At 58.5% G+C, this 57671-nt stretch carries 49 protein-coding genes, 3 tRNA genes, 1 pseudogene and 1 CRISPR repeat array (2 of these 54 cut by a window edge); of the genes and pseudogenes, 22 read left to right on the top strand and 31 right to left on the bottom strand.

What is annotated here, in order from left to right; all coding sequences use genetic code 11:
• Positions 1–420: the beginning of a cation transporter gene (locus tag EGX79_00500; GenBank protein ID AYX80799.1), read on the bottom strand. Its footprint begins 474 nt before the window's first position; 420 of the gene's 894 nt are visible here — the first part of the coding sequence; its start codon is at positions 418–420; the stop codon falls past the left edge of the window.
• Positions 421–463: 43 nt separating this feature from the next.
• On the opposite strand from EGX79_00500, the gene EGX79_00495 reads away from it, so the two are divergent.
• Positions 464–2881 carry an ATP-dependent RNA helicase gene (locus tag EGX79_00495; protein ID AYX80798.1) on the top strand — a complete coding sequence of 806 codons (2418 nt, stop codon included), beginning with the start codon at positions 464–466 and terminating at the stop codon, positions 2879–2881.
• A gap of 12 nt (positions 2882–2893) precedes the next feature.
• Here EGX79_00495 and EGX79_00490 read toward each other — a convergent pair whose 3' ends face one another.
• Positions 2894–4093: a DUF2029 domain-containing protein gene (locus EGX79_00490; GenBank protein AYX80797.1), complete on the bottom strand. Its 1200-nt coding sequence runs from the start codon at positions 4091–4093 to the stop codon at positions 2894–2896.
• 51 nt (positions 4094–4144) lie between these two features.
• Here EGX79_00490 and EGX79_00485 point away from each other — a divergent pair, with 51 nt between their 5' ends.
• Together EGX79_00485 and EGX79_00480 are read left to right on the top strand one after the other, a co-directional pair.
• The gene (locus tag EGX79_00485) at positions 4145–4867 is read left to right on the top strand and encodes a YggS family pyridoxal phosphate-dependent enzyme (GenBank protein AYX80796.1); all 723 of its coding nucleotides are present in this window, start codon (positions 4145–4147) and stop codon (positions 4865–4867) included.
• A 30-nt stretch (positions 4868–4897) separates the two neighbouring features.
• Positions 4898–5284: a Rieske (2Fe-2S) protein gene (locus EGX79_00480; GenBank protein ID AYX80795.1), complete on the top strand. Its 387-nt coding sequence runs from the start codon at positions 4898–4900 to the stop codon at positions 5282–5284.
• Here EGX79_00480 and EGX79_00475 read toward each other — a convergent pair.
• The gene (locus tag EGX79_00475) at positions 5275–6546 is read right to left on the bottom strand and encodes a Fic family protein (GenBank protein AYX80794.1); all 1272 of its coding nucleotides are present in this window, start codon (positions 6544–6546) and stop codon (positions 5275–5277) included. The two genes, EGX79_00480 and EGX79_00475, sit on opposite strands and share 10 nt — an antisense overlap.
• 151 nt (positions 6547–6697) lie before the next feature.
• Positions 6698–7906, bottom strand: coding sequence for an MFS transporter (locus EGX79_00470; protein ID AYX80793.1), 1209 nt, complete (start codon positions 7904–7906; stop codon positions 6698–6700).
• Positions 7907–8013: 107 nt separating this feature from the next.
• On the opposite strand from EGX79_00470, the gene EGX79_00465 reads away from it, so the two are divergent.
• A complete protein-coding gene (locus EGX79_00465) occupies positions 8014–9231 on the top strand; it encodes a saccharopine dehydrogenase (protein ID AYX80792.1) in 1218 nt (405 codons plus the stop codon).
• On the top strand, positions 9228–10079 hold the full coding sequence (locus EGX79_00460) for an SDR family NAD(P)-dependent oxidoreductase (protein ID AYX80791.1): 852 nt from the start codon (positions 9228–9230) through the stop codon (positions 10077–10079). Before EGX79_00465 ends, EGX79_00460 begins: the two co-directional genes overlap by 4 nt.
• 1 nt (position 10080) lies before the next feature.
• Here EGX79_00460 and EGX79_00455 read toward each other — a convergent pair whose 3' ends face one another.
• The 11 genes from EGX79_00455 to EGX79_00405 form a co-directional block, all read right to left on the bottom strand.
• Complete coding sequence (locus EGX79_00455) at positions 10081–10416, bottom strand: hypothetical protein (GenBank protein ID AYX80790.1); 336 nt, start codon at positions 10414–10416, stop codon at positions 10081–10083.
• A 108-nt stretch (positions 10417–10524) separates the two neighbouring features.
• Positions 10525–11010 (bottom strand): hypothetical protein, encoded by a 486-nt coding sequence (locus EGX79_00450; protein ID AYX80789.1) that lies wholly within the window; start codon positions 11008–11010, stop codon positions 10525–10527.
• A 55-nt stretch (positions 11011–11065) separates the two neighbouring features.
• A CRISPR array of direct repeats spans positions 11066–14266; the repeat unit is 28 nt; unit sequence GGAACATCCCCGCTCGCGCGGGGAAAAC.
• Between the two features lie 44 nt (positions 14267–14310).
• On the bottom strand, positions 14311–14676 hold the full coding sequence (gene cas2e / locus EGX79_00445) for a type I-E CRISPR-associated endoribonuclease Cas2 (protein AYX80788.1): 366 nt from the start codon (positions 14674–14676) through the stop codon (positions 14311–14313).
• Positions 14670–15629 carry a type I-E CRISPR-associated endonuclease Cas1 gene (gene cas1e, locus EGX79_00440; protein AYX80787.1) on the bottom strand — a complete coding sequence of 320 codons (960 nt, stop codon included), beginning with the start codon at positions 15627–15629 and terminating at the stop codon, positions 14670–14672. The genes cas2e and cas1e overlap by 7 nt, the downstream gene beginning before the upstream one ends.
• A gap of 2 nt (positions 15630–15631) precedes the next feature.
• A complete protein-coding gene (gene cas6e / locus EGX79_00435) occupies positions 15632–16333 on the bottom strand; it encodes a type I-E CRISPR-associated protein Cas6/Cse3/CasE (protein ID AYX80786.1) in 702 nt (233 codons plus the stop codon).
• Positions 16334–16336: 3 nt separating this feature from the next.
• The gene (gene cas5e / locus EGX79_00430; protein AYX80785.1) at positions 16337–17038 is read right to left on the bottom strand and encodes a type I-E CRISPR-associated protein Cas5/CasD; all 702 of its coding nucleotides are present in this window, start codon (positions 17036–17038) and stop codon (positions 16337–16339) included.
• Complete coding sequence (gene cas7e / locus EGX79_00425) at positions 17038–18159, bottom strand: type I-E CRISPR-associated protein Cas7/Cse4/CasC (protein AYX80784.1); 1122 nt, start codon at positions 18157–18159, stop codon at positions 17038–17040. Before cas7e ends, cas5e begins: the two co-directional genes overlap by 1 nt.
• 20 nt (positions 18160–18179) lie before the next feature.
• Positions 18180–18803 (bottom strand): type I-E CRISPR-associated protein Cse2/CasB, encoded by a 624-nt coding sequence (gene casB, locus EGX79_00420; protein AYX80783.1) that lies wholly within the window; start codon positions 18801–18803, stop codon positions 18180–18182.
• Positions 18804–18805: 2 nt separating this feature from the next.
• Positions 18806–20488 (bottom strand): type I-E CRISPR-associated protein Cse1/CasA, encoded by a 1683-nt coding sequence (casA, locus tag EGX79_00415; protein ID AYX80782.1) that lies wholly within the window; start codon positions 20486–20488, stop codon positions 18806–18808.
• A complete protein-coding gene (gene cas3, locus EGX79_00410; GenBank protein ID AYX80781.1) occupies positions 20437–23247 on the bottom strand; it encodes a CRISPR-associated helicase Cas3' in 2811 nt (936 codons plus the stop codon). Before cas3 ends, casA begins: the two co-directional genes overlap by 52 nt.
• A gap of 255 nt (positions 23248–23502) precedes the next feature.
• Positions 23503–24831 (bottom strand): PepSY domain-containing protein, encoded by a 1329-nt coding sequence (locus EGX79_00405; protein AYX80780.1) that lies wholly within the window; start codon positions 24829–24831, stop codon positions 23503–23505.
• Positions 24832–24976: 145 nt separating this feature from the next.
• Here EGX79_00405 and EGX79_00400 point away from each other — a divergent pair, with 145 nt between their 5' ends.
• Positions 24977–26014 carry an aldo/keto reductase gene (locus EGX79_00400; protein ID AYX80779.1) on the top strand — a complete coding sequence of 346 codons (1038 nt, stop codon included), beginning with the start codon at positions 24977–24979 and terminating at the stop codon, positions 26012–26014.
• Here EGX79_00400 and EGX79_00395 read toward each other — a convergent pair.
• Positions 25998–26996: an LLM class oxidoreductase gene (locus EGX79_00395; protein ID AYX80778.1), complete on the bottom strand. Its 999-nt coding sequence runs from the start codon at positions 26994–26996 to the stop codon at positions 25998–26000. The genes EGX79_00400 and EGX79_00395 overlap by 17 nt on opposite strands.
• Positions 26997–27050: 54 nt before the next feature.
• On the opposite strand from EGX79_00395, the gene EGX79_00390 reads away from it, so the two are divergent.
• On the top strand, positions 27051–27968 hold the full coding sequence (locus EGX79_00390; protein ID AYX80777.1) for an NAD(P)/FAD-dependent oxidoreductase: 918 nt from the start codon (positions 27051–27053) through the stop codon (positions 27966–27968).
• On the opposite strand, the gene EGX79_00385 is transcribed toward EGX79_00390, so the two are convergent.
• Positions 27925–28446, bottom strand: coding sequence for an N-acetyltransferase (locus EGX79_00385; protein ID AYX80776.1), 522 nt, complete (start codon positions 28444–28446; stop codon positions 27925–27927). The two genes, EGX79_00390 and EGX79_00385, sit on opposite strands and share 44 nt — an antisense overlap.
• Before the next feature lie 296 nt (positions 28447–28742).
• Between EGX79_00385 and EGX79_00380 the strand changes: the two genes are divergently transcribed.
• Entirely contained in the window at positions 28743–29972 is a 1230-nt protein-coding gene (locus EGX79_00380) for an HNH endonuclease (GenBank protein ID AYX80775.1), read from the top strand.
• Here the strand turns inward: EGX79_00380 and EGX79_00375 are convergent.
• Positions 29969–30295, bottom strand: coding sequence for a resuscitation-promoting factor (locus EGX79_00375; protein AYX80774.1), 327 nt, complete (start codon positions 30293–30295; stop codon positions 29969–29971). The two genes, EGX79_00380 and EGX79_00375, sit on opposite strands and share 4 nt — an antisense overlap.
• Before the next feature lie 93 nt (positions 30296–30388).
• Here EGX79_00375 and EGX79_00370 point away from each other — a divergent pair, with 93 nt between their 5' ends.
• Both EGX79_00370 and EGX79_00365 read left to right on the top strand, forming a co-directional pair.
• Positions 30389–31402, top strand: coding sequence for a DUF2183 domain-containing protein (locus EGX79_00370; GenBank protein ID AYX80773.1), 1014 nt, complete (start codon positions 30389–30391; stop codon positions 31400–31402).
• Positions 31399–32091, top strand: coding sequence for an ATPase (locus EGX79_00365; protein AYX80772.1), 693 nt, complete (start codon positions 31399–31401; stop codon positions 32089–32091). The genes EGX79_00370 and EGX79_00365 overlap by 4 nt, the downstream gene beginning before the upstream one ends.
• Here the strand turns inward: EGX79_00365 and EGX79_00360 are convergent.
• The gene (locus EGX79_00360; GenBank protein ID AYX80771.1) at positions 32075–33457 is read right to left on the bottom strand and encodes a DHA2 family efflux MFS transporter permease subunit; all 1383 of its coding nucleotides are present in this window, start codon (positions 33455–33457) and stop codon (positions 32075–32077) included. The two genes, EGX79_00365 and EGX79_00360, sit on opposite strands and share 17 nt — an antisense overlap.
• A gap of 60 nt (positions 33458–33517) precedes the next feature.
• Between EGX79_00360 and EGX79_00355 the strand changes: the two genes are divergently transcribed.
• The gene (locus EGX79_00355; GenBank protein AYX80770.1) at positions 33518–33934 is read left to right on the top strand and encodes an iron chaperone; all 417 of its coding nucleotides are present in this window, start codon (positions 33518–33520) and stop codon (positions 33932–33934) included.
• 24 nt (positions 33935–33958) lie between these two features.
• Here the strand turns inward: EGX79_00355 and EGX79_00350 are convergent, their stop codons facing one another.
• Positions 33959–35332, bottom strand: coding sequence for a PLP-dependent aminotransferase family protein (locus tag EGX79_00350; GenBank protein ID AYX80769.1), 1374 nt, complete (start codon positions 35330–35332; stop codon positions 33959–33961).
• On the opposite strand from EGX79_00350, the gene EGX79_00345 reads away from it, so the two are divergent.
• Together EGX79_00345 and EGX79_00340 are read left to right on the top strand one after the other, a co-directional pair.
• Positions 35331–36593: an aminotransferase class I/II-fold pyridoxal phosphate-dependent enzyme gene (locus tag EGX79_00345; GenBank protein AYX80768.1), complete on the top strand. Its 1263-nt coding sequence runs from the start codon at positions 35331–35333 to the stop codon at positions 36591–36593. The two genes, EGX79_00350 and EGX79_00345, sit on opposite strands and share 2 nt — an antisense overlap.
• Positions 36594–36657: 64 nt before the next feature.
• A pseudogene (locus EGX79_00340) lies at positions 36658–36840 on the top strand (iron chaperone).
• Between the two features lie 38 nt (positions 36841–36878).
• Here the strand turns inward: EGX79_00340 and EGX79_00335 are convergent.
• Positions 36879–37694, bottom strand: a complete 816-nt coding sequence (locus tag EGX79_00335) for a hypothetical protein (GenBank protein ID AYX80767.1) — start codon at positions 37692–37694, stop codon at positions 36879–36881.
• Positions 37695–38326: 632 nt separating this feature from the next.
• A tRNA-Leu gene (locus EGX79_00330) sits at positions 38327–38410 on the bottom strand.
• 266 nt (positions 38411–38676) lie between these two features.
• On the opposite strand from EGX79_00330, the gene EGX79_00325 reads away from it, so the two are divergent.
• The 7 genes from EGX79_00325 (at position 38677) to pknB (ending at position 47917) form a co-directional block, all read left to right on the top strand.
• Positions 38677–39576 carry a DUF2662 domain-containing protein gene (locus tag EGX79_00325; protein ID AYX80766.1) on the top strand — a complete coding sequence of 300 codons (900 nt, stop codon included), beginning with the start codon at positions 38677–38679 and terminating at the stop codon, positions 39574–39576.
• A gap of 149 nt (positions 39577–39725) precedes the next feature.
• Positions 39726–40187, top strand: a complete 462-nt coding sequence (locus EGX79_00320; protein AYX80765.1) for an FHA domain-containing protein — start codon at positions 39726–39728, stop codon at positions 40185–40187.
• On the top strand, positions 40184–41518 hold the full coding sequence (locus EGX79_00315; protein ID AYX80764.1) for a serine/threonine-protein phosphatase: 1335 nt from the start codon (positions 40184–40186) through the stop codon (positions 41516–41518). Before EGX79_00320 ends, EGX79_00315 begins: the two co-directional genes overlap by 4 nt.
• Positions 41515–42876, top strand: a complete 1362-nt coding sequence (locus EGX79_00310; GenBank protein AYX80763.1) for an FtsW/RodA/SpoVE family cell cycle protein — start codon at positions 41515–41517, stop codon at positions 42874–42876. The genes EGX79_00315 and EGX79_00310 overlap by 4 nt, the downstream gene beginning before the upstream one ends.
• Entirely contained in the window at positions 42877–44313 is a 1437-nt protein-coding gene (locus EGX79_00305; GenBank protein ID AYX80762.1) for a penicillin-binding protein 2, read from the top strand.
• A gap of 2 nt (positions 44314–44315) precedes the next feature.
• The gene (locus EGX79_00300; GenBank protein ID AYX80761.1) at positions 44316–45800 is read left to right on the top strand and encodes a serine/threonine protein kinase; all 1485 of its coding nucleotides are present in this window, start codon (positions 44316–44318) and stop codon (positions 45798–45800) included.
• 53 nt (positions 45801–45853) lie between these two features.
• Positions 45854–47917: a Stk1 family PASTA domain-containing Ser/Thr kinase gene (gene pknB / locus EGX79_00295; protein AYX80760.1), complete on the top strand. Its 2064-nt coding sequence runs from the start codon at positions 45854–45856 to the stop codon at positions 47915–47917.
• A 3-nt stretch (positions 47918–47920) separates the two neighbouring features.
• Here pknB and EGX79_00290 read toward each other — a convergent pair whose 3' ends face one another.
• Positions 47921–48592, bottom strand: coding sequence for an aminodeoxychorismate/anthranilate synthase component II (locus tag EGX79_00290; protein AYX80759.1), 672 nt, complete (start codon positions 48590–48592; stop codon positions 47921–47923).
• A 135-nt stretch (positions 48593–48727) separates the two neighbouring features.
• On the opposite strand from EGX79_00290, the gene crgA reads away from it, so the two are divergent.
• A complete protein-coding gene (gene crgA, locus EGX79_00285; GenBank protein ID AYX80758.1) occupies positions 48728–48997 on the top strand; it encodes a cell division protein CrgA in 270 nt (89 codons plus the stop codon).
• A 695-nt stretch (positions 48998–49692) separates the two neighbouring features.
• On the opposite strand, the gene EGX79_00280 is transcribed toward crgA, so the two are convergent.
• On the bottom strand, positions 49693–50259 hold the full coding sequence (locus tag EGX79_00280; protein AYX80757.1) for a peptidylprolyl isomerase: 567 nt from the start codon (positions 50257–50259) through the stop codon (positions 49693–49695).
• A gap of 274 nt (positions 50260–50533) precedes the next feature.
• Here EGX79_00280 and EGX79_00275 point away from each other — a divergent pair, with 274 nt between their 5' ends.
• Complete coding sequence (locus EGX79_00275; protein AYX80756.1) at positions 50534–51427, top strand: hypothetical protein; 894 nt, start codon at positions 50534–50536, stop codon at positions 51425–51427.
• Between the two features lie 8 nt (positions 51428–51435).
• Here the strand turns inward: EGX79_00275 and EGX79_00270 are convergent, their stop codons facing one another.
• The 7 genes from EGX79_00270 to EGX79_00240 form a co-directional block, all read right to left on the bottom strand.
• Positions 51436–52419: an IS481 family transposase gene (locus EGX79_00270; protein ID AYX80755.1), complete on the bottom strand. Its 984-nt coding sequence runs from the start codon at positions 52417–52419 to the stop codon at positions 51436–51438.
• Positions 52419–53663: an MFS transporter gene (locus EGX79_00265; protein AYX80754.1), complete on the bottom strand. Its 1245-nt coding sequence runs from the start codon at positions 53661–53663 to the stop codon at positions 52419–52421. Before EGX79_00265 ends, EGX79_00270 begins: the two co-directional genes overlap by 1 nt.
• Positions 53660–55312 carry an ABC transporter ATP-binding protein gene (locus tag EGX79_00260; GenBank protein AYX80753.1) on the bottom strand — a complete coding sequence of 551 codons (1653 nt, stop codon included), beginning with the start codon at positions 55310–55312 and terminating at the stop codon, positions 53660–53662. Before EGX79_00260 ends, EGX79_00265 begins: the two co-directional genes overlap by 4 nt.
• A 375-nt stretch (positions 55313–55687) precedes the next feature.
• The gene (locus EGX79_00255; protein ID AYX80752.1) at positions 55688–57064 is read right to left on the bottom strand and encodes an IS30 family transposase; all 1377 of its coding nucleotides are present in this window, start codon (positions 57062–57064) and stop codon (positions 55688–55690) included.
• A 159-nt stretch (positions 57065–57223) separates the two neighbouring features.
• Positions 57224–57299 (bottom strand) — tRNA-Ala (locus EGX79_00250).
• 31 nt (positions 57300–57330) lie between these two features.
• Positions 57331–57404: transfer RNA gene (locus tag EGX79_00245), tRNA-Ile, on the bottom strand.
• Between the two features lie 203 nt (positions 57405–57607).
• Positions 57608–57671: the end of a hypothetical protein gene (locus EGX79_00240; GenBank protein ID AYX80751.1), read on the bottom strand. The gene runs 269 nt beyond the window's last position; only the last 64 of its 333 coding nucleotides appear in the window; its start codon lies beyond the right edge, outside the window; the stop codon is at positions 57608–57610.

The raw sequence follows: 57671 nt of genomic DNA, 5'->3' as shown, positions 1-57671 counted from the left end.
CAGGGAGTTGTGGTGGCGCCCGGCCTTAAGCAGAACCAGCGCCACCGCACCATTGATCACCGAGGCAATTACGGTCACGACGAGGCCCAGGCCAATCTGCTCAATCGGCTGCGGGTTCACCAACCGCTCGATGGAGACATAAATAATGGCCGCCGCCGCCACGAAGATCATGGCACCTTCCAGCCCGGCCGAGAAGTACTCTGCCTTGGAATGGCCGAACTCATGATCGCGGTCCGCGGGCCGCGCGATAACCTTGAGCACGATAATTGCGACAACTGCCGCAACCAGATTGACAATCGACTCCGTCGCGTCGGAAAGCAGGCCCACCGATCCGGTTAGAGTGTAGCCCCAAAACTTCAGCGCGATGGTGACGACCGCCGCCCCCACTGAAAGCCAACCAAAACGAGATAAGTCCTGCATATGCGGGCACTTTACCCGCCTGTCCGGAGTTACTACCAGTTCTATGAGCACCGATTTCCAGTTCAATTTGCAGAACATTTCTGCAGGCCTGCCGTTCGCGTCGCAGCTCGCCTCGCTTGCCGACGCCGTGCGCGACCACGACGTAGTAGTCCAAGCCCCACCGGGCACCGGCAAGACCACTTTGGTTCCGCCGGCAGTAGCCAACACCCTGGGCGGCCGCATTGTGGTCACGGCTCCCCGGCGTGTGGCGGTGCGCTCGGCAGCGCGGCGGTTGGCACAGCTGTCGGGCACGAAGCTCGGTGGGGAAGTTGGTTACTCGGTGCGTGGCGACACAAAAGTTTCCCGCGCCACCCGCGTGGAGTTTGTCACTCCCGGTGTGCTGCTGCGTCGACTGCTGCGCGACGGCGACGTGGATGCCAGCGCGGTGCTCATCGACGAGGTGCACGAGCGCGGCTTGGATACCGATTTAGTGTTGGCGATGGCGCGCGACTTGCGGGATATCCGCGATGACCTGCGCCTTGTCGCTATGTCGGCAACAGTGGACGCGCCGAAGTTCGCGGCCTTGCTCGGCGGCTCCACCCCGGCTCCCATTGTGGCGGCGGAGGCGGAGATCTTTCCGCTGGACATCCGCTACGCGCCTTTTCCGCAACGGCTGGATGCACGCGGTGTGACCGACGACTTCCTACAGCACGTTGCTGCACAGGCCGGCACACTCGCGGAAGAAGCCGCCGGTGATGTGCTGGTTTTCCTCCCCGGCGTCCGAGAGGTGGAACGCTGCGCAGGCTATATCGCGGACTCCTCGGAGGTGGCGGTGCTGACGCTGCACGGCCAGCAGAGCTCCGAGGAGCAGGACCGCGTGTTCCGTCGGCAAGCGGACGGTAGGCGCGTGATTGTGTCCACCGCGATTGCGGAATCATCCGTGACTGTGCCGGGCGTGCGCGCCGTTGTCGACGCCTGCCTCGCGCGCGGACCGCGACTCGACATTGCGCGTGGCTTCTCCGGCCTGGTCACCAGCTCGTGTGCGCAGTCCTCCGCGAACCAGCGCGCTGGCCGAGCGGGACGTGAGGGCCCGGGCATCGTGGTGCGCTGCGTCTCCCAGTCGGAATTCGCGTCCTTTCCCGCCTGGCCCGCGCCGGAAATCGAGGTCGCCGACCTGACCCAAGCGCTCCTCGACGCCGCCGCGTGGGGCACACCGGGGATGCAGGGACTGATGCTTCTCGACGCCCCACCACCCCACCACGCGGAGGTCGCAAACCGCATTCTCGCTGGCCTGGGTGCTGTTGATGAGACCGGTGACATCACGGAGCTCGGCCGCACCCTGGCTACCCTGCCGGTGCATCCGCGCATGGGACGCGCGCTACTGACCGCCACAGCCATGATGCCGGAGCACGCGGGCGCGGTCGCACGCGCGGTGGAGAAACTCACCGATGCCCGCGGCTTGGCCAAGCAGGTGCGCCGCATTGAGCTGGATACTGCGGCCCCCGCCAACCTGCTGCCCTCGGACATCCCCGCTCTGGTCACGGCCCTGGCGTGGCCGGATTTCATCGGGCGACGCCGCAGTGCGAACTCCGACGAATACCTCTTCACCGGCGGCACCGCAGCGGAACTCACCCGTGGTTCTGACCTGCGCGGCCACGAATGGATCGCGGCCGCCGACATCTCGCGGCTCTCCCATGGGCGCGCGCTGATTCGCGACGGCGAGGCGATTGACCTGGAAATCGCCATGCTCGCCGCCGGCCACCTCGCCCGCACGGAGACCACGGCGCGCGTCGAACAGGGCCGTGTTCGCGCCCGCGAGCGCGACCTGCTCGGCGCCATCGAACTGTCATCCCGCCAGGTCTCCCCGACGCCCGAGCAGTGCATTGCCGCCAACTCCACCTGGCTTGCCAACACGCTTGCCGACGCCGCCCCCAACCTCGACCGCGACACCGAACAGCTCCGCCGCCGCATGGCCTTTCTCCACACTCATCGCGGTGCCCCATGGCCGGATGTCTCCCCCGCAGGGCTTGCGGCCCAGGCCGAGCTCCTCTTCGCTGGCGAGCTGGACCGCCCGACCCCTCCGACTTTGGATGCCGAGCACCTCCGCCGCCTGCTGCCCTGGCCGGAGGCTACGGACTTCGACCGGTTGGTGCCCGAACGCCTGGAGGTCCCATCCGGTTCTAAGATTCGCCTGGAGTACCCGGAGGACCCCACCGACGAAGAGGCGCAGATTGTCCTGGCTGTGAAGTTGCAGGAGTGCTTTGGCCTGGCGGAGACCCCGCAGGTATTGGAAAAGCCGGTGACAATGCACTTACTGTCACCGGCTCAGCGACCACTCGCGGTCACTGGAGACTTGGAAAGTTTCTGGAATGGCGCCTACGCACAGGTTCGCTCCGAGATGCGGGGCCGTTACCCCAAGCACCCGTGGCCGGAGAACCCGTGGGAGGAGCAGGCTACTGCGAGAACGAAGCGCCGTCGTTAAGCAGGCTCGTCGTTAAGCAACTGCCTGCGCCCGCACGCGACTGGGTTTGTACCAGAGGTAGATTGCGTAGCCCAGGCAGGTGAAGAAGAGCACGCCGCCCATGATTCCCTGCATGTTGCCGTAGAACCACTGCCCCACGCCCGCGGCGTGACCGAAGTCGTTGCCCACGAAGACCTTGTACGGCGCCCACCAGTGGGCGATCATGAACAAGGTGCCGACAACGATGTTCCCGATCTCGCGGACGAAGAGCACCAGCGGCACAAAGACCATGACAATCGACCAGTGGTGGCTGACCGCGTACGGTCCAGCAAAGCTGACCGCCAGCGCGACGAAACCGAGGGCTGCGACCTCATAGCCATTGCGGTGGTAGATCCACGCCACGAAAGCAGCGGCGATGGCACCAAAGAGGAAGAAACCGTAGATGCCAATATCGAGCGCAGTGCCCTCCACCCCGGCACGGGCGAGCAGACCACTGAACGCCTGGTTGGCCTCGTAAGCCGGGGCGCCACCGCGGTTGCCGGCGAAGAACTCATCGGTCCAGAAGTAGATGGACTCTTTAAAGCGCACGGCGAAACCAATGGCGACGGTCACCAGGAACCAGCAGAAGCTCTTGGCCACGGCCGCAAAGTCACGGCGCATGAGGAACACCAGCGCATATGCCGCGGGGGTGATCTTGATACCCGCCGCGATACCCACGCCCAATCCACGCAGCTTCTTGGGCAAAAAGCCCAGCACATCGGAGACCACCAGCAGCGCGAGGAAGACGTTGATCTGCCCGAAGAGCACGTTGGCGCGCAGCGGGTCGAGCAGCATCACCACCCCGAGCAGGCAGGTAGCCATCAGCTTCGGACGCTCAGAGCCGAGACGAGTGAAGACCATCCACAGCATCGCCCACACCGCCGCCAGCGTGGCGAACGTCCAGATGATTTGCAGGGTGACCGGCCCCGCCCAGGTCAGCGGGTAAAACAGCAGCGCTGCAAAGGGTGGGTAGATGAAGCGGAAACCCGATCTGGTGGGAAACTCTGGTGAGTAGAGATCCTGGTCTCGTCGTAGCGCCCAGCCGGCGTCTTGGAAGACCTCGAGGTCCATCATGTAGGCAGTTGCCGCAAGATAGATGAAGTCGATGACAACGACCAGCGACACCAGCCCAAATACAATTGCCAAGATCCGTCTCTGCATGACGGAAAGCGTCGAGAGTCTGTCCATGAGCATGATTCGACACTACCGCACTGTTCTTCCTACTCAGGCCTTAGAGTGGGAGGTATGTTCGTGGAAAACTATCGCAAGGTTCGCTCCGAGATCGACGACGCTTGCCGACGAGCCGGGCGTCAGCCCTCCGAGGTCCGTCTGCTGCCCGTCAGCAAGACTGTGCCTGTCGACGCCCTGGTGGAATCCTGGCCGGAGCTCGCGGCAGCCGGCTGCGCTGGCCTGGCGGAAAACCGCGTCCAGGAAGCGGTGGCCAAGGCGGAGGTATTCCGGGAGGCCTTCGGCGAGAAAGCACCACATATGGCCATCATCGGTCCACTGCAGACGAATAAGGCCGGCCACTTGGTCAGCTGTGCTGATGAGTTTCAGGCGCTGGACCGACCGAAGGTGGCCGGAGCGCTGCAGCGCCGCTTGGCTGATGCCGATCGCACGCTCGATGTGTTGATTCAGGTCAATGTCTCCCGCGAGCCGCAGAAGTCGGGCCTGGCGCCGAGCCACGCAGCGGAGTTTGTCCGCATGTTCGGCCCCGATGGCGAGTACCCGAACCTGCGCCTGCGCGGGTTTATGACCATCGCGGCCCAGAATGACCCGAATGTCCGCAAGGCATTCGCGGAGCTGCGCCAGCTGCGCGACAGTCTGCTCGGGGATTTGCCGGAGGGTGTCAGCCTCGACGAACTGTCAATGGGGATGTCCGGCGACTACCGCGAAGCCATCGCCGAGGGAGCGACCACCGTGCGTGTGGGACGCGCTATCTTCGGTGAACGCTCGTATAAGAAATAAAGGTAATCAAATGAAGGTAATCTCAGTGCCATGAGTTCTGATGTCTCCCCGTGCTCCCGTCGTCGTTTCCTCCTGGGAACTGCCGCCACTGCAGCTGGCGCACTCGTAGCCGCTTGTGCACCAAAGTCTGCGGTGGAGAAGGTTGACGCTGCCGACATTCCGGTTGGCGGCGGTGTGGTTATCGGCAATTACGTCGTCACGCAGCCGGAGGAGGGCAAGTTCGCCGCTTTCTCCAGTTCGTGCCCGCACCAGAATGGTCGCATCACTGAGGTCAGCAATGGTGTGATGATTTGCCCGAACCACAACTCCCACTTTGATATTGCTACTGGTCAGGTTGTTTCTGGCCCCTCGCGTAAGCCCGCTGGCCAGGCTCCGCTGTCAGCCGATGGCACTGAGCTGATTGTGGGTCAGAAGTAGGTTCTGGAAGCAGATTCATGGTCGGCGGGTTCAAGGCCTAAGAGATCTACTCCCGCCGGTGCCAGCTGGAATCGCAGCGGGCGGCGGCTCGTGGGCATTGCCAATCCTGCCGCCTCTAACTCGGCGAGATACTTTCGCGCTGTCCGCTTTTCCTTGCCGACGGTGTCAGCGACGTGTTCGAGCTTGATTCCATATTCGGGCCCGAACAACCGAACCTGTGCCAGGACGTATAGCGTGCCAATCTCGTTTCCTGTAAGCGACACAGGCAGCACCCGCTCGGGCGAGTTAGATAGCTCAGCTATCCGCTGTTCAAGCCTTTCGCACTGGTAAGACTTCATCTGCAGCTCTTCCAGCAAATACTGCTGTGCATTCAGAATGACATCAGCCATCGCCTCGACGAAGAAAGTGACTTCTCCCCGGTTCATTGGGTCTTCCGTAGTGGTAAAAGCCTTGTAATACTTCGCTTTATCCTCAGCGAGTTGGCGGGAAATAGTCAGCGCTGTGGCGGTCGAGAGTGCCTCCCGCAAAGCCACGGACAGTAGAAAACGTCCCATCCGGCCGTTGCCGTCATAAAACGGGTGAACGAATTCGAACATGAAATGGCTTGCCAAGATTCGAATCAGCCGATTGTCCTCTGCGGAATTCACCGTTGCCAGGAACTCATTGAGGAGTTGGTGAATGGCAGCTTCGCTTTCAACACCTCGATGAACCTGTTGTTGCCCATCGGTAATCGTGACCGTTGCTGCCCTGAAGAGTTCACCGTCTAACTCATCTTCGGCGGCAATTTCATCGCCGAGAAGTTTATCGTACTGCTGACGGATTTCTGTGAGCGTTGTCGGAAACTCAATCCGCTCATCGTTGGCCAACCGGAAATAGAGCTGACTGAATTCATGGAAGCGCTTGTACTGGGTTCCCGAAGTGTTGTCCAACGCCTCCGCGACTTCTCGCCGTGTGGAGTGGATCCCCTCAATTTCATTGGTGGCTACCACCTCGGCCAGGAGCAGATTGAAAAGATAGTGAGTCCGCGCTGCACCCGGCAGGCGATTCCACAACTGTGAGATCTGTAGCTCTAGAGACAGAATCTTTTCAATCTTGGCCGCGAGATCGCTTGTAATGCAGCAAAAGAGCGGCCACTGCCCCAGCGGAAAGTGCCACTGAATCGTCGACGGGGAGTCTTTGCGTGACTGGTATTCGCCTTCCACTGTCTGTTCCGCATCATGTGCGGACATGTGGAAGATCCTCTTAAGCGGATAGTGCTTCACGGCGAGCTCTCTTCTTTCCCCGGTGTTCTTTACATGATGCTTTTTACATATAGTGCCCTAAAAACTAACCCTTAATGTAAAAAATCACTGTTTTTTACATTAAGGGTTCTTTACGCGGTGCCTAAATGCGCCTTGCTGCCGGTTTCGCCACCTATCGCCGCGGCTTCAGCCCCGCCACAGCACACGCGCCCGCGACGAAGGACAGCGCCACCAGCCACGGAATCAGCCCTGCCCACTCAAAGCGGCTGAACACCATGCCGGAGACCCAACCGACAATGGACGAACCCGCGTAGTAGCTGAACAGGTACATCGATGATGCCTCGGCGCGGTCGCGCTGAGCCACCAGCCCCACGCCGGACGAGGACAGTGAGTGCGCCACGAAGAACGAGGCCGTGAAAACTAGCACGCCCACAATTAGCGCGGGCAGCCACGGCAGCAGCGCCAGCCCCAGGCCCACGCACGCGGCCAGAGTCGCAATGGCGATGAGGCGACGGCGGCTCACCGTCTTCGCCCACACACCCGCGCGTGCCGACGACCACGTGCCCGACAGGTAGAGAATAAATACGAACCCTGCCAGTGCCGGGGAGAGTCCGAACTTATCGCCCAGTCGGAAGCCCAGGTAGTTGTACAGGGAGACAAATGACCCCATAAACAGGAACGCCAGGGCGCACAGCGCGAGAATACGCGGGTCACGCACGTGACGGGCAATGGCCTGCCCCTCCCCTGCAAACGACAGCTGTTTCGGCGTAAACCGACGCTGTTGAGGCAGGAAGTACCAGGTCAGAACGGCGAAGATGAACGCCACCGTCGCCGAGACCGCAATCGCCATCCGCCAAGAGGCGAACTCCAACACAATGGACGGAATGATACGGCCGAGCAGGCCACCGACTGTCGTGCCCGAGATATACAGCCCCATCACGCGACTGACATGGTCGGCGTGGACTTCCTCACTGACATAGGCCATGGCCACTGCGGGAACACCGGCAATGACAATGCCCTGCAGCAGGCGCAGAGCAATCATCGAACCGATGCCCGGCGCGATTGACACCACGAGCCCCAGTAGCGTTGCCACAAATGCGCTGATGACGATCACGCGTCTGCGTCCAAAGCGTTCCGACAAAATGGACACCGGGATAATCGCACAGGCCAAGCCGCCGGTGGTGGCGGATACCGTCAGCGCGGCGGTGGCGGGGTCGACCGATAGCTCGTCGGAAAGCGTGGGCAGCAGCGCCTGCGTTGCGTAGAGCGCTTGGAACGATGCCAGGCCGGCGAAGAGCACAGCGATAAGCGCGCGGCGGAATCCGGGATCTTCTGGCCGTAGTCCTTCGATCTGTTCGGGGTTTTCGTTAGCGCTAGTCACTTGTCCTACGTTAGCCCTCCCGCCAAACCCATCGCTGAATACACGGATCTAGAAAAACCTTTTTAATTCGCGCGCGGTATCGCGTTCGTTTTATTAGTTTCGTAGGCATGACTACTTTTTCCGCACAGCCACAGGGTCGCAATCACGACCGCGAGTACGACATCGTCGTCTACGGCGCCACGGGTTTCGTAGGCCGCTTGATTGTGGACTATCTGGCTAAACACGCCGGTCAGACGAAGGTGGCGCTCGCAGGCAGGAACGCCCAGAAGCTTGCCGACGTCGCGGAGAATGCAGGCGTATCGGACTGGCCGGTCATTGTTGCGGATGCCGCCGACCAACAGGCGGTGGCTCAGCTTGCAGCCAGCACGAAGGTGGTGTTGACCGTTGTGGGGCCGTACGCGAAGTACGGTCGCACCCTGGTGGCCGAGTGTGCCAAGGTCGGTACTCACTACGTCGACCTGTGTGGCGAAGTGCTGTTCGTCCACGACTCCATTGCAAACAACCACGAGGTAGCGCAGCAGACCGGAGCGAAGATTATTCACTCCTGCGGCTTCGACTCAATTCCCTCCGATGTCGCTGTCCGTGAGCTCCACGAGGCGGCCCACACCAAGCTCGGTGAGACAACCCTGCTGTTCAAGCATGTCAAGGGTGGTGTCTCCGGCGGCACTATCGATTCGGTCCGCGTTCAGCTTGAACAGGCCAAGAAGGATCCCAAGCTGCGTCGCATCATCGCCGATCAGTACGCGCTGGCTGAGCCGGGACCCGACCAGGGTAAGTTCGGCGTCGACCTGCGTCCGGCGCGCTTCCGCCGCCACTGGCGAGCCCCCTTCTTCATGTCGCCTTTCAACACCCGCATTGTTCAGCGCTCGGCGATGCTGGCGGATTACGGTGATTCCTTCCGCTACCGCGAGCTACTCAATGTCGGCCGCGGTCCGAAGGCTTTCGTGCGCGCAAATATTTTCGCGGCTGTCTGCAGGTTGGCGCTGGCGGCGATGGCATTTGGGCCGACGGCCAAGCTCATTGATAAAAAACTACCGAAGCCGGGCGAGGGCCCGAGCGCTGAAGCACAGGCCGAAGGCCGCTTCACCATCGAGGCCTACACCGTCGATACCTCCGGCATTCACTGGCGTTCCAAGGTGTCCCTTGAGGAAGACCCAGGGTACGCAGGCACCGCGATTATGATTTCCAGCGCCGCCCTCGCGCTCGTCCACGACGATCTGCCGGACACCACCGGCGTGCTCACTCCTACTGTCGCGCTTGGCGACGCCCTGTCCCGCCGTCTCCGCGCTGGCGGCATGACCATTGAGGCGGTGCAGGCTCGATGATTGGTGGCCTGACCGGTGCTTTTGCGAATCTCACCCGCGGACCGAAGCTGCCGAGTGTAGGTGGTGGCCGTGCGTTAGTGACCGGCGCTTCCTCCGGCATCGGCTGGGCATGCGCGGAGACACTGGTCAAGGCCGGTTTCGAGGTCGTTGGCACGTCCCGCAGGGGCGCCGATGCGCCGCACCCCGAGGGCGTGCAGATGGTGGCGCTCAACATGTCCAGCGCTGACGATATCGCCGCTGTGGTCGCTCATGGGCCTTACGACGTCGTCGTCGCCAACGCCGGTGAGAGCCAGTCGGGCGCTTTCGAGGAGCTACCCCGCGAGGCGCTTGAGCGTCTCTTCCAGGTCAATGTTCTGGGGCAGGTGGAGCTGTTACAGCAGCTGCTGCCCGGCATGCGTGAGGCTGGTCGTGGCCGAATTGTGCTGGTTGGTTCGATGCTCGGCGGGTTACCGCTGTCCTATCGTTCTTCCTATGTGGCGACTAAGGCCGCTATCCGCGGCTTTGGGCTTTCGTTGCGGGGTGAAGTCGCGCAGTTCGGTATTGGGGTGACGGTTGTCGAGCCGGGTGCCATCAACACGGGAATTTCCACACGTCGGACGACGTATGGCGATGAGGGTTCCGTTTACGCTGCTGATGTCCACCGCATGCTGACGAAGTTGAACGCCAATGAGGAAGGTGGCATTCCCGCTTCTGACATTGCTGAGGTGGTTATGCACGAGGTGGCCGCCGAGCGACCCTTGGCCCTGGTGGCGCGGGGGTCGTCGGCAAGCGTTGCAGTGCCCTTCATGCGACGAATCCCGACGCAAGCGATGTTGACCATCATGCGCCGGGTGCACGGGCTGCGGTGAGTTAATCGGCGACGGCGCGCATTTCGACTGCCTGCGCGCACGCCTCCGCGGCTTCGTGGGCTAGGTTGATGGCCTCTTGCTCGTCTGCGACTTGGACGATCCAAAAAGCTGACGGGAACGTCATCGCGTTGTAGTACGGCAGATCGCTATGTGAACCATCCGGCAGCACCGTCATGGCATCCTCCGGCGGTACCAGCCCGCCGGACATAACCCAGTGGCCTTCGTCCTGGAGCTTCTGATTGAAGCGTCCAATCCGTTCAAAGGCAGCGTGCATTTCCTCATCAGAGTCATACGCGTTGATATCTCTGCGGCCATGGACCGTGAAAAAGTATTGCACACCAAGCTCCTGAGTTTCGTTTTGCTAAGTGTAACAGATTGCGCGGGGCTGGAACCGGGAATTTGCGGGGAATTTAGAGCTTTGGTTGAGCGTTTTTGCGGCCAGGGCCTAGTTTTCCTCTTTCGCAGCGGCGGCTCGCTGTGCCCTGATCTCCGCTACCTGCTGCTTGCGGGTATTGAAGCCCATGCGCCACGGGGCGGCTAGACCTGAGTCGGGGGCATGCGGGTTATCGCGCCAAGATTTGCCCTCGTTGTAGGCCTGCGCGCCCTCACGGTATGCGGCGGACTGCTCAGTAAAGGTTGGATACGGCTGTTCGGTGGTCTGCCTGGCCTGCGCACCGACCGATTTCATTCTCGCGCGCAGTTCCTTGATTTTGCTCTTCACCCTTTCGTTATGCTGTTCCTGCTGCTCGGTGATCTCAGCGAGTGCCTGCTGCTCGGTGATGGGGTCGAACGAGTCTTGGCCTGCCTTGTCGTAGGCTTCCTTAGCGCGCGGGGTGCGCTCCCAATCACGCAAAGACGGATTGTAAACGCACCAGTCTTCCTGGCCGTCGTCTTTGTAGATACTGCCGCTGTGATCCCAATACCTTGTCATGCGTTTACCCTCCTGAGTGTTTCTATGGGGATAATATCCCCTCATAATCAAACTTGAACTGCCCCCGCTCGCGCGGGGAAAACGCCCCGGACGTTCCCGAGTGGGGTGAGCGTTTCGGAACATCCCCGCTCGCGCGGGGAAAACCAATCCTTGCCATGTCGGCTAGCAATTCCTTGAGGAACATCCCCGCTCGCGCGGGGAAAACGCGGCCGATGAAGTACAGGGCGATCTAAGCAGTGGAACATCCCCGCTCGCGCGGGGAAAACTACGGCACACAGCAGGTTGGGGACACGTACGTGGGAACATCCCCGCTCGCGCGGGGAAAACCTTCATGTTCGCTTGGGGTTAGCCCGGTAGCGGGGAACATCCCCGCTCGCGCGGGGAAAACAGCCGTTCGGGTCGCACATGTCGCAATTGGTGAGGAACATCCCCGCTCGCGCGGGGAAAACTACTCCAACCGCACGGTGATTCTGTCCGGTGTGGGAACATCCCCGCTCGCGCGGGGAAAACGGTGCCGCGGTTATTGAGCCGTTTATTGGCCCGGGAACATCCCCGCTCGCGCGGGGAAAACAAATCACTATCGCTGATGGTTCCCCGTATCTCAGGAACATCCCCGCTCGCGCGGGGAAAACTCTCCTGCACCGGGTCAGTGTCAATCAGCGCTGGGAACATCCCCGCTCGCGCGGGGAAAACGTTAAACCCATCTACTCGGACGTGCTGCTGTCGGGAACATCCCCGCTCGCGCGGGGAAAACCAGGCTGGTTTGGGTGCCGTTCCAGGCCAACGGGGAACATCCCCGCTCGCGCGGGGAAAACAACGCCAACCTGTCGATGGCCGCGAAGGTCCTGGGAACATCCCCGCTCGCGCGGGGAAAACAAGAAGCTGACGAAGAAGACTATCGGCCAGTTGGGAACATCCCCGCTCGCGCGGGGAAAACTACTTTACGGCCGGGCAAGCGCTAGGAACATCAGGAACATCCCCGCTCGCGCGGGGAAAACGAGATATTGGCCTAGCCCCTGTTAGTGGCTACGGGAACATCCCCGCTCGCGCGGGGAAAACCTGACCGAGCAGGTCACCGGCACCAGTGTGTCTGGAACATCCCCGCTCGCGCGGGGAAAACAGCAAGGACTTGTTCGGCACTGTGCTTTTGCCGGGAACATCCCCGCTCGCGCGGGGAAAACCCGGCTACGCGGGCAGTGTCGTGGCGGCATTCGGGAACATCCCCGCTCGCGCGGGGAAAACGATGCGCAGATCACTGAGCGCGGTTCCCTGGTGGGAACATCCCCGCTCGCGCGGGGAAAACCACGCGGTAGCGCGCATTTTGCCAGTTGCGTAGGGAACATCCCCGCTCGCGCGGGGAAAACATAATCTGCCAGTCCTTCGACCAACACCCAGCGTGGAACATCCCCGCTCGCGCGGGGAAAACCTGTCCAGAGGTCGATTGATAAGGCTCGTGAGCGGAACATCCCCGCTCGCGCGGGGAAAACCGGCGGTGACCACGCCACCATCAGCGAACTGGGGGAACATCCCCGCTCGCGCGGGGAAAACTGCCCGTTGCCGCGCGCGCCACCCATCTCGAAGGGAACATCCCCGCTCGCGCGGGGAAAACAGGGTTTGTTCGCCGTTTTGCGTGGCGACTTGGGGAACATCCCCGCTCGCGCGGGGAAAACTTGAAGAGCATCTCCGCCAGCGCGCCGGTGTACGGAACATCCCCGCTCGCGCGGGGAAAACACGAACTAGGCACAGTATCCCGGTTTGCAGAGAGGAACATCCCCGCTCGCGCGGGGAAAACTCCTGCCGAACCAGATGGTCAACGACACTGTTGGGAACATCCCCGCTCGCGCGGGGAAAACCTGTTGATCAACCGCATCAGTGGGAAGCGACGAGGAACATCCCCGCTCGCGCGGGGAAAACTCAGAATGTCCATGTGTTCTCCTATTCGTCGTGGGAACATCCCCGCTCGCGCGGGGAAAACGGGGTTTCGGAGGATTACTTGGTCACTAACGGCGGAACATCCCCGCTCGCGCGGGGAAAACGCTGGCCACTGATAGTCTCTTTCTTGTCGCTGGGGAACATCCCCGCTCGCGCGGGGAAAACCGCCTGATGAATGTTCAACGCGCTGAAATCATGGGAACATCCCCGCTCGCGCGGGGAAAACAGCCTGGTCTGGGTTCGGTCATCGACACGGCTGGGAACATCCCCGCTCGCGCGGGGAAAACGTCGAGTCCGGCGGTTCCCCGTCCAGGGTGAAGGGAACATCCCCGCTCGCGCGGGGAAAACCGTATGAAACCACCGTCCGCACCGGCGTGTTCCGGAACATCCCCGCTCGCGCGGGGAAAACTGAAGAAACGCCATTGCCATAAGCACAATGCAAGGAACATCCCCGCTCGCGCGGGGAAAACTCCAACAGCGTGCTAAGCAGATCAAGACGGTTCGGAACATCCCCGCTCGCGCGGGGAAAACCGAGGGCTGGGCGGACGGCGCGGAAACAAGTTAGGAACATCCCCGCTCGCGCGGGGAAAACGGCTAGGGGGCTGTAGGTGGGGCGTTGCTTCAGGGAACATCCCCGCTCGCGCGGGGAAAACGGTTGAGGACGTTATCTGTGGAGACAGCGCCGGGGAACATCCCCGCTCGCGCGGGGAAAACTCCGCACCAGCCGCACCACCGCCCAATTGTCCGGGAACATCCCCGCTCGCGCGGGGAAAACGGCGTGGTTTTCCCAGCGGATGCGGAGTCCTCGGGAACATCCCCGCTCGCGCGGGGAAAACTGGCTGATTGGGGCGCAGAAACTCGCATCGAAGGGAACATCCCCGCTCGCGCGGGGAAAACTGCGCAAATTCCGCGACTGTCATTTCGTAGTCAGGAACATCCCCGCTCGCGCGGGGAAAACTGCTCCCCAGCGGTAATCACCCGGTAGCCCACAGGAACATCCCCGCTCGCGCGGGGAAAACTCATGAGGACTGAACGTTACCCGCCACATGTCCGGAACATCCCCGCTCGCGCGGGGAAAACGCCTTCCAGCATTTTCGGCTGGGCTAGCCACTGGGAACATCCCCGCTCGCGCGGGGAAAACTTGGCTTGTCGGAGGATGCGACGCAGGAGCAGAGGAACATCCCCGCTCGCGCGGGGAAAACTGAAGCGGCTGAGGCGAAGTCCTGGGCTACTGAGGAACATCCCCGCTCGCGCGGGGAAAACGTGACGATGATCGTGTGCGTGAGCTCTGCCAGAGGAACATCCCCGCTCGCGCGGGGAAAACACTTATTAACCAGCAGAGTTCGGTTCCCAGTGAAGAATTTTATATCACTTAGCTCGACGAGCACGTCGGGCGCGACGCCGCTTGGCTGGATTTGACCACCCCGGTTGTAATCCGACCTCACCTTTAGTCCTGTTTTTGAACGGACGCCGAATCAGGGACAGCCCCTCAACATCAACGACCTCCCAATCGTGGCGATGCACCTTGTAGGCATACCCTTGTTCGGCATTCCGATCCGGATAAACCATAATGGCACGACCATTGCCGACCATTTCGATGACGAGTCCCCACAAGATGTCACGGAGACGAGAGTTAACTTTCCCAACAAATACACCTGGGGCAATTTCTTCAAGCCACCGAGTCAGATGTCCCCGCAACCCGGCAGGGCAGCTCGTCAAAACTAGTGTCACCATGGCGGTTCTCCGGAGGAGTAGTTTGTACCACCTTTAATCGTGCCGCGGCTGTAATCCCACAATTCGATAACTTCGCCGAATTCCTCGTTTTCAAGCGGCTCTTTCATTAAGAGCTTTAAATCCTGGACACAGCGTGAAATTACTTTTTCTTCACGAATCCGATCACGCACACGTCGCCTAACCGTAGTGCTAAGTGTTTGAGTATCCACCTCGGTTCCAAGCTCCGAAATCACAGTAAAAGCAACTGGAATCGTTATGTCTGCCTTATACAGATCTGCAATGTCATAAACAAATGCGCGGTCATGCCCCGTATGCACAAACCCCAAGCCAGGACTCATTCCCAGAGAAACTATCACGGCATGCACAACACCGTATAGGCAAGAATGTGCTGCTGAAAGAGCCTGATTGATTGGCGTGCCATCCGAGAAATCATCAGGGCGGTATTCACGACGCGACCACTCAACCCCGGTTATCTTTGACCATTCCCTATAAACCGAACGAACCCGAGCACCCTCTCGGCCCCGTAATTGCTGCATATTTAGGGATTCCACATCCTCACCGGAAAAACGCATCCCATACATTTCACGCGCAACCGCTAGTCGGGTTTTTCGGTTGCTCACTAGCTTTGCCTGCTGTTCCAGAAGCCGGGTCGACCGACCTATCGGCCGACCATGCGCGTAATATCGCACACCGTTTTCTCCCACCCAGACGATTGTTGAACCGGCATCTGCAATAACCACCATCGCCTGATGCGTAACCCGTGTACCAGGGCCTAACATAAGCACTCCCAGTGCAGCACTGGGTATATGCATGACACCCTGGTCGTCAGTCGCAGTGAGAGAATTAGAATCTCGACCGATAGTGCAGTGCTCAAGATAGAGAAAAGAAATCCGGTCTTCAGCCCTCGCCAGTTCGATCGGTTTCGACGGACGCGCTCCTGGAATATTGGCCATGACTAGTCACTGCTAGAAGTCATTGGAGCGATAGTCAACAATCCACACCCATATCCCTTTGCTTTGCCAATTCCGTTAGTCAAAACACGACGGAACTTCTCAGCATCAACGACCTCAATAGCTCCATCAAACTGTGCCCGAGCGATTGTGACCATTCCTCCTTTCCTACGGAACTTCATCACTTCCCTACCTGTAACGGAAACAGCTAAGTCATCACTGGAGGCGTCGTGACTATCTGCATGTGAAAACTCGGCTGGCAGAAATCGCACACCCATAGCTTCGGCGCGTTCTAACAACCAATTTCGCTGTTGAACTGCAGTTACATGCGCAAGCCTTTTAGACTTACCCGTCTGGGGGTCGCGCACTGATTTCACAGGATTCGCTGCCAACCTAAAACGAAATCGCTTTCCGACGGAAATACTTCCCAAAACCGGTTCGTATTCACGTATCGCCCACGACTCTTGATTTTCCCAACCTGCTTGCTGCTGCAGATGCTCAAATGATGGTTTTTCAGGACTCACCACGTATAGAGCGAGGGAATGGGCTTCGCGGTCAACTCGCCACAAAACACGACCATCATGGCTAACTAGGTCACTATTTGGTGGAAAAGCTGACAGCACCGCAGCATGCATAGCCTCTGGGCTGGCTAACAACTTTCGAGTCCCCCGCCGTTGCGGGTTGAGAAACATGCGTGAAAGGTACATCGACTAGTCACCTCCCAGTAGTGACATTGGATCGTGAGAAAACACAGGGCGCTTTCCTTCCTTGTTTTCAATCTCTAGCCACCCATGAACCACAGGCCGCATCTCGTGCTTTCGCTCTCGTGGATCAAAGCTGACTGGAGTATCCGGAATTAGCTCATCGTAGGCCTCACCATCACGTATATCCCGAACAATTGGCAGCGAAACTACTTCTGGCTGACGTTTCCGGTACCAAGTCGATGCTTGCCAAGGAGCCTCACGCAGGGCGTCTTCCAGTGGCTTTTCCTCAATTCCTAAAACGATTCTTCCCGTCGGTTGGAATGCACGGCGGCCTAAATAGAGAGGAAACGCTGGGCGCTGAACCGCGTCGGCAAGCCCTTCAAGGACACTGCGTGGACCTTCAACTGCAACAGTGAAGATGGCATCAGTGAGGTAATCGCGATACGTCAGGGGCTTGGATTTATTGTTTCGCCAATCAATTTCAGTCTGGAAATCTCGCTCGACCTTTCCAATCTGATCAGTACGAACACCAAAGCCCAGTGATGCCAAATCTTCAATCGCATCAGTACGGCGTCGTCCGCTTGCAGCTGCAAGCAAACCAACTACCCCGCTCTTCGTTGGCTCTCGCCGCGTACCACGGTGATTGAATCGACTCGAGTCTCCCCATGCTTGCATAGGTCCAGCGAGCCTCAAGAGGAGAACCGACATTAGAGCTCGACCTTCTCCATGACGGCCTGCTCAACTAAGTTGACCAAACCAGCCATGTCAGTGCGATTGCCAAAGACATTCAGCTTTTCCATTGCAGCTTCAGTCGCTGCGCCACCAGTGGCAAGATACGCACCTCCGAGTGGATGAGAGTCGTACGCACCGTCCTGCTCAGCGGCATACTCTGCCAGCTTGATAGATGCGTTTTCTGTGCGGCCACGAGTAGCCTCCACCGGGTCTTCAAAAGCTTCTGACAGATTGACAGGCTGATCATCACGAACTTGGACCACAATCAAATCTGGTCGCGTTCGGTTAGCAAACGTGTTCTGCTTACCAGTTGGCATCGAAAGCGCAAATGCCTTGAGTAGTGCGCCAGCAGCTTCAGATGCTGCCTCCTTCGACCCCAAAGAATGAGCCAATTCACTAGCGTTGACCGTTGCGTAGCGGTACAACGTAGACGAGGTGAATTCCACCGTGCCAATCATGCCAGCACCAGCGTTGTCCTCCGCCGCGTTGTCATCAACCGCAGTAAAGTAGTCAAACTCCGTAACTGTCGGATGAACAGAAATAGCATGATTGAACTGGCACGTCGCATCAACATTTAGGTCTGGAGCATCCGCCAACATACGACCGAAGAGGGCAATGTCGACTGAGTGCTCGTTATTTAGCGCTTCCTTCGCTTCCTTCGCAGGAATTTTGGCCGGATCGTCCTGGTACTGAATTGCCAGATCAGCTAACGCTTTAATTTGCGCGCGGGAAACAAACAGCAGATACTCAGTACGGATACGCGTGTCTTCTTCACCCTTTTTGGGCTTTGCCTGCTTCAACTTCGTCTTCTGCAGAACACTCAGCGCTAGATGCTCAGCGCTTTCTTCCAGCTCCGGAGCCTGCAAAATGATTTCCGCAGCAATCAATGACGGGCTGAAGCGAGTACGCTGTCCCAACTTATCAAGGTCGAGTAAGTTCTCGAATTCCTTACGTGCTGCGCGCTTCCATGCTTGGCTGGAAACTCGGGCCCGACGCACACCGCCGTAGTTGGCTGTCTTTGGACTACCCGTGTCATCTCGGTTCAGGTTTGATGGCGGGACAGTTTGGAGTGCGTGAATATCAATGTAGATGGTCATGATAAGCCTTTCTGTTGTTACTAGTTTTCTACTGCGCGGTCATGGTCATCGATTTCGGATTGCGGAACTCTGTTCATATCCCGTGCCCAACGAAGTCGTACACGGCGAGCTGAATCTGAATAGTTCAACGCCACCAAGTCATTGGCCAATTGGCCGTAATCCATTGGAATGCTGTAGCTCCTCAGCATCTGAATTAGTCCACGTAAGTGGTGAACTAGCTCATCAGTTGTTTGCGCAGTAAGCGCAGCATTAAATCGTCGCTCAATACCCTTTTTCTGGTTTTCACCTGATACCTGATGGAGCCTGCACATAGCCGTGCCGAATCCTTCGTTGGCCTTATGCATAGGCTCATTTCTCGATTGCTGATGGAGTGCAAAAAAGGCCAATGCAAGGTGTGCTGCAGTTTCGTAGACCCCCGGCTCATCTCGAGGGCCTTCAAGCTCCGCCGGGAACGAATTGAATACCTCTGACCACACCTGGGGCTGCTCTGCCAGCGGCGCACTCAGGGAGCGGCGAAGCACCGCAAGGGAGGCACGAGCTTCCGAGCTTTCGTTGGCCAGACCACCTGCTAACCTTTGTGCCTTGCCGGCAACAAAGCTGTACAGCAGGGAGCTGCGCGACTGCGACCTATTCGTATCAGCCATTGTTAATTAACTTTCTCTCGAGGTTTTTGTTCTTCTGGCCGTGGCAGAACTTTTCCAAGCCCTCGCCGAAACCACAGCTCAGCGTGCCCCACGTTGTACTGACGCTCATCAACCTCACGACCTGACCATGCGCTGTCAGGCACACCTGCTATCAACTCCGCAGCTTTGGCGAGAGCCAAACGCCGCAACTGTTCTGTCCAAGTTGCAAGGTGATTACTAAGGTCTGTTTCTGACGTAAGTCCGCTAACCCATTGACGGAATACTGGGTCTACATCCGAGTAGAAGGACCCCTCTGCGCTAAAGCCTGCGGCCCCGCGTTCGCCACCAGACGCAATGGCCAAATTATTGGCAAATTTTCGCAGTTCGGCTGCTGTATCTTGTGTTCGGTTTGCGGCCAACAACACGAATTGGATGGTCTGTTTATCGGCAGCCAAAAGCGCAGGGAACGCTAAATCATCTGTTAATAGACGGTTGTACGAAGCCATTTGGGGACCATATTCGTAACCAACCATCCGAAGACTCAACCGGTAATTCTGGGGCACAATGCCACTGCGGCGACCTGTTCGAGTCTTCAACGCTTCCATGACACCGGCGGGCTTTGAAATCTTTACCTCACTGCCAGTGCGCCCCTTAGTCGTATCGACCTCTGCTTCGGGCAGCACAGCCGAAAGACCTCGCCAAAGAGCTCGGTCAGGGTTGATTGCCTTTGGCATATAGATATCTTCTTTGGCTTTCTTCGACTGTGGCTCGCTATAGCGCCACGGCGACATCATTTCGATTGCATCTTGATGCAGATAGTCCACTGAATCACCAACACAAACGAGCGCACCGATAACCATGCCGCTTTCCACACGAAGCCGAATACGCCGCTGCGGCCAAGTAAGAAGAGTGAGTTGTCCCTTCGGAAGTGGCGTGTCCGAAACTGCGGACGTCGGAACCGGAAGCTCCCAAATAGGAGCACCTTCCCAGGCCACAGGCTTATGATCAACGACATTCAGTAGCAACGTTTCAAGTAGGCTTTGCCCTTCAAGTACGGTACCGCCAAGCCATCCTGCCCAGCCGATGCCACTGTTATAGCCTTTGCCGTCCTTTACTCGGGAATCACCCACTGCACCCGATTTAATTCCCGAAACGTCAAATGCGAGACAATGAACAAGCCAACGAGCTGCTTCTGCAAAAGGAAGGGGCGTGAGTGCCGAACGTCGGTGGAAAAGATTGCCCAACTCCGACGAATCCGGAATGATTACTTTAAGGCTCTTCCACTCTCCACTTTTTGTAGCAAGCGTAGGAGTTTGCATGAAAGGGGCTTCCCGATCGAGCAAATCGAATCGGTGCGAATATTCATCTAAATAGCGGCTGATGCGCTCTAACGGCAGCTTCTTGTCCTCCCATGCTGCCGCCCATTGTTTGCGGTTTTCCTTGACATCTTCTCCAAAGTCGAATGCGCGATAAAGAACCGCAAGAACCACGCGCAAAATCGCAAAGTCCTGCGCTGGCGATTCACCGGAGATCCGTTTTAACTCACCAGCCTGCGCAAAGATATCTCGAAGGCCTAATTCCCGACCATTGCCATCGTGCCCCGTGACCTTAATCCAGGGCTCGTCGAGCAGATTAAAACTCGGCTCAGCTCCGCTCACTGCGACTCCTTTTCTCGAATGGACCGCAATCCATACTTCATATCGTATGAAAAACTAACTCCGTTAACATGGCATTCCCCACTTTCGTTCAATGGCAATGGCAGAAGCCCTTTTAGCCAGGAGCTAAGTTGCCAAGAGGGGCTACCAAACCGCTCCAATTCAGCGATGAACTCGTCCACTCCCCCGACTTGCCAATAAGGCAGCGAAATGGTGCATTTAGCAACTTCGCGTGCTAATTCGTCGTCGACTCCATTGGCATTACTCAGAGACTCACCACCGCGATTTTCCAGCCACGGCAATGAATAGAGTTCGCTGCCTCGCTGTTCTACAAGAACTACTTCTATTGACTCTTCGATATCTCTCACCTGCGACTGCCCACGAAACTCTTCTGCAGATCCATGCTGGAACCACAGACTCATGTCTTTTTCGTTTGGCGATGGACCGAGCGAACGTTTCGCTTTTTCAGCAAGCTTCTCTCCCCTCACTTGCTGCTCCTTCACCGCCTCATCCCAGTCTTTTCGCCAACTGACTGGACACTGCGCATCTGCGTCATACGTTTCACGAACTATTCCTGCGACATCATCTGGCGAAATAAACTGCTTACGCCCCATCAACGCTGAGGCCGTCCGCATCAGCAACGCAGTGCCATAAATCCGTTTACTACCGCTCACAAACTCTGGAGCATTGCTATCCCTAATCTCAGTGCCCCCAAAGAGCACCAGTCGTGGCGTTTGAAGTCGCTCCGGACGGTTTTTACGACTGTGCCGATGGAGACGACCCGCCCGCTGAATCAGCAGGTCCGAAGGCGCAAAATCGCTAAACATAATGTCAAAATCCAGGTCAAGGGATTGCTCAACAATTTGCGTTGACACCACCACGCCTCGCTGTGGGCGCACGCCAGACTTGCCGTATTTGGCAACAAGCTCTTCTTCTTTAGCCCGTCGATCTGCCGCAGCGAAGCGCGAATGAAGCAAAAATACTTCCTCATCAGTGAAGCTACCGTCAGAACAAATTTCGTCGTAAAGCGTTTGGGCCCGCTGAACTGTATTGCATACGACTACGGCGCAACCACCATCATGAAGTTCCTCTGCCAGCTTGTGAACAACAGATGAGTCATCACAGAATTCGAGCGATACCACCTGCCTGCGAGATGAAGCCTTTGGCTTACGGACCGTGACACCATCCTCGTTTACAAAGGTCAGAAGTGGATAGGCACGTTCGTCTTTGGCAACTTCCATCTGGCCAAGAATCTTGTTGGGAATTTGAGCATTTCCTAACTGCGCAATCCCCGAGGCATAGGCCTCCATCAAATGAAAACGAGCATCCGGTGGAAGCGTTGCCGACAACGCAATGACTGGAACCCCATATGCGCCACACCATTCCAATGCGCGGTACAAATACTGCTGCATGTAAATGTCTGCAGCATGCACCTCATCGAGGATCAATACCTTTCCGGCAAGCCCCAGATGCCGCAACATGACATGCTTTGACTGCAGCGCCGAGAAAAGGAACTGATCGATTGTGCCAACAGTAAAGTCTGCCAGCGCTGCAGTTTTACGAGAGCGTAGCCACCAATGAGCCTCAACTGCAGGCTCTTTAGAATTGGCACCATATTCTTCGTCATAAATAGCCGAAAAACTCTGTGACGGAAACTTAAGACCTTGGAATTCATCATTAAACTGCGCGCGACTATGCGTGAGCATCGCAGAGGCCAACTGGTCTTCCGCAATCGCACGGTCGAGCCACTTCAAAACACGAGAAAACATGGCATCTGACGTGGCGCATGTAGGCAACGCGACTTGCACACCACCACATCCGAACTTGGCTGCAAGAACTTCCGCGGCCGCAAGTGCAGCCTCTGTCTTACCTTCACCAGTCGGTGCTTCTAGCAGCAACAGGCCTGGTTTATCCACTTCCTCAGCAAGCTTTACTGCGTCCAGCTGAACTGGGTATGGGGTGGCACCAGCAGGCAGGTCAAACCGAGCGCGAAATAAGTCATCCGCACTACTTTCCGGGCGAGGATCCCACGGATCCGGAAGATTTAATCCGTCAATCGCATCATCGCTTCTGCTTGTCGACGATGCATCAAACATCGACAGTGGAAATAAATCAGTGTTCGAAGCAAGCCAGTCAGCCATGACCACAATTCCCGTCAGAAGCATTTGCGCTTGCGCTGACAGCTCTTGCTCTCGGCGTTGTTCACAATCAGTCGCCGTTAAACCTGCCCTTGTGGCCACGGCGTCGAAGAATTCAGAACGAATGTGTTGCCACTTTTCACCTTCGAGTTCTTCGACGAAGTCTTCGGCAGAATGCAACAGATTCTCATCGGGAAACTTGCCGTGATGGCCACCAATAGGTGCAATATGTGTATTAGCAGAATCTTCACTAAATCCGTGGTTTTCCAGCAACCAAATCCACAGAGCATACGCACCGACAGCGCCGTGGGGCGCTCCACGTAACTCCTTGGAGGAAAGTGTTGCCGCAGCGCCTAGCCCATACGGGCGCACACGGTCATACAGTTCCGGAACTTTAACCGAAAAAGCATAAGACGCCTTACCAATATCGTGCCCACCAGCATAGAAAGCAACCCATGCACGGGCTCGTTCTTTCGAGCCGAACTCATCGGTAAGCACTTGCCTTAGTGATTCCGGCAACCACTCATCCCAGAGATAAAAAGCCACATCCTGGGCATCATTCAAATGTTGTGCGAGACTCAACGCCTCTTCACTTTGCCAATCCCACTTAGCCCACTGCAAGCGAGCTATTTCAGACAGTACATCTGCCAAGTTCGAGCCCATGTTCGACATAACGACCCTGTCCGGCCGAACCCCTATCCGGCCTCTATTCTAATCTCCAAGATAGCCGAGATATCAATTTCATTCAATATGGAAACTACCCCTTATTAACCCCACACAATAAAACGTTGATATCTATCCAATAGACTCATCTACAAGTGTCGCTTACACGAAAAATCCCCGCTTTCGCGGGGATAACATCGCCCCTCACAATAAAACCGGAACATCCCCGCTCACACAGGGAACCCGAAGGCGACAGAACCTACACTAACCTCTCCGCAGCTTCCGCCAGACCCAATCAACGATCACGAAGCCAACGAGAGTCACACCAAACAGTGGTGCAACCACCGAGTAGGCAATCAGCAGCGCCACAACAGCTGCTGCAACACCCGGGCGAATGTCGCGCCATCGCGTCGGCGCCGGGAGCCTGCCCGGGCGACCACCTCGACCGCGCCCAAACCACATGGCGTACCCGCGCACAATCATCGCCAACAGAGCGACACCAATCAGTGCCAGGACCAGCTGATTCACCCACCCGAACAGGATGCCCATGTGCGCGTTAATCAGCCATTCGGTCAGCTTCGCCGGCAGCGGCCAGTCCGCAAAATGAATCCGATCGACCATCGCTCCGGTCGAGCCGTCAACGGTGACGGTCTCAATGCCCATCCGCCATTCCTCGCGAGCTTCCTTGGCCATCCACACCGTGCCAGCTTCCGGCGGCGTCAGTTCGACCTTCCCGGCCAGGCCCTCAGCACGTGCGAGGCTCATAACACTATCTGCCTCTGACCAGTCATAATTCGCTGGCGCAGTCGCAGTCATGGCTGGTTTCGGTGCGTACCAGTCCATCGTCTCGCGCAGCTTTGCGATGCCCGTTCCAGCCACCCACGACCACGTCAGGCCGGTGACGGTCAGGAACAGAAGTCCAACGCTAACCGCCACGCCAACATTCGCGTGACGACGCATATGATGCGCCCTCTTACTTGTTCCCTGTGTCCGCTTGCGACGCGAACGGTCCCACCAGAGCCAGAGGCCACCGATAGCCAGTGCGCCCATCCAGGATGCTGCCGTCTCGGAGTAGAGACGACCAAAGTTGCTATCAATCCAGAGCCTGCGGTGCCCTTCCGAAATCCAGGCCCGCAGTGGCAGCGCCGCCGAGGAACCGTATTGCACCAGGTCACCCTTGATGCTCAGGTCACCTGGGTCGACAAACACCGCATGTCGGTAGGACTCCGACTTCAGCTGCTCGTCATTGAACATGACTCGCGTTGTCTGCCCCGGCTTTTCCGGGACCTGCACCGCGGTTACCGGCAGGTTCGGGTGCACGCGCTGCGCGACCTCAACCTGCTTTTCCAGTGGTTGTGCGGGAAGGCTCGATGTTGCAGTTAGTTCTTCGTGGTAAACCACCTTTTCTATGCTCGGGGCGAGGGCATACGCCACGCCTGTGATAGCTGCAATAACAAGTAGTGGCGCAACGAGGATGCCTGCAACGACATGGATTCGGTGCAGTAATGCTCGTGGCCCACCATTTTTCTGAGTCTGTGCGACGGGGTTTGCGGCTGGCGTTCCAGCGGCATCGCCTGTGGCTATTGAAGTCATGCCTTATTAGTCGGACGAATTGCCTCAGTTGTTCCCCAGCAAGCTCACTTTTATTACTTCCAGGGGTAGCCATTCGGCCACGCACCTCGTTGTCGGCCACCTTGTGCACAACTACCCGTCGTTAAGCACGCGTACCCTCGTAGACATGGCTTATCCAGACGTGTACCACGCCGATGACAACCGCTATGAGACGATGCCGTACAACCGCTCCGGCAGCACGGGGCTGAAGCTTCCAGCCATTACGCTGGGACTTTGGCATAACTTTGGTGATGACCGGCCGCTGGAAACGCAGCGTGAGATTCTGCGCACCGCGTTCGACCACGGCGTCACGCACTTCGACCTCGCCAACAATTACGGCCCACCGCAGGGCTCTGCGGAGGCGAATTTCGGTCGCATCATGGCCAAGGATTTCGCTCCCTACCGCGATGAAATGATCATTTCTTCCAAGGCCGGTTGGTACATGCAGGATGGCCCCTACGGCTTCGGCGGCTCGCGGAAGTACCTCGTGGCCAGCTGCGATGCCTCGCTGAAGCGCATGGGCCTGGATTATGTGGACATTTTCTACCACCACCGCCCCGACCCGGATACGCCTATCGAGGAAACCGTCGCCGCCCTCGATTTCCTCGTCCGGTCGGGTCGCGCGCTCTACGTCGGCGTTAGCTCCTACTCCCCCGAGCTCACTCGCCGCGCGCAGAAAATTGCCCGTGAGCTGGGCACACCGCTGACCATTCACCAGCCGAGCTACTCCATGTTCAACCGCTGGATCGAGGACGAGCTGCTGGCAACCTGCGCCGACGAAGGCATGGGCGTCATCGCCTTTTCCGCGCTTGCGCAGGGGCTTCTCACCGACCGCTACTTGGATGGCGTGCCGGAGTCCTCGCGTCTCGGGGCGCACAAGATGAACTCGGGGTTCCTCAACGACGACACGCTCACCGCCATCCGCGAGCTCAACGCCATTGCTTCACGACGAGGCCAGTCCCTGGCACAGATGGCCATCTCGTGGGTGCTCCGCCGTGACGAAGTGACCTCAGCCCTGATCGGTGCATCCTCGGTGAAGCAGCTGAAGAACAGCCTCGGCGCCCTGGACGCTGCACCGTTTAGCGATGAAGAACTCGCGGAAATCGACAAGTGGGCCGTCGACCGCGGGATTAATCAGTGGCAGGGCGCTACGGAGTCTGTGTAGGGAGCTCATCGAGCGCCGGCAGCACATACTCAATCAGCTCATCAATCTGCTCTTCCGCATCCCGCTTCGAGGTACGAAAGTTGATGCTGACGTGGTTGATTCCGAGCTGTCGCTGCGATTGCAGCAGCTCAATTAGCTTGTTGCGGCCAAGGCGGTACCCGAAGTGGCCGCCCTGCGCGGGGGCGTCGGGGTCTTCATGCAGGTCAATCCACAGTGATTCCAGGAAGGGTTTGAACACGCCCTCGCCGCACTCCTGGGCCACCGCTTCCTGCCAGTTGGCGATGTTTTTCTTCTGCATCTCCAGGCCCTTGTGGTACATGAACCACCCGTCGGTATGCGCGGCCTTCCACTCCAGGCTCTGCTGACAGGAGCCAGTGGCCAACAGCGGAACTCGGCGTGCCAGTGGCTTGGGCACCACATCGGATCCGCCCATCTTGCCCTCGGACCAGCGGATGGGCCGGTAGCTAGTACTGAGGGCCTTTTCATAGACCTCGATATGCTCGCGGAAGCGCTCACCGCGCTTGCCTTTGTCCTGGTTAAAGGCGGGGAACTCCTCGGGTCGGTCACCGGTGGCAACGCCAAAGAGGAAACGGCCGTCGGAAAGCCTGTCCAGTGTGGCAGCGCGCTTGGCCATCACCAGCGGATGCTGGAAGGGCACGACGACTGCACCGGTGCCGAGCGCGATATCGGTGGTGTGTGCGGCGATGTAGCTGAGGTACATCCAGGGGTCGTAGACCTGGCCGACGTCGCCAAATGTTTCCACGCGCAGCGGGATGTCGCGTGCCCAGACCGCCGCGATGCCTGCGCGTTCGACTTTCTGAATCAGCCGAATCTGGTTGCTCAGCGCGTCCCTGGGCTCGGCTTCGGCGTCCTGCTCGATGGGCAGACTCAGCCCTACCGTGAGTCGGCCCGGCGCGAATGTGCGCTGGTAACCGGGTAGTTCGTCGATAGGCTTGTCCGAAAGATCAAACAGCGAGCTCATGGTGCTCCACGGTAGTACAGCTCGAGGTGCGGCACTCGTCGTTAAGCTGGGAGCATGCTTGAGGATGTCATCATCGTCGGTGGCGGCCAAGCTGCCCTCGCTACCGCCTATTACTTGCACAAACGCGGCATTGATCCGCTCATTCTGGACAATCAGCCCGCTCCCGGCGGCTCCTGGCGCAATGTCTGGCCCTCACTGACGCTCTTTTCCACCCCGGACTTTTCCAACCTTCCGGGCATCCAGATGCCCGATTATGACGGTTTCCCGCCCGCTTCCCACGTGATTGACTACCTCAGCTCCTACGAAAAGCGCTACGAACTGCGCGTCCAGCGCCCGGTCACCGTCACGCACGTCTCCCATGACGGCACCTTCCAGCTCACCAGCGATGCCGGCGACTTCGAATCCCGACAGCTCATCGCCGCCACCGGCAACCGGCCCTTCGTCCCGCACTACCCCGGCACGACCGCCGCAAAACAGTGGCATTCGGCCAACTACCCAGGTCCCGAGCCATTCGAAAGCTCCCGCGTTGCCGTTGTCGGCGCGGCGAACTCCGGCGCACAAATTGCCTCTGAACTGGTACTTTCCAACATCGACACCACCTGGTTCACCCGCCACGAACCACGCTGGATGCCCAACGACGTCGACGGCCGCGTCCTGTTCAAACGCTACCGCCAGGGCGCCACCGACAGCATCGGCGACATCGTCGTCCTACCGCCCGTCCGCAAAGCCCGCGACTCCGGCGCACTCACCTGGACGCCCATGTTCTCCTCGCTTGACGACGTCCACGCGGACCACCTCATCTGGTGCACCGGTTTCCGCCCAGCGCTCGGCCCTTTCCGCAGCATCGACTCTGACCTCATCGAGTTCGTCGGCTACGGCGACTGGGTTGGCCCCGGTGCCGCCACGATTATGGGCGTTGGCCCCTTCGCTAAGCGCGCGGCCGAGCGGGTGGCTGCCCGTCTGTCAGCATGACCTGCATCAACAGCATGTCCAACCATCGCCCGTTCTTCGTCCCCACCTGCGGCAGTAGCCCAACACGCTGAAAGCCATACTTTTTGTGCAGCGCAATCGACCCCTCGTTACTGCCTTCTATCGCCGCAGCCAAGACGTGCTTTCCCGCCTCGCGAGCAGCATCGATGGTCGCGCTTAACAGTGCGCCTCCAATTCCCCTGCCTTGAAAGTTCGGATGCACGTAGATGGAGTTTTCCACCGTGTACTGAAACCCGTCGAAGTCACGGAAATCGCTAAAGGTGGCATATCCAGCGACTTCGTCGTCAAGCGTGGCGACGAAAACCGGGTAGCCCTTGTCCCAGTGCGCCTCCAGCCATGCGATGCGATTCTCCGCGCTGACGGTGTCATCGTTCCAGATGGCGACGGTGTTGATCACGGCCTCGTTGTAGATCTCCGCGATTGCTGCGGCGTCCTCCCGCGTTGCCTGTCGGATGATCATGGTTTTACTCCCCGCTGTCTGCGCTGTTTCTGTGCTGTTTTCTACAGCTCCGCTTTTATGAAAGCGAGATTACCAAGCTTTCGTTTTCGAACGGGTGTTTTATTTGTATTTTGGTACGCCACCCCGCGAACAACCCACAAACACCCAGGTAAAATGTGCTTTTATAGTCGGCTAACCATCTTCGAAAACTCCTCAAAATTCTCTTTCATTTCTCTTTACAAGTCAGAAAAGCGTCTGTAAGATAGCAAGTAAGTTCGAAAGAAAACCGACAACCATTGGAGCACCAGGGGGATCCAATGAAGTCCGAACAAGTACCCGAACCATATTGGGCTCATGAAAATCCTGAAGATGAGCTCTCAGCACTCGCGCGGGCTACCAACCGCGCTCAACTTGAGTTAATTGAAGCCTGCTGCCCTGCAGGTGATGATGACGTTGAAAACCATGCCGCTCGCATCAGCGTTCGGTTGGGAATCACTCGCAGTGAGGCACTACGTATCTGTGACATTGGCCTGTTGCTGGAGAAAATGCCACAGTTGGCGGAATATGCCCGGGAAAGCTGCGCACTGTCCATGCGGCAACTCGGCATCATTGCACATGGCGTGGTCGGCATCGAGCCTGATCAAATACCCGATGCAGAGAAGAAGATTCTGGCATTGGTTACGCCACGGAAGCGTCGTCAAGCAATGATTGGTCCTCGCACTCTCACCACCAAAATTGGTGATATTGCTGCGGACTTGGATGACCGTGCTCGCGCCGACGGCACAATTCCCACCATCACCGACACGGAATCGGTGACTCTCGTGGAACGTCCCGACAGCTACTCCCAAATCATTCTCACCCTGCGGCCGGACCGCGCCTATTTTGCCATGTGCGCAATTGAAACGGTCTTCCGCGCGAATGAGGAAATGACGCAGGCGGATGCATTTGTGGAACTCATCCACCAGCGCACCAATGCGGAAGTTGTGCTCAATGTTTTCCGCGAGCCCCACAGTGATGATGCCTGGCTGGACGGTGCCGGCTGGCTAGGCGCGCTGGTCACGGAGGAGTGGATGCAAAAAGTGACGCATGTCCGCCTCTCAGCAGACAGCGCCACCAATGGTTACCGTCCAACTCCAGCGCAGGTCGCCCGCGTCCACGGTCGCGATGGAACATGTCGCTTCCCCGGCTGCGAAGTCCCAGCGTACAAGTGCGATATTGACCATATCGCGCCGTACAACCAGGAAGACCCCGAAGCCGGTGGCCCCACCGACACACAGAATCTGCACTGCCTATGCAGGAAGCACCACAACCTGAAAACCCACAAGCTCTGGGATATCACCGCTTATGAGGACGGCTCAGAGGTGTGGTCCTCTGCCGACGGTATTACCGCGGCGACCGTCCCGGCCGGACCATTAGCCGGGTTCGGGCGACAGACATTTGACAAACGCGCTACCCAGAAGACGAAAGCACGCCATGACCACTACATGAAGTGGTGGCTGTCATTCGCGGCTGTGCCAGATCTGGTCTTTGATGATGGGGAGGATTAACCCAGCGGACCACCGCAGTTCGGCCATGCGCCAGCACCCTGGGAGGCAAGCACGCGCTCGCCAATCTCAATCTGCTGCTCCTTAGTGGCCTGGTCAGCCGTCGGTGCGTACTGGTCACCGCCGTGGCCGCTCCAGGTCTGCTGCGAGAACTGCAGTCCGCCGTAGTAGCCGTTACCGGTATTGGTCTGCCAATTTCCGCCGGACTCACAAGCCGCAACCTGATCCCAGGCGCTAACTGATGCAGCGTTAGCGGCCGCGGTCGGGGCAGCAATCATGCCTGCTGCCACAGCGGCGGATGCGATGAACTTACCGGAAAAACGCATAAAAAGAGAACACTCCTAAAGGGTTGACTTTTCTCTTGGGCGACCAACCTACGCGCACCCTCCCCCGTCCTGTCAACCCGTATCCTGGAAAGCATGTCCGTGGCAGATGTCGTCCGCAAGACCGAGAGAAGGATCAACGCGCTGGCCGCCAAGCGTTCCAAAAACGCTGGTTGGGAACCGGAAATTATCGGTTTCACCGGGTACGGAAATGCAGAGCGCGTGCGCGTATTCGGCCGTGTCCTCCTGAAGGATCCGGCCAAAAAACGAGACGAAGAACGAAACAAAAAACGCGGTTTTTGGCAGTTCTTTACCGTCGAACTCGCGGACTTTCCTGTCACCATCACTGCTGGCAATCGCACGGTGGAAACCACCACGGATAGCAACGGCTATATCGAGGTACTAATCAGGAATCACGGCCTCGAACCCGGCTGGCACGAAATTACCATCAACGACACTCCTGCAGAGGTCCTCATCCTCTCCCCGGAGACCAAATATGGCATCGTCTCCGATATTGATGACACCGTGTTGGTCACCATGCTGCCGCGCGCCCTCATCGCCGCCTACAACTCCTGGGTCAAGGAGACAGATGAGCGCAAGGCCGTCGCTGGCTTCGGCGAGTTCTATGCGCAACTTCGCCGTCGTTACGCGAGCAAAACGGACGAGGACACGGACGTCCCCGTCATCTACCTTTCCACCGGAGCGTGGAACACCTTCAGCACACTAAAAAGATTCCTACACCGCAACAACCTGCCGAAGGGCCCACTGCTGCTCACCGACTGGGGGCCAACGCCCACCGGCCTGTTCCGCTCGGGCAAGGAACACAAGAAGGTGCGACTTCGCGACCTGTTTATTGACTTCCCCGAAATCAACTGGATCCTCGTCGGCGATGATGGCCAGTACGACCCGCTCATCTACGGCACGGCCGCGGCGGAGCATCCGGACAAGGTCGCGGCCATCGCAATCCGCAACCTCACTCCCAGCGAGCACGTGCTCTCTCACGGCACGGCAGTGCCAATTGAAAAGCTGGAGAACAAGGAGGTCCCGTTCATCGAGGGCGCAGACGGCTTTGAACTGCTCAAACAGATCGACCAACTGCCGCAACCATGATCTACCTCCGCCATGCCCGTATTCACGATGATGCCGAGCTCCCGGCGTACGTCGTAAAGCTCGCCCTGCCCTTCCCCATGGCCTTCACCACGCCGATTACCATTCTGACCGGCGAAAACGGCAAGGGAAAGTCGACGGTGCTGGAGGCGTTGGCGTCGGCGATGGGTGTCGATACGGACGGCGGCTCGCGGTACAAGACGCAAGAGCGCACCTCCCCGGTCCCACTGGCGCTGACCAGGCGCAATCCCCCGGACACGTTCTTCTTTCGCGGCGACGCGCACCTGAACCTCGCGCGCTATTACGAGTCGCTTGGGCAGCTACCAGGTGGCAGAGAAATGGCAGACCTCACCCAGATGAGCCACGGCCAATCCATCATGACGCTGGCCGAACGCCGCTTCAGTCCCGAATCACTGATTTTCCTTGACGAACCCGAAGCCGGCCTGTCGGTACTGCGCCAGCTGGAACTCCTCGGCCGCCTCGGCGCGCTCGCGGAAGCCGGCGCACAAATCATCATGGCGACGCATTCCCCCATCCTGCTCGCCGCACCGGAAGCAACAATCATTTCGCTTGACGACGCCGACACCACCCACTTCGAAGACACCCTCGCGGTACGGGCGACCAGGGATTTCCTAGCCGATCCGGTCGGCATCGCGGACTACATGGTGGAGCGTTTTACTTCGGATTCTTAAGCCCCAGCGCCGCCACGACACCCAGGGCCGACAGTGCCACCGGCAACCACATCGCGTCACTCATGGCGGTGGTGAAGTCGCCACGGTTGCTGCTGAGAGCTGCGGCCATGACGGTAGCAATCAGCGCGCTGCCCAGCACACTGCCAATCTGGCGGATGGTGTTGTACACACCGGAGGCGGCACCGGCGAGGGACGGGTCGATGTTGCGGGTGGCAGCCGTCGACAGCGTGCCCCAAATAAACGCGTTTGCCACACCGAATGCGGCGCCCGGCAGCAGCAGCCACAGCACGGAGAGGTCCTCGTGGATGAGGTAGTGGAACCCGAGCATGCCCACCAGCGAGGACCCAAAACCAATCAGCGCGAACTCGCGGAACTTCAGCCGGTCCAGCATTCGCCCAGTCCACGGTGCCATGACACCAGAGATGAGCGCCTGCGGCACGAGCAGCAGTGAGGCCTGGATGGTCGATAGGTCGCGAGCATTCTGGGCGAAGAGGATAATCGGGAAACCGACCGCGACCACCAGCGCCCCCGTCACAGCAATCGCCAGCGAGGAGATGGTGAAGTTGCGATCCTTAAAAAGGGACAGTGGCATCAACGGTTCGGCCGTGGTCTTGGCCTCCCACGCGGTGAATAGTCCAAGAACCACCACGCCACCGGCAATCAGTGCCCAGATCCAACCGGACCAGTCGGCACTCTCCCCCTCCTGAATGCCGAAGACCAGCAGGAACATACCAATCGCGCTGAGTACAACACCGAGATAATCAATCTTGTTGCGGTGCGTCTCAAAGGTCGGCAGATAGCGGAACGCAAAAACGAGCCCGATCAGCCCAATCGGCACATTAATGAGGAAAATCCAGCGCCAACTCAGCAGCTCAATCAACACGCCACCGGCCAGCGGCCCCGTCAGCGAGGCAATTCCGGCCGCCGCACCCCACAGGCCCATCGCCGCACCGCGATGCGCCGGCGGAAACATCTGCGTAATCAGCGCCATCGTCTGCGGCGTCAGCAGCGCGGCCCCCAGTCCCTGCACCACGCGGGCAATGATCAGCATGCTTAACGACGGCGCCAACCCACACGCCAGCGACGCCAACACGAAGATAACCAGGCCCGCTACATAGGTGTGCTTGACTCCCCAGAGGTCACCGAGCCTGCCAGTAATGAGCAACGGCACGGCATAGGCCAGCAGATAACCACTGGTCACCCACATGACCTGGTTGAGCTCACCGCCCAGTTCATGCTGGATGGTGTTGATACCAACGGTGACAATGGTGGCGTCGACCAGAATCATGAAGAAGCCGAGCAATACGGTCCACAGCGCTGGCCACGCCTTTTTGGGATCAAACTGAGTATTCAAATCTGTAGCCACTCGGAGTCATGTTAGTTGATGGCGCGGTTAGTTAGTTGATGGCACAGTAAAATCCCGACCATGGCTGTTCAGCATATGACCGACGAAACCATCGCCGAGTTCTTCGCCGACCACCTCTCGCGCGTAGATGCTGACACGCAGCGCGCGGTGGCTCTCGAGGTGTTGGAATGGGTTCATGAAAAGTACCCGGAACTCGGCGTTCGCATTGCCTGGAATCAGCCGATGTTCACGCTCGATGGCACTTTTATCATCGGTTTTTCCTACGCCAAGAAACACATGTCCATCGCCCCAGAGCGCGACGGCATTGTGAAGTTCTCCGACGAGTTCGATGACCGCGGCCTCTCCTATGGCAAAATGATGGTCCGTTTCCCCTGGCCAAAAGATGGCAAAGCCGAGTCCATGCCGCTGGACCTGCTGGCCAAGATGATTGAGTTCAACATCGAGGACAAGCGCGGGATGACCAAGTTTTGGCGGTAGGAAGGTCTCCGTCGAATTTAGTGGCTAGCCCGAAACCACGCTGTCCAGAATCATCGCAGCATCAACAAATCTCTCGGGATGGGGACCCGCGAAGTTCAGGCGTAAATACGGGCCGATTTCCTCGGAGGGAAACCAGTCCCGTCCTGGCGCAACTATCAGTCCCCGTCCTTCGCAACGTTCGGCAACCTCTTGGGGGTCTGTGCCATCGGGAAGCCTGCACCACAAGTTGAGTCCTCCTTGAGGCACGTGTGGAGTTTCCACCGACGGCGCATATCTGGATAAAGCTTCAAGCAAATCATTTCGTCGCTGTCGCAGTGCGACCTGCATATTTTTGAGGTGCGTCGCGTACGCACTTTGCTTGACGACGTCCAGCGCCACGGCCTGCAAAATTCCACTGGTGTACAACGCTTCGGCTGAAACTTCTGCGAGTATCCGCTGAAGAACCGGCCCCTTGGCAATTACTGCCCCTACCCGAACTGCAGGCGAAATCACCTTTGTCAGCGATCGCAGATAGATGACATGCCCTTCGGCATCATCCGCCGCTATCGGAACATCAGGTGCGTCGAATGCGAAATCATGTGCCCAATCGTCCTCAATGAGGAAAGCGTTGAACGCTCTTATGATTTCAATAATTGTTTTACGACGAGCTGTCGACCACCGTTTCCCATGAGGGTTACCGAACGTGGGTTGACCATAAAAAGCTCGTGCAGAACTCGTTCGTAGCAGCCTCTCCAAACTCTCGGGGATTGGCCCCTCATCATCACTTTCCACTGGTAGTAGAGAAATCCCAGCCTGCCGAGCAGCCAGGATTGCACCCCAATATGAAGGCGACTCAATGATGAGTTCCTTCGGTGAAATGGCACGAAAAATGGCACCGAGCCCGCTCTGTGTGCCCGGAACAATAACCACATCGCGCTCATTTGCCCGTACCAGTTGCGAAGCAAACCACTGCCGCAGTTCTGCCATCCCCCGCACCGGTGCTCGTCGATAGGCATCGTACGATTTACTGACTCTGGTAAGCGCTCTTCGTACCAAGTTCGTTGGCAGCAGAGATTCATCCGGATAACCGGAATGCAGACTGATTGCCTCATCAGTGGAAGCTCTCTGGGTGGCGGCCAGAACCCTTCCGGTATTGGGCTGAGGTCCCAGCGCTCCGACTTGCCAGCTAAAGTCCGCCCGTGGGAGTTGTTGGCGATGCCTGACGAATACCCCCACGCCGACTCGCACTTCTACCAGTCCGCGGGTAGCCAGTTCGTGGATAGCGTTTCGCACTGTCACCGGGCTAACCGAATACGACCGTGTGATTTCACGGCTGGATGGCAGCTTTTCTCCGGCTTTGTGTTGCGCAATCCACGTTTCCAGCTCGCCGACCAACATAGACGTGCTACTGTTAACCATGAATATACATAGTAGCGCTATCGTATCGAAGCGCGCAGTGCTATCCTGCCCAATCCATTTTTCGCATCACCTCGACAATGTTCTCTATGACCTGCGCGGACCAATTCAGGACAAGGCCGACGAGCTACAGCGCCAGGGCGTAAAGGTCATTCCCCTCAATGTCGGAAATCCTGCCCCATTCGGCTTCCGGCCATCTGCAGAGGTACTTTCCGCTATGCACCGTGGCCTCGAGGAAACTTCTGGATACTCAAATTCCCTCGGCCTGAGCGACACCCGTCAGACTGTCGTGGACTACTACTCGCAGAATGAGGACTTCCCCGCCCTCGATAGCAATCACGTTCTTGTCGGAAATGGTGTCTCGGAGCTGGTAAACCTATGTCTACAAGCTCTCATCAACGACGGTGATGAGATCCTCATCCCCTCACCCGACTATCCACTCTGGACCGCATCCACCACCCTCGCCGGCGGAGTCCCCGTGCACTATTCCTGCCTAGAAGAAAATAATTGGCAGCCAGACGTCGATGCCATACGCGAGTCCATCACAGCCAAAACTCGGGCGATTGTCATCATCAATCCAAACAATCCCACAGGCGCCATCTACTCACCGGAGACTCTCTCCCAGATTGCCCAGCTCGCACGTGAGCACAATCTAGTGCTGCTTTCCGACGAAATCTACGACCGCATTGTGTACCCTGGAGCCTCGTTCACTCCAACAGCTTGCCTAGCGCAGGATGTCCCCTGCTTAACGTTCTCCGGCCTTTCCAAGACGCATCGCTTGGCCGGATTGAGAGCTGGATGGGTGACTGCAACTGGATTTCGCGAACAGGACACCCTGTTTAAAGGAATTCGACTACTGGCCTCAATGCGGATGTGCGCCTCAATTCCAGCCCAGCACGCGATTGCTGCCGTGCTGGGCAAAGAACACAGCATCGACAATTTAGTACGACCCGGTGGCCGCCTCTTCGAACAAAAAGTTGCTGCCACTACAGCACTCAGCAAGATTCCCGGAATCTCGTTCATCGAGCCGCAAGGGGCGCTGTACATTTTCATTCGACTAGACGGCAATATTTACGAAATTGATAAGGATGAGGACTTCGTTCTCTCGTTTCTGGAAGCAGAACACATTCACATCGTCCAAGGCAGCGCTTTCAATGTGAAAGGCGGGACATATGTCCGGATTACTTTTCTTCCTGAGGTCGAGACAATTGAACATTTCGCCGCTCGCTTCGCAGCTCACCTGGAGAAGTACGCTAAGCGCTAGCCCCTACCTACATCGCTAAATCCGCCAGGGCATCCTCATCAATAAAGGCCGTCCATCTTCGACCCGCGCAGGTATTGAAAAGTTCTCCGACGAGTTCGATGACCGCGGCCTCTCCTACGGAAAAATGATGGTCCGCTTCCCCTGGCCAAAGGATGGCAAGGCCGAGTCCATGCCGCTGGACCTGCTGGCCAAAATGATTGAGTTCAACATCGAGGACAAGCGCGGGATGACCAAGTTCTGGCGGTAGGTCGGGGTTGATTACCAGCCCTGGAAGCTGCCAAGCACTTAATGAGCATTCCTTTCCTCAGCGAGATCACGCAGGAATGTGTCTTTGTCGTCGCAGTAAATCTCAATCGAGGAAACCATCATTGGTCCCTTGTAAAGATCTTCTGCCACGACCTGCGAATCGACTTCTAACTTGACGTTCACTTCACTCAAAACAGGCACCCTGAGATTGCCGTGCTCGTCAATTGCTACGTCCCCTCCTTCACCTGCCGTTACGGAGCTCGCATGACGTAAGTGTGACCACGGAATTTCGCAAATAAGCCTTCGCCCATTTCGCAGTACGAGTCCTTGCGGTGTCATTAGATGTGGATGATCCCGAACAGTTACGTAAAATCCAGATAAAAGAACTACGGCATAAACACTAATTACCAGCAATAAATATCGCCAAAACGCATTAGAAATAGCAAAATGCACTATGCTTATTTCTGCAACGCTCAGCGCCAGTATCATAAAAACAACAGTTCGAAGGTTTCTATATGCTGTGAAGGATCTGACTTCACTGTCGACATTTCTCTGAGGCTTAAAAAAGGTGAAAGCAGCTAGCAGCGAACCAACTTCCGAAACGAGTAACGCTAGTATTTTTCGAGGTACGCCAAATTTCTTTGACGTCTCGGACAGCGAAGAAGCCCATGACCTGCCATTTCTGAGATAGTCTTGCCACATACCTCCAAACAGTAAGAGAAAAGCCGCAACCACCACGGCAAGTGGTAACAGGAATACCCAACCCGGCAAACCAGATACCACATTCATAAGAAGGAAAAGAACTCCTTCAAAAATAATTGCGGCACCCAGCATTGCTCTAAATACAATTTTCATGTTTGCCTTCCGACTATGAATTGGCAGGTTTTCCTCGGAAGAAGATTACTCACCAAACGGGCTCTCTCTTAATACTTCTTACACATTCTTGAGTTGCCTTTTCACGATATGAACAGGTACCAAATGGTCGTTAAAATATGGTCGTAAGCCAAGCTCATGACTGAACACCGCTATATCAATGCCCCAGATGGGGGCCGACTGCCCTCATGCACATCTCAAAACTATTCAAGTTTTCTTCTACTTTCAATACAAAATGAGTTGTGAGATTTCTACATTTCTTCTCGTGAGCCGTTGCAATGCTAGCTGGCCGACGCATCCGACGACTTATGGCCACGCTATTCACCTATCGATGCGCTACAGCGTGTCCACAAGTGAATAGCGCATCGACAAGTGAAAGAGCCTGGCCCACAGCGTGCGCATAAGTGCCGAAAAAGCATCGATAAGTCGAGAATACATCGATAAGTCCCCGAAACCTGGCCATAAGTGCCGGACAGGGTTAAAGGGGGGGGGTAAAGGACAAGCCAACAATCTCAGCTCAGCATCTGCCTCTGCTTCAACCCAAACCCCACTCCAACCGCCACCGCAAACAAAAAAATCCTCGGAAGCTTTTACACTTCCGAGGATCTTCGCTGTGGGCGAAGGGGGACTTGAACCCCCACGTCCGTAAAGGACACTGGCACCTGAAGCCAGCGCGTCTGCCATTCCGCCACTCGCCCGTGGGAACGAATAGAACTATAACACCCCGCGCTAATACACCACCAAATCCCCAGGCCAGCGCGCGTTTTCCACCACTTTTCAGCACTTAGCAATAGCAACTTCCTCCACAACCGTCGTCACTATTTGATAAACCTCAGTAGTTCCTAGCCCTTAACTGAAGGTGTAGGGCTCTATACTGTTGCTTAAGTATCGATAATTTTTGTGCACATTTTTTTTCACGTAACCCGCCGCGGTTTGGCGGGAGAAGGCGAATTTCTTTAGTCAGATGGATTTCCTAGGACGCATCCGCAAGCTCGATAGCTCGCTTCAGCGCGGGCTCGATAACAGCTTTGCGCGCGTGTTCGGCGGCAAGGTTGTCCCGAATGAGTTAGAAGAATGCCTGAAGCAGGAAATTGAAGACTTCCTGATGCAGGACGCCAACGGTCAGTACTTGGCACCCAATGATTTCCGCATTGGCATCAGCGCTGCCGACTACAAGAACCTTTCTGCGTCCGAGCCCAACCTGCCGAATCAGTTGGCTGACCGCATGACACGCTACTGCCGTAACAACGGCTGGGGCTTCACCGGTTCCATTAGCGTCCACCTGCAGGCAGTGGAGTCTCTCCACACCGGCCAGTTGAAGACGGCCAGCACTTTCACCGAGGACACCGTGGGCACCTCGGAGTTCGCCCCATTCGAGGACAGTGCCGATGATGCCAACACTGACGCAGCCCCGTCGCAAAGCGATGATGAACCCCAAGCTGCAGAGACCTCTGCCGCCTACCACCCGCAGCCTGAAGCTGAGCAGTTCCCCACCGCTTCCCGCCCCATCCCCGCGGTCGACCCAGAGGCTGCAACTGAGCTGAGCAGCGCGACCGTGGGCGAAGACCAGTCCCAGGAAAAGACCGTCACCCTGCTGTTGCAGGACGGCTCCTCGCGCGTATTTGAGGTGCGCCATGGTTCGAACATCATCGGCCGCGGCACCGCTTCCGACTTCCGTCTCCCGGATACTGGTGTTTCCCGCCAGCATGCCGAGATCACGTGGGACGGCCAGGACGCTGTGCTCGTCGATTTGCATTCGACCAACGGCACCATTGTCAATGGCGAACCCATTGAGAACTGGCTGCTGGCTGACGGCGACGAAATCTCGCTGGGGCATTCTGTTCTCGAAGTTCAGATCCGCTAGTTAAATCCGCTGATTCAGATCCGCTAAGTAGTGAGGTTCACCAGGTTCACATGCCACTGCCCTAGGTTTGCCGACACATTCCTGGAATAATTACGTCCGTGTGTTCGGTTTGCGGACCCACCAGCTCTACATAAGGAGGTTCCTCGGACGTGGAAGCTATCGTTTTTCTGCTTTCGCGCATCGGCGTGCTGGTCGTCCTGTGGTTTTTCATTTGGATGACGCTTCGCACCCTGCGTACAGAAACAACAGGCTCGGCTCCGCTGCGCCCACTTCGGCAGGCCAGCAGTGCTCCGGCCAAGCGTTTCCAGCGCTCGCAGACTCCACATCAGCTCCTTGTCACCTCCGGGCCGCTGGCGGGTTCGCGCATGAACCTAAACAACCAACGCGACATCACTATTGGCCGTTCAGAGTCGAATGCCTTCGTCCTCAACGATGACTTCGCCTCGGGCCAGCACGCTCGCGTCATCAACCGCGACGGCATCTGGTACCTGGAAGACCTGGACTCCCGCAATGGCACATTCCTCAATGGCCAGCGCGTGGAACAGCCGGAACGCCTGGCTTCGGGTATGGAATTTCGTATTGGCCGTACAACTTTGAGGTTGCAACCATGAGTCTTGCTCTGAATTACACGGCCCGCTCTGACCGCGGCCTCATCCGACAGAACAACGAGGACTCCGCCTATGCGGGTTCGCGTCTGCTCGCGCTTGCCGACGGCATGGGTGGCCACGCCGCCGGAGAAATCGCATCTCAGCTGATGATTGCGGCCGTCTCTCGGCTGGACAATGATCAGCCCGGCCCCGATTTGCTCGAGTCCCTGCGCAGCGCCTGCATGGAGGGCAATAACTCCATCGCGGATGAAATTGAGCAGAACCCCTCTACGCAAGGCATGGGCACTACGCTGACTGCTCTGCTTTTCGACGGTACCCGCCTGGGCATGTGCCATGTCGGTGACTCGCGTGGCTATCTGCTGCGCGACGGGGAGCTCATCCGCATTACCCGGGATGACACCTATGTGCAGTCCCTGGTGGATGAGGGCAATCTCACCGAAGAAGAAGCGGCAATTCACCCTCAGCGCTCACTGATTTTGAAGGCTCTCACCGGTCGCCCGGTGGAGCCTACTTTGTCTTATCGCGATGTTCACGAGGGCGATCGCTACCTGCTGTGCTCGGATGGTCTATCCGATCCAGTGTCCGCGGACACCATCAAAGACGTGCTCTCGGAGGGCACTCCGGACGAGGCCGCTACCAAGCTCATTGACTACGCGTTGAAGTCCGGTGGTCCGGATAACATCACCGTGGTGGTTGCCGATGTTGTCGATTCGTCGGCACGCACGCCTTACGAGCCCGCCCTGGCCGGTGCCCTGCAGAGTGCGGAGGAGGAACTCCCCCGCCCCAATACGTCAGCGGGACGCGCGGCGGCACTCCGCCCGCGGAAGTCGCAGGAAATTGCAGTGACTTCGGCGCCGGAGAAGAAAGCTTCCAAGGGCAAGTGGCTAGTTATTTCTGTGGTGCTGGTGCTGGTGGCCGGGTTGGTCGGCCTTGGTATTTGGGGCTGGCAGAAGAAGGAGTCGATGTACCATCTCGCGGTGGTCGACGGGCAGGTGCAGCTGATGCACGGCGTGCCCGGCAGTTTGCTGGGCTTCGATCTGCAAGAGCCACATCAGTTCATCTGTTTGACCGATGACAATAAAGTTCAGCTTCCTCCGGCTGGGACGCCGAAGGAGAAGGTCGACTGCCACATCATGACGCCGGAAGATCTCTCACCGGCGGCACGCAATTCGCTGGAAGGTCTGCCGGCTGATTCCTACGACGGTGTCAGCGACCAGATTGGCCGTTTGGCGGAGTCGGCACTGCCGGTATGTCTGTCCGTTTCCGACGATGACAAGAAGGATGAAAAGCTGGGCTCGAAGCCAGGAGTCAACTGTAGGCAGGTGCGAAAATGAGTGAAACTACCACGAAGCGACAGCTTCGGATGAAGGAAATGCTCCTGCTGCTGCTGTCGGCAGGATTGTTGCTTTTGGCACTAATTTCACTGGAACTGGCTCAGGGCAACTCTCTGACCGCAGATGTCTTTTACATCATTGGCGGATTCTTTGTGATCTTTGCAGTGGCGCATATCGCGCTGACCTTTGTGGCACCCAACGCCGATCAGGTGATGCTGCCGGTTGCGGCCACGCTCAACGCCTTGGGGCTGGTGATGATTCACCGCCTCGACCTGGCCAATGACACCTCGTTGGTGCGCAACCAGATCATGTGGACCGTACTCAGTGTCGCACTGTTTATCGGCGTGATTGTCCTGCTGCGCAACCACCACTCGCTGTCGCAGTACTCGTATCTGCTGGGTCTCGGCGGCTTGATTCTGTTGGCGCTACCGCTGGTGTGGCCGTCGTCGATTAATGCTGATGCCCGCATCTGGATTTCCATCGGCCCGTTCTCCATGCAGCCGGGTGAGTTTGCCAAGGTCATGCTGCTGATCTTCTTTGCTCAGCTGCTGGTGAATAAGCGCTCGCTGTTCAATGTGGCGGGCAAGCGTTTCCTGGGCATTGATTTCCCGCGTGTTCGCGACCTGGGTCCGATTCTGCTGATCTGGGGCATCGCTACCGTCATCATGGCTCTGCAGAATGACTTTGGCCCGGCGCTGGTGCTCTTCGGCACTGTGCTGGCAATGCTCTACGCTGCCACCGGTCGCGGTTCCTGGCTGATCATCGGCATGGTGCTGGTGACCGTCGGCGTTGTCGGTGTCTACATGGTTTCGGACAAGATTCAGGCGCGAGTCACGCATTTCCTGGATCCGTTGGGCTCCTACGACGAGGGCGGCTACCAGCTCTCCCAGGGTCTGTTCGGCATGAGCTGGGGTGGCATCGGTGGCACCGGTCTGGGCCAGGGCTACCCACAGAACATTCCGGTGGCACACTCTGACTTCATCCTCTCGGCCTTTGGTGAGGAGCTCGGTTTTACCGGCCTGAGTGCCATCATCCTGCTGTTCGCGATTCTGATTTCCCGCGGTATTTCGGCGAGCTTGGCGGTACGTGATTCCTTTGGCAAGCTGCTGGCGGCCGGTGTCGCATTCTCGATGGCCATTCAGCTGTTCGTGGTTGCAGCCGGTGTTTCCAAGCTGATGCCGCTGACCGGTCTGACTACTCCGTTCATGTCAGCCGGTGGTTCCTCACTGCTGGCCAGCTACATCATGTTGGCCATCGTGTTGCGCGTCTCTGACGAGGCCAACCGCCCCTGGGGTATTCCAAGCAACCCTTCGGGCCTCAACGACAATGCCACCGCATCTCAGGAGGTGAACCAGTAGATGAATAAAACCATTCGCCAAATCTTTGTTGTCGTTCTCGGACTCTTCGTTCTTCTACTGGCGAACCTGACCTACATCCAGGGCTTCCAGCAGGATAAGTACGCCCACAATCCGCTGAATAGCCGCCAGTTCCTGGAGGAAAAGTCCAAACCTCGCGGCCAAATCACCACTGACGGCGACATTCTGGCCCACTCGGTCAAGGGCGAGAGCGGCTTCTATGACCGCAGCTACGACACCGACCCGGAGGCATATGCCGCGGTGGTCGGATACCTGTCGGACATCTACGGCTCCGCCGGTATCGAACGCTCTCAGAACGAGATCTTGAACGGCAGCGACCCTTCGCTGTTTACCTCCCGCGCCCTCGACATGGTCACGGGCAAGGAACCTTCTGGGGCCTCCACGGAGCTGACGCTGTTGCCGAACGCTCAGCGGACTGCGTACCAACAACTCGCTGAACGCGGCTACGTCGGCTCCGCCGTCGCCATTCGCCCATCGACGGGTGAAATTCTCGCGATGGCCTCCACACCGTCGTTCAACCCGAATGACATCGCTGCCGGCGACGAGAGTACCTGGCAGTCCCTCAATAACAATGAGGGCGCACCGCTGCTCAACCACGCCACTCAGCGTCCGCTGCCGCCGGGTTCCACTTTCAAGGTGTTGACCACGGTCACGGCACTGGAGCAAGGCGCTTCCCCGGACACCTCAGTCACTGGCGCACCGCAGATTACGCTGCCGGATACCACCACTACGTTGGAGAACTACGGTGGCTCGACCTGTGGTGGGGCTACTACAACTCTCCGCCAGGCTTTCGCGCAGTCCTGTAATACGGCATTCGCTGAGCTCGGTATGCAGTACGGGGCCGATGCGCTCAAGGACGTCGCTAAGCGATTCGGCATCGGTGAGACCCACGATGACGCGGGCCTGCCGATTCAGCCCTCCGCTGTCGGTGATATTCCGGATCAGTCCTCGCTGGGTCAGACCTCCATTGGTCAGCGCGACGTGTCCTTCACGCCGCTGGACAACGCCATCATCGCCGCCACGATTGCCAACGGCGGCGTGCGCATGGAACCCCAGATCATCAAATCGGTGCGCGGTGCCGACCTCTCCGAAATCAAGTCCTTTAAGCCGATTGAAGCCGGCGAGGCGATTTCGCCGGAGGTCGCGGAGACCGTAACTGAGCTGATGCGCGGCTCCGAGTCGCACTCGGGCGGTAACGGTTCGCGTATTGCCTCCAAGACCGGTACCGCGGAACACGGTGCTGTCCGCGGCGAGTACGCACCGCACGTCTGGTACATCGCCTTCGCGCCGGACTCCGATGTCGCCGTGGCTGTCGTCGTGGAAAACGGTGGCGGCCAGGGCCAGGGCGCTACCGGCGCCTCCGTTGCTGCCCCGATTGGCCGTGCACTCATTGACGCGGTCGAACAGGCGGGTCGATAAGCATGGATGCCCACCAAGTTCAAGACATCGTTGGCGACCGATATCACGTTCGCCGTCTGCTCGGCCGTGGCGGCATGTCCACCGTCTGGCTTGCCGACGACGCCACCAGCGGCGAACTGGTTGCAATCAAACTTCTGAACCAGGAGTACTCGGACAACTACGAGTTCCGGCAGCGTTTCCAGAACGAAGCCGCCGCTGCGCGCAGCGTCAACAGCCCAAACGTGGTGAAGATTGTCACCTACGAGGAAGGCGACATCGGCAGCCACGGCGCGTGTTACATCGTCATGGAGTACATCCGTGGCGAATCTCTGTCGCAGGTGCTGCAGCGACGTCGCACCCTGCCAGAGCACCTGATGCTCGACGTGCTGGAGCAGACTGCACACGGCCTGTCGGCAATTCACGCTGCGAACCTTGTCCACCGCGACATTAAGCCGGGCAACCTCCTGGTGACGCCGGAGGGCACCGTGAAGATTACCGACTTTGGCATTGCCAAAGCCGCTGAAGCGGTGCCTCTGACGCGTACCGGCATGGTCGTCGGTACCGCGCAGTATGTCTCACCGGAGCAGGCGCAGGGCAAACAGGTGAGTCCGGCGACTGACATCTACTCGCTTGGCTGTGTCGCCTACGAAATGGTGGCCGGCGCCCGGCCCTTCCAGGGCGACTCCACCGTCGCGGTTGCCGTGGCACACATCAACGAGGCTCCGCCTGCGTTGGCGCCGACGGTCAATCCGCATATCCGCGAACTTATCGGCATTATGCTGCGCAAGGATCCGCAGCGTCGCTATGCCGATGGCCGTGAGCTGGCACAGGCTGTTTTGCGAGTGCGCGCGGGGCACCGCCCACCGCAGCCGCGTGGTGTGACCCCAACGGTGCACCGTCAATCCAACGCTGCCAACCCGGCGACCACCGAACTCGGTGCCATGACGCGACCGCCCATGCCGGTGTCGCAGCCACCGCAGCAACCGCAGCGACCACCGCAGCAACCCGCCCGACAGCGTAAGCCGGCAAAGAAGCGCAGTGGCTGCGGTTGTGGCTGCGGCAGCATTGTGCTGTTGGTGCTGATAGTGTTGCTGGCCGGTGCTATCGCAGTCGTCTATTCGCTGTCGACTACCGGTTCACTGCCAACCATTCCGAACTTGGAGCAGTACATTCCGAACCAGTCACAGCAGCAAACCCCAGAGGAAAACACCGACCCCAACGACGGTTCTGGTTACGGTTGGTCGGGAGACAATTCCGGTAACTGGGGAAATAACGACGGCGGCAACTCTGGGGAAAACTACGGCGGCAACAATGACGGTGCCTCTGACAGCTCCACTGAGCAGGACACCAGCGAGACCGCTCCGGATACGTCCGAACCGACTCAGGATTCGGGCAACGACAGTGGCGACAACAGTGGCGACGACTCCAGTGGCGGTGGTCTACCCGGTATTCAATTGCCCTTGGGAAATGACTCCGGTAATACCTTGGGGACTCCAGATGCACAGTAATATTCAGGTACAAGATGTTTTGGTGGAAATCCTTCCGAAGGGACTGACGAACAATGTCTGGCAATGACGATCTCCTCTCCGGCCGTTATCGGCTCGGCGAGCTCATTGGCGTTGGCGGCATGTCCGATGTCTACCGCGCTGAAGATACTGTTCTCGGTCGCTCTGTCGCGGTCAAGATGATGAGGGCCGACCTTGCCAGGGATGAGAACTTCCTCGCAAGGTTCCGTCGTGAAGCGAAAAACTCAGCGCTGCTGAATCACCCGTCGATCGTGTCGGTGTACGACACCGGCGAGACGGATAGCCCGATGGGGCGCGTGCCTTTCATTGTCATGGAGCTGATTCAGGGCGAGACCCTGCGTGATCTTGTTCGTCGTGAGGGGCGGCTCGACCCGAAGAAGGCCGCATCGATCATGGCATCGGTGTGTGATGCGCTGACGGCATCCCACCATGCGGGCATTATTCACCGTGACATCAAGCCAGCGAACATCATGCTGACCAACACCGGCAAGGTGAAGGTGATGGACTTCGGCATCGCTCGCGCGCTCGGTGATTCCACCACGATGACGCAGACTGCGGCGGTGCTGGGTACCGCGCAATACCTCTCGCCGGAGCAGGCGCGCGGTAAGACCGCCGATGCCCGTTCCGATATTTACGCTGTCGGCTGCGTACTTTTCGAGGCCGTCACGGGCGCCCCGCCATTCACCGGTGAAACCCCTCTTTCTGTCGCTTACCAGCACGTTCAGGACCAGCCGCCGCGACCTTCGGGGAAGCTCAACACCGACCCGAACACGGCTCAGGCCCTCGACGCGGTGTTGTTGACCGCGATGGCCAAGGACCCGATGGAGCGCTACGACTCCGCAGAGGACTTCGCCCAGGATTTGCGTCGTCTTGCACGCGGCGAGGATCCGTTGGCGCTGGCGCACCACGGCGCGCATGACGACGACGCGAAGACCACCGAATTCCTTCCGGCAGCTCCATCGGATGCTGAGACCCGGGTGACCCCTGCACAGCAGGCAACTCCGGCCGCTGTCCCTGCTCCGGCTCCGGCTCCGGAACCGAAAGAAGCAGCTGCCCAGCCGGAAGCCCCTGCTCAGATCGCTAACACTGACGAGCCTGAGAAAAAGAAGGGTGGCGCAGGAAAGACTGTCGCACTGGCGGCTGCTGCGCTGGTCGCTCTTGGCGGTGTCGGCTACGGCGCCTACCAGCTTTTCAACTCGTCCACCGAGGTCGAGACCGTTGCCATTCCGCAGGTCGAGGGCCTAAATGTCAATGAGGCGACGCAGGTTCTCGAGCAGGCTGGTTTCGTGGTCAACCGCGTCGACGAGCCGAACCCAGATGTGCCCCGAGACACGGTGATTGCCACCGAACCGGGCGTCGGATCGGGGTTGCCGCAGGGATCTCGTATCAAGCTGCGCGTATCTTCGGGCCCAGAGTTGACCAATGTGCCGGATGTACGCGACAAACAGGCCGAGGAAGCTCGCCGCCTACTCGAGGAGGCGGGGCTTGTCGTCAATCCGAAGCTGCAAGAGGAACCGAGTGAGGACGTTCCGCGCGGCAATGTCATCGAGCAGTCTCCAGCTGCCGGTTCTCAGGTGTCGAAGGGAACCCGTGTAACTTTGACTGTCTCCTCCGGTATCGAGACCAAGACTGTTCCGGATGTCACTGGTCAGAGGTTGGATTCCGCCCGCACGACCCTCGAGTCCGCTGGTTTCGTTGTCGAGGTGGTGGAGGTTGACTCCACTGAGGAACAGGGAACCGTTGTTGAGGTTCCCCAGAAGGGCACGGAGCTCACCGTCGGAACGACTGTCGAGCTGCACGTTTCGCGCGGCAACCAAATTAAGATGCCACGAGTTGAGGGCCAGACTCTCCGCGATGCGGAGAAGGCACTCACCGATGCCGGCTTCGAGGGAACTATCCGCACCGAGGAAGTCACCACGCTGGATCTGTCCAAGGTCGACCACGTGGAGAAAGCCAACCCGTCGGCCGGATCCAAGCTCAACAAGGACGGCGAGGTCACCCTACGCGTCTACCGGCTGGGGGTCGCCCCGGAGAGCTCTTCAGAGGAACGGCCTGCTCCGGAACCTCCCATAAGGCTGCCGGATCTGCTGCCTAACTAGCGGCTAGTGTGCCAGCACGTCTGAGAAGGCGCGCTGGTACACCGCCTGCTGCTCTTCCAACTCCGCCAGGAGTTCCTCGGTGTACTCGCCGCCGGCCAGTCGCAGCCAATTGACCAGCATGCGGTGCCCGTACTGGGTGAGTACCGACTCCGGGTGGTACTGCACGCCGTGAATCGGCAGGTCGCGGTGGCGCATCGCCATCAGCATGCCCGAATCGGTGAATGCCGTGGCAATGAGTTCCTCCGGCAACGTCTTCGGATCCACCGTCAACGAGTGGTAGCGCGTGGCAATAAAAGGACTGGGCACATCGGCCAGAACACCCGTGCCGTCATGAGTGACCGGGGAGGTCTTGCCGTGCAACAGCTCGTCGGCACGCACGACCTGCGCACCAAAGACCTCACCAATCGCCTGGTGACCCAAGCACACACCCAACACCGGTGTCGGCTCGTCCTGCCTGCTCACCGCGCGAATAATGTCCTCTGTCCATCCCGCATTGGACGGCTCACCGGGACCGGGCGACAGTAGGATTGCATCAAATTGCTTTACGACGTCGTCAACATCGCGGAGACGCGCATCATCATTGCGCCAGACAGTAACCGTTTCGCCGAGCTGGCCTATGTACTGGACCAGATTGAATACGAAGCTGTCATAGTTATCGACGACGAGAATCTGCATAACTGGGAATTCTACTGCCTGCGAACTTCACTGGTAAGTTCGGATGCAAAGTTTACAATTATGCATATACCGCGGGAGTGTAGATACCGCGCTGATCGCAACCTGCTGACCACAACCTAAGGAGTTTAAAGCGCTATGCCTAAGGCAAAGATTGAAAGCACTAATTCACCACAATCCGGTGGCTCCTCTGTCAGCCGTACCCCGGTCAAAATCAATAGCACTCAGACACCGGTGTGGTACAAGGTGCTGATGTTCGGGTTCATGCTGATTGGTTTGGGCTGGCTGCTGGTCAACTACATCGCGGGTCCGCATATTCCGTTCATGGTGACTTTGAACGCATGGAACTACGTCATCGGCTTTGGTCTTTTCATTGTTGGTCTGCTGATGACTATGGGTTGGCGTTAGTCAGCTCTAATACACCGCACTCCTCAGGCGCATCCATTATTGGATGCGCCTTTTTCATGCCTAAAAACCCAGGTCAATTCACCCCCGTCAATACCCCCGTTTCCCACACGTTTTTCGGCGAATGAGGATTTCCCTCCTACTGATCACGCAAAAAAGTTATCCACAGAAACCTGTGTAACAATCATGTAATTTGTGGATAACTGTGGAGAGATTTCGTCCCAAATTTCTCACGGGTTACGTGACAGAAACCGTAAAGCATGACAACTTTGGTTCTATCCCCTGTGTCCACAGTATCCACAGCCTGTGGATAACTCTGTGAACAAGTAACATAGTTGCAAGTCAAGTTATGCGTAACTCCAATATTCTGCGGAGTTCGACCACTTTCGAACGCTGGTTCGTAAATTACAAGAATGGAATTATCCACACATGTGCACAAGTCTGTGGACAACTGTGAATTGTTGTAATTTGTGAAAATTGGGACCCGTAACGTGCTTCTTGGCCCGTGTTCACCTAGGTGAACAGTGGAGTATTTTGTCCACAGGGCTGTGGACATGTGGAGAATTAACACGATGTGCTACTACCCCCACTACCCCTAAACACAACATTGAAGTTACGGGCCGTCGTAAAGCGAAAATGGGCATGAAAAAACCCGCCCGGAACAACCGGACGGGTTAAAGAGCGTAGAAGCTAGCGGATTACTTCTCGATGTCGATGGAGGTAATCACGACCGGCTCCAGCGGGCGATCCCAGTGATCCGTAGCCACACGAGCGATCTCGTCGACAACCTTCTTCGAGGCGTCATCAGCGACCTCACCGAAGATGGTGTGAGCGCCATTGAGGTGCGGGGTCGGAACAACGGTGATGAAGAACTGGGAACCGTTGGTGCCACGACCGCCGCGCTTGCCGGCGTTTGCCATAGCGAGCAGGTACGGACGATCGAACTGGAGCTCCGGGTGGATCTCATCGTCGAACATGTAGCCCGGGCCGCCGGTGCCGGTGCCCAGCGGGTCACCACCCTGAATCATGAATCCAGCGATGATGCGGTGGAAGATGGCCTCATCGTAGAACGGGCCGGACTCGGTGCCAGAGGCGTTCTGCCCCTTGTACTCCTTGGTGCCTTCTGCCAGGCCGATGAAGTTGTCGACGGTATTCGGCGCGTGGTTGCCGAACAGGTCAATCACGATATCGCCATGGTTGGTGTGCACAGTTGCAGTAGCAGTCTTAATAGTCACATTCCTTAGGATACCGACCTTGGTGGCCAATTGCTCCTACTGGTGAGTTTCTCCGTGGCAGAAACCAGCGAAAACGTTTCTCAAGATAAGGAAAAGAGTTCTTCGTTGACCCCCATGGAGGCCAAATAGTGCCTAAGCTGGAATGTGAGCCTGCTGCAAATATTTCGGCGCTAGGCCTATCTGGGCCCTAGCTCTTGGACTTAGAAGCATCTTGGTCTCAGAGGCACTGGCGCCGCAGCAGTATTAATCATTGATTGAGAATTAAAGGCGATGCCTGTTGGCGACGCACTAATAAAGGAGAGTCATGAACCCCAACGCAATCTCGCTGGCTGTCAAGGGACTGAAGTCCGCTTACGACAGCTACTCGGATTACCGGGACAAGAAGGCTGCAGAGCTCTACGACACGATGCAGGAGGCTAAGAAGGTGGCAGCTGCACAGAACGAGGCAGCAAAGGACGCAGCAACCAATTGGGCGGAAGACGTTAAGGAAAAGGTTTCCGACGCCCGCGATCAGCTCGCTGAGCAGGCCGAAGAACTGACCGGCAAGGTTGAGACGAAGTCCAAGGAGACCAAGAAGCAGGCTAAGAAGGCTGCGAAGCAGGCCGAGAAGGACGCTAAGCGCAAGGGCAAGAAGACCCGTTGCAAGGCTCGCTGCGAGGCTAAGAAGGCTGAAAAGAAGGCCAAGAAGGCTCGCAAGGACCTCGAGGTGCGTACCCAGAAGGCTATCGACAAGGTAACCGGTAAGGAAGAGCAGCGCGCCAAGAACGGTCGCATCGCAACCGCTTCCCTGGTCTTCGCTGTTGTTGCAGCAATCGTCGGTGTCATTGTTTGGAAGCTGCGCAAGGACGACAAGCTCCCGGTTGACCCAGCTCCGTACCAGCAGAAGGCCCAGGAAGTTAAGCACAAGGTCGAAGAGAAGGCCGCAGAGGTCAAGGAGACCGTTGAAGAGAAGGCTTCCGAGGCTAAGGAAAAGGCTGAAGAGGTAAAGGGCAAGGCAGCCGACAAGGCCGACGAGGCCAAGGACAAGGCTGCTGAGGCCAAGGAGACCACTGAGGAGAAGGCCGCAGAGGCTTCCAAGCAGGCTCAAATCAAGGTCGACGAGGTCAAGACCGAGAAGAAGAACGCTGACGACGCTAAGAAGATCTCTTCCAAGCCGTCCAAGCCGGCTCCGAAGCCGGGTCAGGCTCGCAAGAAGTAAATAGGCGGCTAGATGTACTGCTCGGGGACGTTGATCAATCGTGAGAACGGCGGCTGGTTGTCGCAGGCCGTGTGCGGGCGGTGCTGGTTGTACTGGTGCAGCCAATCCGGCAGGGCGTCGCGTCGTTCTTGCTCGCTGGTGTAGCAGCGGGCGTAGGCCCACCCGTCGGCCATGGTCCGGTGGAAGCGCTCTACCTTGCCGTTGGTCTGCGGCCGGTACGGACGCGTCCGCTTCGGGGTGATCGAGAGGGCCTCGCAGGTGTCCCGCCACAGGTGCGAGCGATAGGCGCCACCGTTGTCGGACAGCACCCGCTCCACGGCGACGCCGCGATCGGCAAACCACGCCACAGCCCGATGCAGGACCCCGACCGCGGTGACGGCGGTCTCGTCGTCGTGGACCTCGGTGTACGCGACGCGGGAGTGGTCGTCAATGACGGTGTGCACGAACGCGTACCCGAGCCTGGGGTTGTGCCACTTGCTCTTCGGCTTACCCGGTGTCGCCGTTCGGTTGTGGTCGCCCTGGCGGCGGCCGACGTAGCGCCAGCCGCCGCCGTCGGGGATGTTCCCGAGCTTCTTCACGTCCACGTGGACCAGGGAGCCGGGGTGGGGGTGTTCGTACCGGCGGATCGGTTCGCCAGTCTCGCGGTCCATGTAGGAGAGCCGGTTCAGTCGGGCACCGGCCAAGATGCGGTGGACGGTCGAGGGCGCGATGCCGAGTCGGGCGGCGAGCTGCACGGGGCCCTCACGCAGCCGTATCCGCAGGCTGACGCACCGCTTCGTCGTCGCCTTGTCCGTCTTGTTCGGTGAGGTCTTCGGCCGGGACGAGCGATCCTGCATCGACTCGCCGGCGCGATAGCGGTCGACCCACCTCTTCACGGTCGGCCAGGAGACCTGGAAGCGGGCGGCGACTTCGCTGATGGGCCAACCGTCGTCGACGACGAGCTGGGCCACCTTGAGCCGGTGGCGAGGTGTCAGGGTGGCGTTGGCGTGCATCACTCCTCACCTGCTGCGACGGGCGTCGTCCGCGGCGTTCGGAGTTGCCCCAGGACTGCAAGGAGGATCGTCGTGGCGAGCGGCACGAGTCCGGCGGCGATGAACAAGCTGGCAGCGGCGATGTGTCGGCTGAGGAGTCCGGTGAGTGCGATGGACAGTGGCATGAAGGCGATGGAGATGAAGAAGTCGAGGCTGGCGACTCGGCCGAGCATCTCCAGCGGTACGTGTTCCTGCAGGACCGTGCCCCAGATGACCATCCCGACTCCGATCGACGCACCGTAGACCGCCAGTCCGGCGCTGATGATCCACGGATTGTTGGTGAGTGCGGGGATGGCCAGTGGAAGGCAGCCGAGTACCCATGCGCCGACCATTACGGGCAGGAAGTGTGAGGGGGTGGGCCATGAGCCGGCGACGAGGGAACCCACCAGGCCGCCGACGCCCAGAACTCCGAGGACGACTCCGTACACAGCCGGACCGTTGTCATGGGTCGAGCGTATGACCGCGGGCAGGAGAACTTCCAGCGGACCGGTCACGGCCAGGCCCATGGCGGCCGCCAACAGCACGCTGGAGCGAACCCAGCGCGTGCGGGCGACGTAGCCGAACCCGTCGAGCAGGTCCCGCAGCGCAGAGGTGGCCGGAGCTTCGGCGTCGGTCTCGGCTGAGCAAGGGGCAGGAAGCCGCAGGGCGGCGATCAGGGCGAGTCCGAGCGCGCCGGCGATGAGGTACCCGCCCGCGGCGGGCATGCTGGCACCGATGACCGCTCCGACGGCGGCGGGCGCAATTGCCTGTCCGACCAACGGGCGGGCGGCGCCTTCGAGGCCGTTGACGGCCATTAAGTCGTCGCCGTCCACCAGGACTGGCACCAGCGCCGTGTAGGCGGGGAAGAAGAATGCGGTTGAAGTGCCAATGATGAACGCGGAGACCGCGAGCATCCAGAAGGTGACAATGTCGAGGATTGCTGCCGTGGACGTCGCGGTCGCGATGGTGAGGTTCAGGGTGAGCACGCTCACGATGACGGACTTATTGGGGAACCGGTCTGCGATTACGCCAGCTGGGAGGGATCCTGCAAGCAGGCCAATGCCGCTCCAGACTACGACACCCGACAGGGCGGCTGGCGTGGCGCCCAGGTCGAGGGTCTGCATGGCAAGGTAGAGGGCCCAGGCACCCTGGGCGAAGATGGTCAGCACCATCGCTGCGAACAGCTGACGGTACGTGGGGATGGTCAAGGGGTGAAGCGGGTTCATGGCATGTCCTTCAGGTCAAGGTTCAGGTGGGGCCAGTCGGCCAGGTCGTGGAGCATCTGACGGTCATGCGTGGCAACGATCACCGCGCAGGAGGTCTGCAGCAGCTCGGTGGTGATGTCGTCGACGAGGCTCGATGACAGATGGTTGGTGGGCTCGTCCAGGAGCAGCAGGTCTGGATCCTGGGCCAGACACATGGCCAGGTGGAGACGGCGTTGCTGTCCTTGCGACAAGCGCCCCACCGGCGTGCCGGTTGCGGAGGCTTCGAGCAGCCCGAGCGAGCCGAGGGACGGCGCCTGAGCTCGACGGCCTAGCTTCGCCAGGTAGGCCTCATAGACCTCGTGTGCGGGGCTGGAGCGGTCCCAGTCGGGGACCTCTTGGGACAGCAGAGCGATGCGCGCTCTCGGATTAACTCGCACATGTCCCGTGGTGGGGGCCAGCCGCCCTGCGAGAAGTGCCAACAGGGTGGATTTTCCCGCGCCGTTCGGTCCGGTGACCACCAACCGGTCACCGCCGTTCACGTCGACCGAAACCGGAGCGTCCAATCGGCCCTTCACAGTAACCTGGGTGGCGTTCATGATGCTCTGTCCGGCACGGGTTGCCGAGGCGGGCCACGCAAGACGCAGTGGCGGCGCCGGGACGCCGATTTCATGACTTTTCAGGTCTTCGATACGTCGGTTGAAGGCTTGGACCACTCCAGCAGCGCGTGTGGCACGTTGGTGCTTGCCTGTGCCCTTTTCAGGTCTCCATCCACCCTGGGACAGGCGGGAGCGTGCGTCGGCGGCGGCGCGGGTCAGTTCCTGATGCCGGGCGACCTGGGCGGCATGGTCTTGCTCCCAGGCGGCCCGTTCTCGTTGCCGCCCTTCGATCCAGCCCTCGTAACCGCCCGCGTAGGTGCGCGGAAGGCCATCGCGGGTCGGGTCGAGGTCCAGGAAGCTGGTCGCCACGTCGCGCAGCAGGGCGCGGTCGTGGCTGACTAAGGCCAGGCCACCGGGGTGGTCCCGCAGGCGCTCAGTCAGGAAGGACAGCCCTGCAGCGTCCAGGTGGTTGGTGGGCTCGTCCAGCAGCAACAGGTCAGGGGTCGATCCGAGGGCGACCGCCAGCCGTACCCGGTACCGCTGGCCGACCGACAAGGTCGACAGGACCCGATCGCGGTCGCTACAGGCGTTCAGGCCCGCCAGGGCGATGTCAACACGGCGGTCTGCATCCCAGGCGTCCAGCCGCGTGGCCGCCTCGAGTGCGGCGGAATAAGCGTCGGCCGCGTCATCGCCCGCGGCCAGCGCCGCGGTAGCCACGTCGAGGGCCTGCAGAGCGGCCCTGGATGGGGCGGTCGCCTCGGCAATGAGGTCACCGACCGTGCGATCGCCCTCGGTGGCCATGTCCTGCTTGACCAGGACGAGGGAACCCACCCGGGTCACCACTCCCGAGTCGGGTTTCAAGATCCCCGCCAGTATATGGAGCAAGGTGGTCTTGCCCCGGCCGTTGTCGCCGACGATCGCCAGTCGCGACCCGGTGGAGACGGTGACGTCAGTCCCACTCAGCAGCGGCCTGTCGCCGAGTGTCAGGTGGAGTGATTCAGCGCGGATGTGTGCAGCGGGCCCTTGGGATGTCCCGATCCAGGCACATGATCGTAAAGGTTCTGTGGTTGGCATTGCGTACTTTCAGCTCGTCATGGAGCCGGGCACCACGAAGCGGCCGCCCGGCAGATGGCCAGGACGGCAGACGAGAGGTCATAAGGGGTCCCGCCGCCGTCAGCGGACGGAACGCAGCTTCATCGAGGCGATGCCTGAGTACATGCGGCCGAGGATACAGAGCCCGGGCGATGCCACGCAAGTCAACTAACGTCCCCGGTCAGTACAGCTAGATAGCCAAAAGCCTTTTCACGCCCGATTGTTCTGTGCAGTTGATGCGCAGGCGGTCGGGCGTTTTTGGTTAAGCAGCAAACCTGACAACTTCAGAAAGACGGGCTGCAAATGTGAAACTGTGCAAGTTTATGACAGTTTCAAGCCATTTTTCACGCGGTAGGGTCAGGCGGTCATTGCATCATGGATAACACCAGAGATTACCTCCCGGGGAGTTAACCCGTCGAGCACTACCCGCGGCCGGTTATTCAGCAATGCTTCCGCCTCGGCGACCTCTTGGTCGGTGACATCGGTAAAGTTGGTGCCTTTGGGGAAATAAAACCGGATATCCCGATTCATCCGCTCATTGCTACCTCGCTGCCACGGCGAATGCGGATCGGCGAAAAACACCTGGATATTCTCCGCGACAGAAAACTCCGTGTGTTTGGCAAACTCCACTCCCTGATCCCAGGTCAACGTCGAAATCGTGGTGTCCATCGACTCTTTGAGCCGACGAATCATCCGTACCATCACCTCATTGACACTGGCGGCAGTATGGTCAGTGCCGAGTCTGCCGAGCAGCACAAACCTGCTGCGGCGCTCCACCAACGTCGCTAAAGCACTGGTGCCATCTGCGCCAATAATCAAATCGCCTTCCCAATGACCGGGTACCGCACGATCATTGGCTTCGGCTGGGCGAAGTGAAATATTGGCATCATGAGTCCAGCGTTTTCCACGTGGCTTGGGCACCCCCGCGAGAAGCGAGCGGGGTTTACGCCCTGGCCGGGTAGTCCGGCAGGACTTTTCAAACACAAGTTCTTTGCGCAAGCTGCCTGCCCCTTGTACGTAAAGGGCCTGGTAAATCGACTCGTGGCTAATAGTCATGGACGTATTATCACCCCACAGTGCAGCCAACCTGCCACTGGCCTGACGCGGCGAGGCGCCACGGTTGAGCAGATTGACAACCTGGGCGCGCAAAAATCGATTGTCATCGAGTTTGCGCGGCTTTGGACGAGCAAGACGCCCGCGGCTGGCCTGATCAGCGTGATAGGCATCGTAGATACCATCGACGCTGTTGCGTGCGATTTCACGACTGATAGTGGATTGACTACGACAGACCATCTGGGCGATACGCCGGTGCGAATGACCTGCCCGCAGGCAATCGGCAATAAGTAAGCGTTCCGCCAGCCCTAGCCGCCGACCAGCGCCAACACGAGATACATCACCAGGTGTTATCCGACTGCGGGTATTCATAGTGGTTAAACTAGCCCGCCGGTTGTACACCGTGGTTGTGCACACCCCAGCCTGCGCGGCAATCTCGGCAACACTATATGAGCCGGCCATAAGCATCTCGTAGATCACGCGATGCTTATGCATCATCGAGACCTTCGGGCAGTGCGATTGGTGCTGGATCTCAATTCCGGCTTGTCGCGCCCACCGCCTGACTGTTGGTGAGGGTATCCCTAACTCACGTCCAACTGCGCTTGCTGATGCCCCGTTGGCGATGTGTTGAAGCGCAATCGGTTTGATGGCACTGTATTTCGTTCGGCGGGTTTGCTTCACTACTTCTCCTGGTCGAAAGTGGTGATGCATTCACCGCCTGAACCTACCACGCCATTTTTGTCATAAACGCAGTCAGTAACTCGGCGTTCTTGCCCCCTCCCCTTCTACATCCCCAAAACGCAAAAATCCCCCGGCCTTACGACCGGGGGATTTTGTTCCTTGTGGAGCTTAGGGGAATCGAACCCCTGACCTCCTGCTTGCAAAGCAGGTGCTCTACCAATTGAGCTAAAGCCCCGTACACCGAGCAATTATACCTTGTTCGGCAGTGGGCCTAGGAGGACTTGAACCTCCGACCCCTTCGTTATCAGCGAAGTGCTCTAACCGCCTGAGCTATAGGCCCCGTGGAACGAGATATAACTTAACCCGTAACCATGACACTTCACAAATCGCCTGGTCAGAGGCCTAAATATTGAGTTAAAAAGTAGTCATTAAGTAGTCATTACGGCTACTCCATAACCAGATCACTGAAAACACCTCTGAACCAACGCGACCCCGGAGCCACCGAACGGGGGTGACACCGGGGCCAGCGGGAGGCTAGGCAGCCTAGTCGTCGTCGGCAAGCGAAATTTTGAGACCTCCGACGAGACCGCCGCAAGCGTTGTAGATG

This window comes from Corynebacterium jeikeium, from assembly GCA_003955985.1.
Classification (GTDB): Bacteria; Actinomycetota; Actinomycetes; order Mycobacteriales; family Mycobacteriaceae; genus Corynebacterium; species Corynebacterium jeikeium_D.
Note: the sequence above shows the minus strand (reverse complement) of the source record. Positions and strands in the feature narration are given on the sequence as shown.

Bases quoted from the DNA above. Each gene is read 5' to 3' on its own strand.
- EGX79_00495 (AYX80798.1), top strand. From the start codon at position 464: ATGAGCACCGATTTCCAGTTCAATTTGCAGAACATTTCTGCAGGCCTG.
- EGX79_00490 (AYX80797.1), bottom strand. From the start codon at position 4,093: ATGCTCATGGACAGACTCTCGACGCTTTCCGTCATGCAGAGACGGATC.
- EGX79_00485 (AYX80796.1), top strand. From the start codon at position 4,145: ATGTTCGTGGAAAACTATCGCAAGGTTCGCTCCGAGATCGACGACGCT.
- EGX79_00480 (AYX80795.1), top strand. From the start codon at position 4,898: ATGAGTTCTGATGTCTCCCCGTGCTCCCGTCGTCGTTTCCTCCTGGGA.
- EGX79_00465 (AYX80792.1), top strand. From the start codon at position 8,014: ATGACTACTTTTTCCGCACAGCCACAGGGTCGCAATCACGACCGCGAG.
- EGX79_00460 (AYX80791.1), top strand. From the start codon at position 9,228: ATGATTGGTGGCCTGACCGGTGCTTTTGCGAATCTCACCCGCGGACCG.
- EGX79_00450 (AYX80789.1), bottom strand. From the start codon at position 11,010: ATGACAAGGTATTGGGATCACAGCGGCAGTATCTACAAAGACGACGGC.
- cas2e (AYX80788.1), bottom strand. From the start codon at position 14,676: ATGGTGACACTAGTTTTGACGAGCTGCCCTGCCGGGTTGCGGGGACAT.
- cas1e (AYX80787.1), bottom strand. From the start codon at position 15,629: ATGGCCAATATTCCAGGAGCGCGTCCGTCGAAACCGATCGAACTGGCG.
- cas6e (AYX80786.1), bottom strand. From the start codon at position 16,333: ATGTACCTTTCACGCATGTTTCTCAACCCGCAACGGCGGGGGACTCGA.
- cas5e (AYX80785.1), bottom strand. From the start codon at position 17,038: ATGTCGGTTCTCCTCTTGAGGCTCGCTGGACCTATGCAAGCATGGGGA.
- cas7e (AYX80784.1), bottom strand. From the start codon at position 18,159: ATGACCATCTACATTGATATTCACGCACTCCAAACTGTCCCGCCATCA.
- casB (AYX80783.1), bottom strand. From the start codon at position 18,803: ATGGCTGATACGAATAGGTCGCAGTCGCGCAGCTCCCTGCTGTACAGC.
- cas3 (AYX80781.1), bottom strand. From the start codon at position 23,247: ATGTCGAACATGGGCTCGAACTTGGCAGATGTACTGTCTGAAATAGCT.
- EGX79_00405 (AYX80780.1), bottom strand. From the start codon at position 24,831: ATGACTTCAATAGCCACAGGCGATGCCGCTGGAACGCCAGCCGCAAAC.
- EGX79_00400 (AYX80779.1), top strand. From the start codon at position 24,977: ATGGCTTATCCAGACGTGTACCACGCCGATGACAACCGCTATGAGACG.
- EGX79_00395 (AYX80778.1), bottom strand. From the start codon at position 26,996: ATGAGCTCGCTGTTTGATCTTTCGGACAAGCCTATCGACGAACTACCC.
- EGX79_00390 (AYX80777.1), top strand. From the start codon at position 27,051: ATGCTTGAGGATGTCATCATCGTCGGTGGCGGCCAAGCTGCCCTCGCT.
- EGX79_00385 (AYX80776.1), bottom strand. From the start codon at position 28,446: ATGATCATCCGACAGGCAACGCGGGAGGACGCCGCAGCAATCGCGGAG.
- EGX79_00380 (AYX80775.1), top strand. From the start codon at position 28,743: ATGAAGTCCGAACAAGTACCCGAACCATATTGGGCTCATGAAAATCCT.
- EGX79_00375 (AYX80774.1), bottom strand. From the start codon at position 30,295: ATGCGTTTTTCCGGTAAGTTCATCGCATCCGCCGCTGTGGCAGCAGGC.
- EGX79_00370 (AYX80773.1), top strand. From the start codon at position 30,389: ATGTCCGTGGCAGATGTCGTCCGCAAGACCGAGAGAAGGATCAACGCG.
- EGX79_00365 (AYX80772.1), top strand. From the start codon at position 31,399: ATGATCTACCTCCGCCATGCCCGTATTCACGATGATGCCGAGCTCCCG.
- EGX79_00355 (AYX80770.1), top strand. From the start codon at position 33,518: ATGGCTGTTCAGCATATGACCGACGAAACCATCGCCGAGTTCTTCGCC.
- EGX79_00345 (AYX80768.1), top strand. From the start codon at position 35,331: ATGAATATACATAGTAGCGCTATCGTATCGAAGCGCGCAGTGCTATCC.
- EGX79_00350 (AYX80769.1), bottom strand. From the start codon at position 35,332: ATGGTTAACAGTAGCACGTCTATGTTGGTCGGCGAGCTGGAAACGTGG.
- EGX79_00335 (AYX80767.1), bottom strand. From the start codon at position 37,694: ATGAAAATTGTATTTAGAGCAATGCTGGGTGCCGCAATTATTTTTGAA.
- EGX79_00325 (AYX80766.1), top strand. From the start codon at position 38,677: ATGGATTTCCTAGGACGCATCCGCAAGCTCGATAGCTCGCTTCAGCGC.
- EGX79_00315 (AYX80764.1), top strand. From the start codon at position 40,184: ATGAGTCTTGCTCTGAATTACACGGCCCGCTCTGACCGCGGCCTCATC.
- EGX79_00310 (AYX80763.1), top strand. From the start codon at position 41,515: ATGAGTGAAACTACCACGAAGCGACAGCTTCGGATGAAGGAAATGCTC.
- EGX79_00305 (AYX80762.1), top strand. From the start codon at position 42,877: ATGAATAAAACCATTCGCCAAATCTTTGTTGTCGTTCTCGGACTCTTC.
- EGX79_00300 (AYX80761.1), top strand. From the start codon at position 44,316: ATGGATGCCCACCAAGTTCAAGACATCGTTGGCGACCGATATCACGTT.
- pknB (AYX80760.1), top strand. From the start codon at position 45,854: ATGTCTGGCAATGACGATCTCCTCTCCGGCCGTTATCGGCTCGGCGAG.
- EGX79_00290 (AYX80759.1), bottom strand. From the start codon at position 48,592: ATGCAGATTCTCGTCGTCGATAACTATGACAGCTTCGTATTCAATCTG.
- crgA (AYX80758.1), top strand. From the start codon at position 48,728: ATGCCTAAGGCAAAGATTGAAAGCACTAATTCACCACAATCCGGTGGC.
- EGX79_00275 (AYX80756.1), top strand. From the start codon at position 50,534: ATGAACCCCAACGCAATCTCGCTGGCTGTCAAGGGACTGAAGTCCGCT.
- EGX79_00270 (AYX80755.1), bottom strand. From the start codon at position 52,419: ATGCACGCCAACGCCACCCTGACACCTCGCCACCGGCTCAAGGTGGCC.
- EGX79_00265 (AYX80754.1), bottom strand. From the start codon at position 53,663: ATGAACCCGCTTCACCCCTTGACCATCCCCACGTACCGTCAGCTGTTC.
- EGX79_00260 (AYX80753.1), bottom strand. From the start codon at position 55,312: ATGCCAACCACAGAACCTTTACGATCATGTGCCTGGATCGGGACATCC.